The sequence below is a fragment of the Nonomuraea sp. NPDC050643 genome (genome assembly GCF_040654715.1).
Classification (GTDB): domain Bacteria; phylum Actinomycetota; class Actinomycetes; order Streptosporangiales; family Streptosporangiaceae; genus Nonomuraea.
In genome coordinates this window covers 1-57,671 of record NZ_JBFAIM010000071.1, presented here as the reverse complement: position 1 = coordinate 57,671, position 57,671 = coordinate 1, and the positions used below count along the sequence as shown (strand labels likewise).

Below are 57,671 nucleotides of genomic sequence, written 5' to 3'. Positions count from 1 at the left end.
ACTGGGCTTCGACCAGATCGAGTACGCGCATTTCGCACCCCTTCTGAAGCTGGACAAGGGCAACAAGCGGAAGCTGTCGAAGCGAAAGGATCCGGAGGCGTCTGTCTCCTACTACGACGAGGCCGGCTACCCATCGGAGGCGGTGCGCTACTATCTTCGAGGGTTGATCAACGGCCGCCTCGCCGAGATGCCCCTGATCGAGGCCCGGTCCGTCCCGATCAACCTGGCCGGGCTGACCCATTCGGGAGCACTCGTCGATGTCGTGAAATTGGACGACATCTGCGCCGACTACGTTGCCACCCTTGCTGGGCCGCAAATCCTCGAGGCCGTCACCGGCTGGGCCGAGCGTTACGATCCGGAGCTCGCGAATGCGCTCGCGGCGGAGCCTGACCGGGCACTCGGAGCACTGTCGATCGAGCGGGAAGGTGTGGAGAATCCGCGCAAGGACCTGCGCCGGTGGTCAGAGTTCCGGGCAGTTTACGGATACTTCTTCGATTCGCTGTTCACCGCTGTAACGGAACTCCCAGACAAGTTGGCAGGAATCAACCGGACCCTCGTTGCCACGTTCGCTCGCGAGTTCATCGACACCTATGCCGAGATCGACGATCCGGACCAATGGTTCGAGCAGATCCGCGGGCTTGCGGTGAAGAACGGCTTCGCCGCAAGCCCGCGCGAGTACCGTGCCGCGCCCGAACGCTACCAAGGGTCGATCCGTGAAGCCTCTCAGATCATTCGGGTCGCACTCACCGGATCCACACGTAGCCCGGACCTGCAAGCGGTGGCGAAGTGCCTGGGACGGGACACGGTGATTCGCCGGGTCGGCGCGCTCACCACCATCCACTGAGTGGGCGTCTTACGTGCGAGGTCTGTGATTGATCGCGGGTTGAGTGTATCGCCAGGGTGGAATCGATTCACCGTTATGTGTCGGGTGGGATTGCGGATGAAGGCCGGGCGGATCACGGCTTTGGCGTGATCCGCCCGTATCCGGAAGTCGCGGACCGGTGGAAGACCTGAAGAAGCTCAGATACGGCCACCGGACGCGGTGCTGCTCCCCGCACAGGAGAAGGGGGGGATGATCTGGAAGGATTTTGAAACCTGAATGCTTCCGTGGTAGATCGCCAAGAACATCGAATCGACCGGGGCGGTCGTAAACCGCGAAGGATCCCAGGATACCGCCACATTGTCGGCCCCGACGAGAACCGCGTCATCATTGGGTGGGTGCAGCTGGCCCACCTCGACGAGTAGATCATGCACGCCGACGCTCATGGACGCCGTGAGCGGCGATGCGTCCACGAGCCGCCGAACACTGCCTGCCACCGCAGCTACGTTCAGGACCTGGTGCTCGACAAGCTCCTCGTACTCATCTTCGTCGATTTCGCCGGAGTCAAGCCGCGCCAACAAGTACGCGGCCGCGGACCTGACGAACGAGGCGTACAAATCCGTCTCCAGTAGATGCCGCATGATCGCCTGGTAGTGCATGTGCTCAGGAATGCTGTCGGCGTCGACGAACTCCACCACCAGCTCGCCATCGAACGCAGACGGATCGGTCCAGATGGCCCGATGATTGGCGAGCAGTGCACCCAGAGTGGTCTTCGGATCGGCTTCACGCAGAAATTCGGTGAGCATCATGCATAGGTCGACCACCCGGCGCCCCGTGCGGTGACTCACCGCCTTCAATATGCCGCGGAGCAGACATCCGTAAAACAACGCCATCGTGAGTCGGAACTCCATGCCGTCGATCCAGTCACGCTCCGGCATGTGGCTGTGTTCCACAACGAACTCGGCCACCATCTCGGGATTCGTTATCTGATAGGGCAGCCGGCGAGTGCGCACAGAATGGTCGCCACGGAACCGCTCGGTGGTGTATTCGGTGTTATTCAGCAGCAGCAGCGGATAGACCACCGGGTGGCCGCCGCTGGAGATGACATACTCAATCCCGGAAAGAAAGGTCTGCAAGGTCTCACCGGGCATCCCCCAGATCAGTTCGGTGTAGGTCGGGATGCCCCGATCCTGGAACTCCCGTTGCAGGATGCGGTAATAGTCGGGCTTGATGTTGGAGCGCTTGGCGATCTGCAGCACTTCGGGTGCGAAGGACTGCGCAGACAAGGTTACCGCTGCGATCAGATTGCCGGAGTAGAGGATGTCCGCGATCGCCAACACACGTTTGCTGGTGTTCTTCGCCCAGTTGGTGAATAGGAACATCCGTTTGCCGAGCCGCTGAAGTTCGCTCACCAGCCACTGCGCGATCTCGACATCCTGCGGCAGGATTCCGAAGTTCGCGTCGGCAAGAAACAGGGTCGCATCCTGGCTAGCATGCGTCACAATATATGTGATTTCATCCTTGATGCGTTCCAGAGGAAACGCGCGTACCTTCGACTGAGTCGCCCCACCCCAGTAGCAGAACGCACATGAATACGGGCATCCACGGTTCGTCTCCAGAATGATGATCCGGGAGTCACGGATATCTGCTGAGCTGTAGACGCCGCTGAGCAGGGGTGACGGAATGGTCGACAGGTCGCTGATCCGCGCCCCGGTCGGGATGACGATCGTTTCGCCCCCTCGGCGGAAGCTGACGCCGGCTATCTCCTCCCGCCGATCGATATCGTCGTCCACAAAGGTGCGCAGCAGGTCACGGAATACGAACTCACCCTCGCCATGGACCAGAATATCGACCGCAGCGGATTCGGCGAACACGATGTCCGTCTGATTGGTGACCTCGTTGCCGCCCATGATGATCGTGCAGCCCGGCCAGCGTTTCTTGACCTCGTCCGCGATGTACATGGAGGGCCGCCGGTTCCAGAAGTAGACCGAGATAGCCAGCACATCAATGCGGTCGATGCTCTCGAGCCAGGCATGGAGGCTGTTCACAAGTCCTGGTGCCTGGAAAATCACGTGCTTGACGAACTCGTAGCCGTCGCGACAGATCTCATCCGCAGCCGCCGTCGCGTGCAGGTAGCCGAGATTGAGGCTGTAACGCACGTCAGGCATCGGCGTGATCTCGAGGAGATGGCACATCCTTCGCGAGGTTGTTCCGGTGCTCATTGGTCTCTCTTCCCTGTGGTGAGCAGGCCGGCCTCGGCGAGACGCATGCAGGCGTCGCTGATCAGTTCGGGCGAGCGGCCCAGGTACATCCGGATATGGCGACCACTGCGTGGTTCGAGCCGCCGCGTCGACGGCCAGGCGTCCGACATGAACACGCCCGTCTCCACCGCGCACCGCTCAAGGTAACGACCGCGGTCGGCGTAGTTGGCCGGCACCGGATAGAGGAGGTAGGGGCCGGCAGGACCGGCGACGATTTCGTGATCCGGTACGCCGCCGGCGACGAGCCCGTCGATCGCCTTCTGCCGACGCACCTGGTAGATGGAGCGTTCGTGAGCCAGAAACGCCTCCACAGCGGCCCGATCCGAAAGCCAGTGGGCCATCGCCGTCTGCAAGTGCCCGCCATGGTTGTAGGTGTGCGCCGCGCGCATCTCGTTGACGAGATCGTCAAGAAGAGAGGGCGGTGCGGTGATGGCGCCGAGTGCCCATCCATTGCAGTTGAACTGTTTGCCCAGCGACCGCACGGCACACCAGGCGAACTGTTCGTCTCCGGCCTCGCGCAAGAGCTCGAGGAGCGCAGACGTTGGCTGTTCGGCCGAATCGAGAAAGCCGTAATATGCATCGTCCAAGAGCACACCAGCCCGGTGTTCGACGGCGAGGCGCACCAGCGCCCGGACGGCCGACGGTTCCCAGCTCAATCCCGTCGGGTTGTGCTGGGCGTTGATGACCACAAGCGTAGGCGGAGCCTTGAGAGCCTGTGTGAACTCTTCGACCATCTCCGCGGTCGGTACCCAACTGCTCGATGCCGTGGGGTCCATGTAGCGAACGTCGAACCCCGACGGCTCGAGAACTCCGGCGTAGTCCCATGCCGGGCCGACCACCACCGCGGACAGGGCCCTACCGGTGTTACGAGCTCTGACGAGCTGACCGAAATCCCGCATGACGCTGCGCGTACCGGTCCAGCTGACCGCGACCTCGAAAGCGTCGTCGTAGTCGCTGAGACGATGAGTATCGCGGATATAGTCTCGCAGCACTGCGCGCAACCAGGGCAGGCCGTACGCGGACAGCTGGTATCCGTGAGCAAAGGCGGGCACGTCCCGCAGCCCCCACAGCAGGCCGGACGGAGTTCCTTCCCAACGTTCTCCCAGTCCCAGCAGGATCGCCTCCCTGCTTTCCCCCTTGGCCAGGAACTGCTCGAGCCAGACGGTGTCCGGCAGCCGATTCGGGACCACACCGCGTTCGAGCATGGGTGAGAACGTCTGCATCACTCGCCGATCACCTGCCGTGAGGTGTGCAACACTGACTCCGGATTAGGATGGTTGCGGCGGAAGATGAGGATGTCGTATCGGGTGTACGCGAGATTCTCATCGAACAGCTCGTAGAAGTACGTCAAACGCGCTTTCGCCGCTTCACGGAGCACGGGGTCGATATTTCCGAGGTGCGGCTGGCTGAAGACCGATTCAACGTATTCAGCGATACGCCGGGGCGACTGCCTGACGTATTCGTAGGTCTCGCGGTGCAGCAGAGCCGCCGACGGATCGGCGAACAGTTCCGTCCAGTACGCCTGGGTGGTGACAATGAGATCCACGCCAATCGCCTCTCCGACCGCCCGGCGCAAGCCGTCGGGAGGCACGGTGTGATAGTAGATCGGCACCGCGACAAGAACTCCGTTGGGTGCGAGGACGCGATAGTATTCGTCCCGGGCTCCCTGGTGGTCGACGATGAACGAGGTGACGTTGCTGCAGTAGACGAGGTCGAAACGGCCACGCTCATACGGCAGGGCGAGCCCATCGCCGACGTGGAACTCGACGTTGTCGATCCCGAACCGAGCCGCTTTCTCTTCGGCGAATGCCACGGAGACCGGATTGATGTCCAGGCCGATCACCCGGCCGTCAACCCAGCTCGCGAACTCTATGCTGGTGTAACCGGTATTGCTGCCGACCTCGAGAATCGTGCATCCACTGCGCAGGCGGCAAAGATCGATGATGCGCCGAATCGTGGCCCCGCCGCCCGACGGCATGTTGGGCTCGTTGACCAGACCCACGAGGCGGGAGAAGTCGAGCAGGGCGATGTCCTCGACGGTGAGGCCGTCGAAAATGCCGGCGGTGAGGGCATCAGTGGTCATGGCGAGACGTCTCCTTTGGCCGAGGAACTGGGCGGACATCGAGGCCGAGCTCCGCAGCCACCGACGTGACAGTGCCAGGTTGAATACCCGTACGGCTGATCTTGGCGAGGGCGTCCTCCCGGGACAGCGCGCCCAGGCGGACATGATGGGCCAGCTCATACGCGTAGGGATGGAACCCGTACCTCTGCACGTGATCGACGATGAGCAGGCCGTTGAGCCGGCAATTGGTCGAGCACGAGTCGGTGTCTTCGGGTGGTTTCCAGCCGAACTCTGCCAGTTTGTCGAGGGTGGCGTCCTCGCTGTAACTCATCGCGTAGAGCGGATTAAGCAGCCCGGCAGGACCCGGCTTGTGCCGCTCGACGCGCCAGCCAGCGAGTTGCTCACCCAGCGAAGTAGAGGCGAGGGAGAGCGGGGTGAAGTGCCGCGCGATCACGTCCTTGAGGAAAGGGACGCCGACCAGCGGACTTGTGGTGAACTGGCCCGGCGTCCACCCGCCGACCAGCAACGGGATGCTGTGGGCGACGGCGAACCGCAGGCCCGAGGCGAGGACCATGCTGATGCAGGAGCCGCAGCCTCCGGTGGAGTACTTCATGGTGTTCGCGTCGAAGTCCAGCTTCATACTGACGTTGTAGAGCGGCCGCATCAGCCGGCCAGGAGGTCGGAAGAGAACATGATCGACGTCGAGGCTGTCCAGAATCCGGCGCATATTGACGCTGGTTCCGGCGGACAGGAAGCCGTTGTCCAGCGTGAAGGCCAGCACCCGCAGCCCGAGCTCTCGTCGTGCGATGGTCAGCGCAAGCGAGCTGTCCTTGCCGCCGCTGAACAGAACGACGCAGTCGTAGTCGCGCTGTGACGCATCGGCCAGTGCATGTTCTATCGCGTCGTCGATGCACTGTCTGCTGACGACGATCCGCTCATCTCGGTCACGACAATGGGAGCAGACACCGGCGTCGTCGAACGAGATCCCGGGGAATGATTCCGGCAGCACACAGACCTTACATATGTGCTGGTCGTAGCGGATGAACAGCTCGTTCTGGACGACGGTGAAGGCAACGTTCATCTCGTTCCTGCCCTTCTTTCCACGACGGCCGTTGTCAGGAGGGTCAGCCGCCGCTCGTCTGCGTCGAGGCGGCACGTGACACCGAGCGGGAGGGTCAGCATGGGTTGTGTATGACCGAAATCGACGTCGGCGAGTACCGGGATACGCCGACTGCCGAGTGCAGCGAGAAAGACCCGGTCGAAGTCGCGCGCGCCATCACCGCGTGCCCGCGGCCGGCAATGACGGCCTATGACCAGCCCCGCGATGCGATTCAGAAGGCCGGACTCGCGCCATTGCACCAGCAGGCCGTAACAGCGTTCAGGGCTCATCTCGTTGGTCTCGAGGCAGAGGACGGCGCCGTCCAGGTCCGGCAGATACGGCGTGCCGATGAGCGCGCCGGCTGTGGGCAGACATCCGGCGAGCAGCGGTCCTTCGACCGTCCCGGGTATGACGCATCGCCATGTACCCGCCTGGGTCTCCCGCGGCCGAGTGTCGTCCCGGTCCCACCACAACAGCTCGTCCGTCCAGGCCGAGGGGGCCATGAGTTCGATCGGTCCCGACCATGGAGCCAGTACGCGAGTGAAATTGTCGGTGGTGAAGGACAAAGGACCGCCGGCTTCTCCCCATTCCGAAACAACCATCGGGCCGTGGAACGTCACCAAGGACGATCTGGCGAGCACGGCCCAGAGGATCGAGGTAAGGTCGCTGTACCCGATGATCGGCTTGGCATGGGCCGCGATGAAGTCGAAATCGAGATGAGGCGCCACGGCCAGACTCGTGTAACCACCGACCGCGGCTAGGACGATGTTCACCTCAGGCTCCGCGAGCAGGCTGTGCAGTTCGGCCGCAAGCTGCGAAGGTTCGGCAGCGAGCAGTCCATCGTCAGCGGTGGTCGAAGGGGCGAGACGCACCGCGAAGCCGTGATCAGCCAGGGCGCCCAAAGCGCGAGTGAACCGCCGGGGGAACCTCGCCGGCGCGGGGAAAGACGGCGTCCAGATTCCGACCGTTGCACGGTCAGGCAGCCCAGCGGGGCGGATAAGTACATCAGCGCGCATACGGCAGCCACCGTTCCCGAGACTCGCCCAAGCCGAGAACGCGGACCACATCGGCCAAGGCGAGCGGCGTCCCCTCAGCACCCAATAGCGTCAGCAGAGTCCGGACGATCCGCCCGTGGGTTTGCCGGTCGCCTCCCGCGAGTCGCTTCAAGGAATCGCCCAGATCGTCGCCGACCGCCAGAGCCGCACAGGCGGCTTGAGCCCAGCGGCCTACTTCGGGAGTGACGGACACTGACCCGGGTCTTTCGAGTGCGAAGCCAAGCAGCTCCGCGATCTCGATCGTGCCGCCCAGGCGCTGACAAAGCACCGGCACGGCACGAGCCGCCAGCGCACGGGCATGAGACTGATTTGCTCCGGCGGCGCGCAGCCGATCGCAAATGAACTCTTCGACGAAGACGGTCGAGGCCTCTGACCGCAGGTAGGTGCGGTTCATCCAGGCCAGCTTCTCCAAGGACTGCACCACGAACTCCTTGCGACTGATCCGGGTGAAGTCGTAGCTCTCGATGAGCTGGTCCAGTGTGCGGATCTCCTTGCCGTTGTGGCCGTAACCCAGCAGTGCGTAATAATTGACGACCGCCTCGGGTGGGAAGCCTGCATTCCGCAACTCCTCCAGATAGAGCAGGTGGCCATGAGGCAGAAATCGCTCGCCGATGCTGAAGCCGGCCGTGCGCACCAGCGGGTGATGAAGGTACAGCGGCGCTTCAAGGCCTAGAGCACGGTGGACGATCGCCTGCGGGGCCATGTTGGGCAGCCCTTCGATGCCACGGATCACATGACTGATCCGCATAAGACTGTCGTCGACGACGACGGTCAGGTGATAAGTCGGCCAGCCATCAGGGCGGCAGATCACAATGTCGCTGAGATCTCCTGCCGGCACCGAGATGGGCCCTCTAAGCAGGTCCGTCGAGGTGATCATGCCGTCATCCGGTACCCGTAGCCTGATGGCGGGAGCACGTCCCTTCCGTGCGGACTCCTCGATATCCGCGCGGATCGGCCGCCGGCAGCGTCCGTCATAAGCACGCGCAGGTGCACCTGGGCGTCGAGCGGCCGCAGCCAGCTCGGCCAGCCGTTCCGGCGAGCAGTAGCACCTATACGCGGCCCCCGACGCGAGCAGTTGGTCGAGGGCCTCCCGATAGAGATGCAACCGCTGCGACTGGCTGTACGGACCATAAGCGCCACCCGCCTCTGGACCTTCATCCCATTGCAGGCCCAGCCAGCGCATACCGTCGGGATACGATTGCAGCGCCCCTTGCACCTGCCGGTCGAGGTCGGTGTCATCAAACCGCAGAATGAAAGCGCCGTTGAACCGGCGTGCGAAGAGCCAAGAATAAAGCACGGTCCGAACGATGAATCCAGGGAACGGGATCTCACCGTTCGGGGCGAATCGCACGCGCACATTCCCATGCCCTTCGACCAGGCGTACCAGGGATTTAGCATCCATCACAGCTCCCACCAGTAAGTCCCATGATCGGCCATCACCAAAAGCGGGCACAGCTCTATCCCGCGTCTGATGGAGTTGACCACCGCTTGGCGGTCGCAACTTCGCCTCTGCCTCATTCAGGACACGCTGCGACCGCCCCGGCCACCGGTTACCGTGCAGATCCGTCCTAGACGTTCATGAAGCCGTACGTACTGGTGCAGTCAAAGATCTCGCTCAGACGCAGGTGGTCTGCTTCACCCCGGAGATAGCGCGCCGTTGCGGCAAGCTTCGCGCTCCACTCCTCGGGATCGAGTGCCGTGGCATCGTCGATGACCTCGGGGTGGCGACGATGGAAATCAGCCATATCTGACACCAGAAAGGCTTTCGGTATTTGCGTGGTTTCGGAGCAGAGAAAAAGCGTGATCGCTGGCGAGTGCGCGGCGATCTCGCGTTCCACCTCCACATCGTGGATCAGATGCGTCGGCATGTAATAGCTCTGGCCGGCCCGAAGGTGCAGGCGGTCCTCAACCGTTCGCAGCCTACTCGGCTGATATTCCTGATGCGGCGGCCATACACTGTCCACGCCCTGCAGATCCACATCGTGGTAGCGCTCCCCCACGGTGCTCTGTGAGTTCGCATGTGGGTCTTCCGCGTAAATCGATTGGCGCATCTCGCCGATCGACACGTACGAAACGAACGAGAACGGATGGGAGTGCGGCGGCTCCACGATGGCTCCCGGCTCAAGCCGCTTCGTCGACGCGAAGCCCTGAGCACCCGGGTTGGGCTGCCAGATGTGGATGCTGAGATGCCATTCCGCCACCGGATAGGCGAAGTACTCCCCCACCCCCGATCCCGGAGGTGTCGTGGCCGGCGTCGGATGTGCCAGCGACGTGAGAATGCCGGTCTGACCGCCCCAGCCGTAGATGCAGTGCATGCGCGCGCTCCGCGACCTCTCCGCGATCTCACTCTCGGTCGGGTCGGCGGCGGACAACGACCTCCGCAGAATATCCAAGTAGACCGCCAAGCGGTCCGCCCGACCGAGCGTACGGACGAAGGTGTTCATCAGTGTGATGCGCTCGGCGCCTTCAGGCTTCTTACGTATGGCTTCCAGCACGGCTTGGAGTTGGCCGAGGGCACCCGATGCGTCCGTGACCTTTTGCTCGGCTTCCGTCAGGACGCGAGTGATCGCATTCTCGGTCTCAGGATCTAGATACCCGGTCGACAATGCATCGACAGAGCTCCGCAGAGTAAGCTGCTCCGGATGCGCCAGGTCCAGCGGGTCGGCAGTCATTGAGTGCCTCACTTCCCTGATTGAGCTTGACGAAGATCGAGCGGAAGAGCATTGCGCTTGCCGACGGATCGGAAATTGTTCCGGCCCCGGCACGACTCAGGACATGCATTTGATCAGCCGGTCAAGTGGTTGCAAGGCCATGTACTTCCCGTCCCTCCCGCCACCGCATTTGAAGACGACACGTATGCGGCGGGGCAGGGCACCGAAAGCCGGGTGGAATCTAGCCGCAAGTATCAACCGCGGCGGGTGGGTGGGTGAACGGCGGACGGAAACGCGCGAGATCGGCATCGTTATCGCACGCCGGAACTTAGGGTCATCCGCTTTCGTACGAGCGAACCCTTCAGCTCGTTTCACTGGGTGATCCGAGCCCGGACTGCTTTCACGGCATCTTTACACACTTAAATTTTGCGACACAAGACCCTGGCGAACACTTCTCCACCTACGGCGTTGTCGAGTCGTGAAGAGCACCATGGCGGTCCGCCTTGCCAGCCATCCGCCTGCGCTCTGCGAACGGTATGACCAACAAGCCTTGAACCCGGCCTGGAGTCTATTTCGTCCCGACATCCTCCAAGCTGTCAAAGCTCATCACGTCCAATGGCAAGGTCACAGCAGCCCAGGAACGCAGGAGAATCTCATTTCAGGCCATTCCATCCACCTGACGCCTGCCTGTTCGCCGAGAAGGCGAATAGTGCCAGACAGCCCAGCCCACAGGCGCCGCAGACGAAGGCCGAGGTCGGCCCGTTCACCTCAATGAGTATGCCGAAGATGGCTAGCGACAACGGTGTCAGACCGGAGACACCAAGGGTGGCGACGCTCATCAGACGGCCGATGTAGGCGCGGTCACAACTTGTCTGCAACAGCGGCACAAGCAGACTGTTCACTACGCCCGACAGTATACCGATGAGCGCCATACTGGCGATTGCCATAGGTAGTGCAAAGGTCAGGCCCATTACGGCTAGGCAACTGCCGGCCGGCAGGAGGATGATCGAGACGGCGACGCCTACCTTGGTCAGGCGCTTACCAACACTCGCGATGGCGAACGATCCCATTATTGACCCCACGCTATAGCATGACAAGAGCGCGCCGATCGCCCTCGTGCCCCACCCCCGGTCCATGCAGAGGACAGGCATGCCGACCATAATGGGGCCTTGAAGCGAGAACTCCATGCCAAGAGCCAGCAGAGTCAATGATCGTAGGAGTCGATTGCTCCAAACGAGCTGCAGACCCGCCCGGGCCTCTTTCCACAGCCCGGCCCGGTCCGCCCCTTTTCCCTTCTTCGATGCGGCTACGTGGCGGAGGCCGAGCACGGCGCCCCCTGATACAGCAAAGGTGAGCGCGTCGACGAAGAACCCCACCGCCACCCCTCCTGCCGCGATTACTACGCCGCCTGCTGCGGCGCCCACGACGGTAGCGGACCTCTGAACCCCGAGTAAGAGTCCTTGATATCGCGGCAAATCCTCATTGGCCAGCACATAAGGCGCTATAGCCCCTTCCGCGGGATCGGCGACCGCGCGGATCACTCCGAAACAGCAGCTCGCCAACAGCAGCAGAGACAGTTTTGGCACTGTGATCAGTGACAGAAGGCCGAGCGACAGGCTTATGGCCGCGCTCAGGAATTCCGCAGCGGCAACAAGCCGGACCGGACCGAAGCGGTCCACGACCACTCCGCCGAATATCAGCAAGGCGATCCTGGGGATCGCTCGGGTGATGAGAATCAAGGAGAACCCGACGGGGCCGACGTTCTGCACGGCAATCACTGCAATGGCGATGACGAAGAACTGGGAGCCCAGGACCGAGATCCCGGAGGCGCAGATCCTGACTAATATCCGCTTGTCGTGGATTCGGATTTCTTCATGCATGGCCGATCCTGCGGGCCTCTCCGGACAGCGATTGAGCATATTTTCACAGAACCGTCATATCATGGCCGGCGCCGGTGCGGTGCTCACGGCGCACCGCAGGCGGCGGGTGTCATTTCCACTGTCCACTTGAGTGCCACCGCTCTCCGGCGCCTATTTATCTCCGCATTCACGTGATCAGGCCGCGCACCTCCTCGTCGACACTCTTCGCCACCCGCCTCCAAAGTTGGTCCTCATTCAGGAAGCGGTCTTCTTGTATCCGTAGGACGAATTCGGATCTCGTCAGGTCCGCCCAGCCCATGAAACCCTCTATGCCGCACGGACTGTGTCGATCGGCGATCACCGTCAGCGGCGCGGAAATCGTTTCGACCGACCGACCCCGAAGACTCTCGGTGAGCGCCAAGTCGCCCCGAAGCGGCTGGGTGATGACGTCGACCCAGTCGGGGTCATCGAGGAGTTTCGGGTCCGTTTTTCCGACATTTCGCAGATAGTCTGCCAACTCGTTCGCCGACGCCGCGGACTTCGGGAGGCCGGGTATGTTTGGCCCGGTCGGCGAGTACGGCAGCGATCGCATGATGACTTTCTCGATCGATCGGTTTCCACGACGTTCCAGCGTATTGGCCGTCATCCCAGCGATCAAAGCGCCCAGGCAGTCACCGAAGAAGACCATGGGCATGTCCAGAAGTGGTCCGATCGCTCTCTCCAGCGCGTCGAGCAGCGGGTCCACCTCGACGAAGGGAGGTGCATTGAATGCATGCTCCCGCCCTGGTAGGAGCGGAACACAGAGCTCGACCTCTGCGCTGAGTTGCCGCCGCCATGAGTTGAAGGAAGCGGGCCCTCCCGCTATATGGGGGAAGCACAACAGTCGTACTTTGGCGCCGGAGGCACTCAGGTGACGGACAATCGTGATCTTCGGAGGATGCATAAAGTGTCTCTTCGCTGCAGCCAGTACTTTCGGCGATGGCCTGGTGTTCAGCGCCTCAGCAGCCCAGCGACAAGGATCAGAGCCAGCCTGCCGTCTGTGAAATATTGGCGAGAATATGCCAGGTCGTACATCCGGGATCGCCTCAATGAGGGGGCTCGCGGCAGCACATATGTGCATGAGTTTCACCGTGGCGATGCCGACCAGGACAACGACCTCAATGCAATCATGTGACGGAAATCTCGTCAACGGCTGCCCGTCCCACCCGGCGATCGTTCTGGCCGGCTTTCTTGGATGTTCATGTCATTTTCCCCAACTCACGGAGGAAGCGACATCGGCCGGCGATGTGAAGAAAGGTGGCATTAGCGCGGCTCTAGTACGGATGGCGCTTGAGGCTGATCGGTTGCGGAGCGGGCTGAGCAGCCGATGCAGGTGCTGGCAAGAAGGACGTGACGCACTTGCCGTTATCGGCCAGGACGAAGAACTGAGTATGTCAAGTGGCCTTTTGATGCTCTACTGATCTCGTCACGTCCTGAGATGTCGGCCTCCATGCCTTGGCCGGCAGAATCGCCGGCATGCGGACCGGCGTCCGGCGGGACGCGAATTCCGCTCTGCTTGGGCCGGCGAAGATGGCTCTGCCACGCGGTTCCCGAGATTTCCTCACGCCTCGTCGATAAGTGGCCGAGGACACCTTTACGTCACGCGAATGTGATCAACCGCCTGATCCAGCGAGTACGCGATCCATTCCGGCAACGAGACGGACGAGGCCTGCGCTGCGGCCTTCCATCGCTGTTCCCGCTCAGATGAGACTTCGACGGTGATGGTCACCGTAACCCGCTCGTCCTGGGCATGCGAACTGCTGTGAATCTCCTTGCGCAGCCTTTTCTGTGACCAGCCTTCGACCTCCGCACGCGTGAGCCATCTCTCCTGCTCATCGACGGGAAGACCGGCCACCTCCGCATGGTGCTGCAGGCTCAAGGTGTCCCGTCGACGGGACATCGGGAACTTACGGGCTACCCAAGCGTAGTTGCGGAGTGTTTTGTACGACAGCGAGGTCTCGACGATGGCCGTCCGATACCGATTCGGGAAGGACTTCTCACCATAGACGAGCCAATCGCCCAGCCACCATGCCGAGGAGTTCGTGAGCACCCCCAACTGATCACCGATTCTTTGCCACAACTCGAATGACAAGTCCAGCGGGAGGAACAATCCGAGCCTTCTGGCGCGGACGGAGGCGTCAAGCCCCAACCTCTGGCGAGAGGATCTCGTATGGTTTTCTCGATCATCCGGAACAGAATCGAGGAGTGGTGCGGCCATTGAGTGTCATCCCCCGGGTCTGAAATCCAAGAAAGATAACCCATGTCTTTGACGAGCAACTGGGCTCCGGTCTATGCACCATGGGAACGGGTGTCAGGCTCGGCCGCCAGACCTCGCGATGCCAAAAGCGTCGCGTCCTCGGCACCTCAAGCGCCATCATGGAGCCGACCGGTACTGCCCTAGCAATGAATGCTCCTCGCAGACATGTGTGCGGCCGACTGTCTCCAGCGATCACCTACTGAGATCACCCGGCGTGGGGCGGGAAGCGGGAGTCGCACACACAGCAATCGATCAGGCCATCGCAGCCAAACATAAGTGACCCGCCTCCCCTTCGCGGCCGCCCTTGGGTCACGTCGATTCTGATAGGCCGCCTTTCCGCTGGCAATCCCAGATCCGCAATGTCGGTTTCGTTTGCTGGATATGTTCGGTCGGCGTGTGAAGTGACCGTGGCCGCCTTCGGCGCGTCGAGGTCGTCTCGCGAACCGGGTGGTGCGGAGGAGGCGCACCTCCGAACTCCCGCGGAGTGCACCTCGATTCGTCAGTGGGCCGTGCTCGACCGCTGCCCCACCAGTCGTCAGCCGGCCTCGATCGAGCTGCCGGACGTCTTCAACGCGATCCTGGACGTCAACAGCACTGGAGTCGCCTGAAGTGCACCTGCCGCACGACTTCCCGTCGCGCAGCACCGTCGATGCCTACTCAATGAGCCGAGCCCGGCGAACCCGCACCGGGCGAAGCCTTCGAAGACGATCTCGCGGTGCTCGGGGGCGATCCCCATGCCGTCGCCGACGACGGCCAGCACGGCGGTGCCGTCCTCGGGCCCGACGGCGACGGTGACGCGCGTGGCGGCGTGGCGCCGGGCGTTGCCAGGAGGTTCGGCAGCAGCCTGACCAGCAGGATCGGGTCGGCGGCGACATACACCTCCGGCTCCAGGCCCGCGATGGTCGGCAGATGGCCTGGCGCGACGAAGGAATCTTCGCGCAGCTCCACTACGAACTGACCGGCCTGGCTTGCGTCAAAGAAGCTCGTACGACCGAACCGACCGCGCGTGTGATTGACGCCGGTGAACGTCCGCCGCTTGGGGCGGGTCGGCTGCTCATCGGTCACCCGACCATCCTGCCCCGTCAAGGCGGCCTGGTCGGCGAGGGTCATCGTCACTGTCTCGATCGTCCTGTCTCGCCCTGCTTCGTATCAAAAGGACTCATACGTCCCATGTATCACAGCAGTCCGACAGAGAGGGATAAGATATGTGGCCAGGTTGGCGGACTCGCGGGAGGCGACCAGCCAGCCGACGGCGTACCGGCTGAACAGATCGATGATCGTGCAGAACCAGCACCAGACGCCCTTGTCCGGGCCGTGGAGTTTGGTGAAGTCCCACGCCCAGACGGGTTGGGGCGCCGGCGATCAACTCGGGCACGGTCCGTGGCGGATGCGTGGCCTGCCGGCGACGATCGGCACCGACCTCGCCGTGCTCGCGCAGGCTGCGATACATCGTTGAATCCGAGGCCAACTACACGCCGTCGTCGCGCAGGGTGAAGTAGGCCGTGGCCGGGGAGGCGTCGGCGAAGCGCTCGTGCAGCACCGCGCGGACACGCCTGCGTTCGGCTGGCAACAGTGCGGCCGGGTGCGGCTTGCGCGACCGGACCGGCCGGGCTCTGGCGGTGCTGCCGGTACCAAGTGGCCTGCGCCACTCCTGCCGCGGAGCAGGCACCGCGGCGGCCGAGCAGCGGGATTGGCGGGTCGGGCCGAGCCCGGCGCGCAGCCGCTCGACCTCCGCCCTGCAGAAGTTCGATCCGCTTGTCGCGCGGATCGGCGTCCGGCCGACCGGGCGGGCCGGCGCCTGCTCGAGGCCGTGTTCTCGTGCGGTGCGCGTCCTCCGCACCCGGTCCGCGAGACGACCTCGACGCGCCGAAGGCGGCCACGGTCACTTCACACGCCGACCGAACATGTCCAGCAAACGAAACCGACATTGCGGATCTGGGATTGCCAGCGGAAAGGCGGCCTATCAGAATCGACGTGACCCAAGGGCGGCCGCAAAGGGGAAGCGGGTCACTTGGGTTTGACTGCGATTACCTCGCTCATTGCTGCGTGGCGGTACAGGCGTCGCGTGATATCGACAGGGGTCAACTTCCATTCGATCCCCGGACGGGTGCGGACCAACTTTTGAGTTGACGCATGAGCAGGAGGCTCTGAATGGATCGAGACGATGCGGTTGCCCCTCAGGGGCAGACCTTGAACACAAGCCACGCCGTCGGGGCTCTCTTCGCCCGCATACTTGAGATCTCCGAGATAGGCGAGAAGGATAACTTCTTCGAAATGGGTGGAGACTCCCGCTCCGCAGCTCGCCTGATAAACGTGATCAAAACCGAGTTCGGCTCAGATATAACTGTGCGCGAATTCTACCGGGACCCCACAGTCGCAGGGCTGATGAAGATATTTGCCAAGTCCGACACGGAAGTCTAGCAGATCGCAGCATTGCGAAGGGTTGACTTTGACAACCTTTCGCATGGACGACCTGGCACCGAAGATCGCTGCCCTCGCACCCTTCACCACAAATGAACCGAGCCGCCAACCCGATCCGACAGAACGATCGGCGGACATGAACCCTCTACCGCGATCGCCCTGATGTCCACGTGAACACGAACTCGCAGTCACACATCATGATCCACATCATCTGAGTCAATCGAAAGCCGACTCGAACAAACGGAAAGAACGGATCCGGAAAAAGCGTGAAGAGATTGCAACTGATGTGCATCGGAGCGGCGGCCGTGTCCGCCATATGCTTCGGGTCCGCAGGCATCGTCGCGAAGGCACTAGGCGCAGCGGGATTCGCTCCCCTGCAACTCGTATGGATACGACTTGCGTGCGGGACTATTACGCTGACCCTGTGCGCGCTTGTGTTGCGGCCGCGCAACATCCGGATCCCCTTGACGAACTTGCCGCTGATAGTGCCGTACGGGATCATCGGGATAGCAGCCGCCCAGGGAATGTATTTTGCGGCGGTCACCAAGATACCTGTGCCAGTCGCCCTCCTGATCGTGTTCATGGCGCCGCTGTTCATTCTCCTATGGGCGCTGGTCATCCGCAGGGAACCTCCCGCAAGATCTGCGGTCGCAGGGTCGGTTGTCACGGTCTTCGGACTGGCGGTTGCGTTGCAGGTGTGGAACGGCATGGTGTTCGACCTCGTCGGCGTCCTCTTCGCCTGCGGGGCCTCTATTGGTATAGCCGTGTACTTTTTACTCGCTGAGCGTCTACGGGCCGAAGACGTCGATCCGCTCACTCTACTGATAGGTGGGCTCGCGTCGGGCACGCTCATACTTACACCTGTTGCGGCACCTTGGAATTTCCAGTGGGAGAAGTTGCTCGGGGCGAAGGTGACCATGGGAGAGTGGCAGATATATGCGCTGCCGACTCTCGGCTGGCTGACCTTGGTCTGCACTACTTGCGCGTATCTCCTTAGCCTTGCCGCGCTCAAGGGACTGTCCTCGACGCTGGCGAGCACCTTGGCGACCCTTGAGGTTCCGGCGGCACTGATACTTTCATGGCTCGCATTGGGAGAGGCGCTCTCGCCGCCGCAGTGGATTGGCACCGCCATCATGGTGGGCGGGTCCTATCTCGCACAACGCAGAGCGATCGCACGGCGAGGAACCATACAGGAGCAGGCGCCGCTCCGGGTCGCCGTTCAAATGAAGAGCTGAGCGGTGAACACCCGGGTAAGGCTGGCCAGGCCGTCGTTCTTGTGGAAGTTGGAAAACATCTCTGCGAACGCACATCCGTAAAGCAGTGCCGATGCCGCGAAATAGCAATGTCACCATTATCGGATATCAGGGAGGAAATCTATATGCTTACGATCGGTCTGATCGGCGGTCTGAGTTGGGAGTCGACGGCGATCTACTACCAGACGATCAACTCGCAGACCCGGAAGTTGCTGGGCAGGAGTCACTCTGCTCGTAGTTTGATCTGGTCCTTCGAGTTCCAGGAGTTCGAGGACATGATTTTCGCGGGCAAGTGGGAGGAAGTCAGTATCCGGTTGAGCGAGGCCGGCAGCGGTCTGGAGTCGTTGGGCGCGGACGTGGCCCTGATTTGCAGCAACACGTTTCACCGCATCGCAGACACGGTCGCCGATTCGCTGAACATCCCGCTGATCCACATCGCTGACGTGGTGGGGCGGGAAATCGTGTCCCACGGCATGCGGAAAGTCGGACTCCTCGGTACACGATTTACGATGGAGCAGGACTTCTATGTCGATCGCCTGGCCAGGCAGGGTGTCGAAGTGATAGTCCCGGATAAGAACGACCGGGAGCTGGTCGACAGAGTCATCTTCGATGAGCTGGTCAGGGGAGTCCTCAACGAGAGATCGCGGCAATCCTACCGTCGCATAATCGACGAACTTCGTCTGCGGGGAGCAGAGGGGGTCATCCTGGGGTGCACCGAGATCGAACTCCTGATTGGCGGCGGAGACGTCACACTCCCGGTTTTTCCAAGCGCGCGTATACACGCCGAAAGTGCGGTCAGCTTTGCCCTGGAGCGCAGGCTGGACGCACAACTTCTCGTTTGAGAGGGATCGGAACGACTGGGCGGCGGATGAGTAAGGCACCGGGTGGTTCCGAGCCCGGCCGTCATGCACCTCAGTGCTGGGCGCGGGACTGTGAGGAGATGATCGTGTACGAGGAAAGCGATAATGTACTCCTGGTTACCGGCGACAAGGAGCTGTCACGCAGCGCTTCCTCCTGGCGCCCTGGTGAGCCTTTTCCGCTCCCGGCGGGTCCCAGCGCCGATCGTTACCGCGCTCTGCTGGTGGCGCACCATCTGGACGGCTGGCCTCAGCCCGACACGACCGAGCGCCAGGGAACGGTAATCACAACGGGTGATAGGGGCGCGTATTGGCCTGGACTGCTGCTGGCGAAGGCCACGCACCGCACTCATAGGCACATCGAAAGTCCGCTGTTGGTGCCGGCGGTCATCAAGTCTCTCGGCGACGAGAGCGTGGCCGTGGTGGGACTGGCTGCCGAACTGTCGATAGTGGGCGACTGGGTTGGCGCGGCGGCACCCCGCGTGGGCATCGTCACCGCAAGAGATATCGCTTCACTGGCCTGTCTCGTGTACAGAACACTGACCGTCCGTGCCCTGGCGGACAGACAGGACTTCGTCGTCATGCACCCGACAGACGCCGAGGCGGAGCTAGCTGACGCAGTGGCATTCGATGAGTTTGGCCGGCTCAACAGTGAGGGCGCCCGAATTCTGGCGATACGCACACATGGGGTGGAGTGCAGTGTGAACCTCCCAGATGGTGTGCTCTGCGGTCGTTCGGACTATTTGGGCAGGCCATTGCCGCGGCCGACGGGCGAGGACCGGTTCGTCTCCTGCCTCCAGGGTGCTGGATGTTACCGACGAGACCTGCACGAGTCGCAACGCATCGCCGCCGCGGACGTGAACGCGAGCTTCGTGTTCCTCGAAAGTTGCGTCTCAATTGCGGTGGGCAGCAATGCCCTCCCCACAGATATCGGCCTGGGGCTTGGATTTCTGTCGGGGACCGCCGTGGCAGTTGTCGGCGCCCTCGGCCTGCATCTGCCTGACCCCACCTTCCTGCGCGTTTTCACGACCTCTGTGCGCCAGGGGCTGTCCCTCGGCGAAGCCGTCGAAACGCTTAATCAGCACGCTCAGGAAATAGGGGGCGAGATATCGAGGTTCGGCCTGCTCGGAGATCCCACGGTGGTCGTAGCACCACGGCCGAGAGCTCAGCAGGACCTCGCACCCTCCACTGGAGGATCCCGTGTCGATGCCGCCCTGGAATCCGATTCCCCACCTATCGAGGGCCTGTCCGAGGTCGTGCAACTGAACGAGGTCCTATCACGTCTGCAACAGCTCCAATGGCTCGACCTCGAGATACCCGAGGACGAACTGAGGGACCTGCGGCGCGAGATCCGCAGCGCGACCATGAGGACGGCCCCGCACGTCGACAAGAGGACGATCGCCGAGCTTCGGGAAAGAACGGTCGCCGTTCAGTCTCTCAGCATCGATCAGCAGATCGATCAGATGCATCGCACGTGGTGGCACTTCGCGGAAGGCTTTCTCCCTCGACTTCGGCAGGTAACAACCGTACCGGCCGAGTGCCCGTTGTGTGGTGGTGATGGAGCCTTCATCGGCACGTTCTCACATCGTGTGGAGACCGGCCTGACTGTAGAAACGCTTCACTGCAGACGCTGCGCGGACATCTGGTGGTCAGTCGGCGAGCCGACCCTTCGCTTGGTCAGCCCTCAGGCTCATTGGCTGGCGCGTGACCAAACAGGGAAACTCACGTCACAAATATCCAATCCCACCGGACAGCGTCTATCGGGCGCAATTGGATTCGGCGTCTCGGCCGGATGGCGTACCGGTATAGGAGTTGGATGGAGCAGAGAATTGTCCCTGGAGCCGGGGGCCACCAAGGAAATCGGCTGGACCATGGAGATCTCCTCGTCAGCTCAGCTGCACGAGCACAAGTCAGCATTCATTTCGCTGCTGGACGGATTCTACTCGGCCTGGATGTACCGGCTCTATGTGACCGGCCAGGAGCCACAGAAGCCGGGACCGCCTCCAGCCGAGGCGCGAGACACCGCCGATTTCAGTCGAGGGCTGCAGGGCGAGTGAGGATGATGACGATGGTGTTCCCCGCAATGTTCGAACGACAAGCGGAACAGAGCCCGGATGAGGTCGCCGTACGCCATGGAGATGAGGAGCTCTCCTACAGGGAGCTGAACACGCGAGCCGATCACCTGGCTCAGGCGCTCATCGAGAGAGGCATAGGGCCGCGAACTTTGGTCGCCCTGATGATGCCTCGCTCGATTGAGCTCTTCATAGCGATCGTCGCCACGATGAAGACCGGGGGCGCTTATTGTCCCATCGATCCGTCTTACCCCCGAGATCGAATCGACTACATACGGAAGGACGCGCAGCCGAGCCTGTTGGTGAGCGCACTCGGAGACCTCGAGCCTTGCACCCGTGAAACCCTCTCGCCCCGTTCCGCACGTCGTACTCCACCGGAACTGGGGGATGCCGCCTACGTCATCTACACATCGGGTTCGAGTGGTCATCCCAAAGGCGTGGTCGTGAGCCATGAGGGGCTGGCCAACCTGGTGGCCACGCAGAAGTCTCGGCTGCAGGTGAACGAGGGCGACAGAGTCGCCCAGTTGTCCTCGTCGAGCTTTGACGCGTCTGTATTCGAAATGGTTCTCGCGTTCGGCAGCGGCGCCACTTTGGTCATCCCGCCCGAGGGGGTCTACGCGGGGGATCCACTAGGGACGTTCCTGGAGCAGGAGCGGATCACACACGCCCTGATCCCTCCTTCGACACTCGCGACCGTCCCGCCCCGGGAGTTTGCGGACCTGAGGGTTTTGGTAGTCGGTGGCGAGGGCTGGGGCCAAGACGTCACAGCCCGCTGGGGTCCGGGGCGGACATTGATAAATGCTTATGGACCCACCGAGACCTCGGTGGTGGCCACCATGAGTGATGCGATACGCCACCTCGGCTCCCCCCCTCTTGGACACCCGGTGGCGAACAGCAGATGCTACGTTCTGGACGAATCGCTGCGACCCGTCCCGCACGACGAGGTGGGAGAGCTATATGTCGCCGGCCCATGCCTGGCCATGGGATACCTGAATCGCCCAGCACTGACGGCGGAACGATTCGTCGCCTGCCCGTTCGGCGGGCCGGGGGAACGGATGTACCGGACCGGGGATCTGGTGCGGGTCAATAGTGCAGGATCCCTGGAGTTCGCCGGACGCGCGGACGATCAGGTCAAGGTCCGCGGCTTTCGAATCGAGTTGGGCGAAATTGACGCCGTATTGCGAACGCACGCCGCGGTCGCACAAGCCATGACCCTGGTCAGAGAGGATCGACCAGGGGACAGACGACTCGTCGCCTACGTCACTCCGAGGGCAGACGCCGACGACGACGGTAACCGACTACGGGCATATCTTGCATCCCGCTTGCCGCAGTACATGCTTCCCACAGCCATCGTGATGATGAACGAGATGCCGTTGACCGCCAGTGGCAAGGTGGATCGCCTGGCGCTTCCCGCCCCGGTCGGGGCGCCCCGGGCAGACACCTCGACCGATGCTGGGAATGAGACCGAAACGCTGGTCTGTGAGCTCTTCGCACGAGTTCTTGGCGTGGACGTCGTCGGACGTATGGACAACTTCTTCGAGCTGGGGGGAGATTCCATCATGGCCATCGAGCTGGTGGCGCGCCTGCGAGAGCATGGCTTCGAACTGTCGCCGCGTCAGCTCTTGGAGACACAGACTCCACAGGCTCTGATACACGCACTAAAGTGGAAAGACGCCTCCTCCAAGGCTGAGAGCTCGCCTCAGGGGTCGTCGGTGCCGCCCACCCCCATCATGCACTGGCTGAGGGCGCTGGGCGGACCGATGCACGACTTCGCGCAGAGCATGGTCTTGGCGGTTCCCCCAGGTCTCACTCTCGCCGAGCTGCGCGCAATGTTAGGGGACCTCATAGCGAGGTATGACGCGTTCCGTCTTAGGCTTGATGCCCGTGCCTGGCGACTGAGGACGATGGAGGGACCGGTTGCACCGGCACCGCCGAAGGTTTCACAGGTGAACGTCACGGGCCTGGCGGAGAATGACGTACTCCAACTTGTCCGCGACGAGCGTCAGGCGGCGCCCAGTCGTCTGAGAATCGAAGCCGGGGAGGGTTGCGCATTTACGTGGTTCGACGCCGGACGGAAGAGACCAGGATGGCTGGTCATGGTCTTTCACCACCTCATCATTGACGGCGTCTCCTGGCGGTTCGTACAACGAGACCTCGCACGGAGCTGGGAGATAAGACATGCAGAGGCGAAGCCTGAAACACAGGTGCGCCCGTTGGCGTTCGCGGACTGGGGGCGGCATCTGGAAACCGCCGCCGAGGCATCCGAGCTGCTGAATGAGCTCGGGTTCTGGACGGATGTGTTACGGGGCAAGGACCCTCTGCTCAGCGATCGTGAAGCCGAGCCGTCAATTGACCGAATGTCGACCGCGCGGTATCTGACACGGTCACTCACACCGGCGGCGACGCAAGAGCTCCTCGATCACCTGGGCGGCAGGAGCGGGTGGGGAATGAACGTGGGTCTGATCACTGCATTGGCCCTGGCGGTCAGGAGATGGCGACATGACATGGGCAAGGGAAGTGACACGGACGTTTTCGTCAACCTCGAAGGACACGGTCGCGAAGAAATCGTGCCCGGTGTGGATCCCTCACACACCGTGGGCTGGCTTACTAGCATGTTCCCTGCCCGCATCGACCTGGCTCACTTGGACAAGAGGGCGGCGTACACAGGTGACGGCGATTGGGAAGCAGCGCTGGAGGGCATCAAGAGCCAGTTGCTCGCCATCCCCAACAAAGGCATGGGGTTCGGCATGCTGCGATACCTGACGGGTCAGGGAAAGGCTCGGCTAGAACATTTTGTACCTCCGCAGATCTCGTTCAACTATATGGGCAGGTTCTGCACGGCGCGCCTCGACGAGCTGTGGGCGCCGGCGCCCGGCTTTCAGGTGGTGAAAACGACGTGGAACGATGAAACCCCCATAGCGCACACCATTGAGGTGAACACCGTCATAACCGAATCGGCGGATGGTCCGGAGTTGTCCACAACCCTGCAGTGGGCAGGGAATCTCATTGCAGAAGAGAACGCCATCCGTCTGGCAGATCATTGGACAGGGGCGTTGGACAGCATGCGGCGCCAACTGGGAGGAGTGGGCGGGAAGGGAGTCGAAGAAGGATGAGCAGCCCCTTCGATAGGCCCACGGCAGAGTATCTTGTGCTGTGCAACGGCAGAGATCAGTACTCGCTGTGGCCTGCCTGGATCCCGATGCCAAATGGATGGTCGGTCGTCAAGGAAAGCGCATCCAGGGAGTCGTGTCTCCAATTCGTGGAACAACGCGGCACGCCTACGCTGACCGGTGGCAGGACTGTGATTGGGCAGCCACAAGCGTCCCCGCGGAGAGGTGGCGACACGCCACAGGTGAGAAGGGCTGGAGAGTCGAAGGCTCCGTGCGTCGATGGAACTGCTGGACACGACGCCCACCCAAACGGGGCTGCGGGCGAAGAGAGCGGGTTGAGTGATATGACGAAGGCCAGTACGAGTGACCGGCTGTTTCCTTCCCAGCTCTGGAAAGAGCGCCGAGGACACCACATGAAATTACTGCAGAACCCGTGGTACTCCGGCATCGCAGTGTTGCAGAACGCCATCTCCGAGCTGACGATGGAATTCTGGCGCGACCGGCACGCTCAAACGCTGCATCTTCCGGTGACCACCGGTTCCATCTCGAGTCCGATGGGTCTCGGAAGTGACTCGTACCCCGTCGAGGTCGAACTCGGCGGCACGAAGACCTACCTTGCGGATTCCATGCAGTTCATGCTCGAACTGGGCTGTAGGATCACGAATCGAGACTGTTACTACATCATGCCGTCCTTCCGTGGCGAAGCCTGCGACGAGACTCATCTCAGTCAGTTTTTTCACAGTGAGGCGGAGATCCAGGGCGGCCTGCCCGAAGTGATGTCGACCGTCGAAGAATATGTGGTGGCGTTGAGCGCGGGCCTGCTCGAACGCAACGCCGATCTCATCGTCTCGCTCGGTGGCCGACTGGATCACGTGGAAAAGCTCATAACGGAGCCGTCGTTCGTCACGTTGACATTCGACGAAGTAGCGCAGGCCGTCGATCCCGACGGGATAGTGGACCATGGCGGATGGCGTTCGCTCACCCGGAAAGGCGAGAGACAGCTGCTGCGATCCATGGGGGAATTCGTCTGGGTAACGCACTGGGATCACCTGTCCGTACCGTTCTACCAGGCGTTCGCGCACGGCGATGCCACCATCGCCTTGAACGGCGACCTTCTCTTCGGGCCGGGGGAGATCGTAGGCGCGGGGGAGCGACATTCGAGCGCCGACCAGGTTCGGAGGGCACTCGCACTTCACCATGTCGATGTGGAATCGTATCAATGGTATGTGGAGATGCGTGATGCGAAGGAGATACGCACAGCCGGTTTCGGAATGGGAATCGAGCGGTATCTCATGTGGCTCCTCTCGCACAACGAGATCCGCGATATGCAGCTCCTTCCACGCGTTCACGGCGAGGACATCTTCCCATGAGCCGGCAGACGGTACTGATGTGCAAGTGGCAACGGGACGTCGTCGACACGCTGCTGCAACTCGGTTACACCATCCATCTCGTTCTCGACGACTTCGACGTGCAGGTCGAGCGTCCAGACGAGCGACTGCTCGAGATGTGCGCCAAAGTGTACCGAGTCGACAGTTTCGACTCCCATGAGCAGTTGACCGGTATCGCCGCGGACCTCATCGTCAATGGGGTACGGCCAGATTTGATCTTCGCGCACACAGAGTTCAGCCAACTGGCCGCAGGCTACCTGGAGACCTTGTTGGGTCGGCCCAGAGACCGGCTGAGACATGCGGCGCTGAGAGACAAGCGGCTGATGAAAACGGTCGTGGCCCGCGAGGGTGTGCCTGTGGCCAGTTGGCGTTCGGTCGTCGATCCGACGGACACAGCACTGATAGCCGACGTGCGAGCGCGCCTGCGTTTTCCTGTCGTCGTGAAGCCGGCCTTCGGAGTGGGCACGACGAGCACCAGGCGTGTGGCATCACCCGAAGAGTTCGGCCGGGTGATGGAGCACTATACGTTCGACCCGGTGCTTCGCTCCCGCCAACTCATAGTCGAAGAATTCATCACAGGCCGTGAGCTCCACGTCGACGCCCTATGGCTGGGCGGACAGGCACAATTCTTTCTGATCAGCGCGTATCACCAGACTCGGCTGTCCTTACTGGACAGTGACGAGGCCGCGAACGATCGAGTGGCGCTCGACGGCAGCTACGTGATCTTGCCGGGAAAGGCCCGCGAACTTTACCGAAGAGTCGCGGATCTGCATGCGCGGGTCAATGGATCGCTGGATATCTCCAACGCGGTCACCCATCTGGAGGCGTTTGAGACTACGGACGGGGAGCTGATCTTTTCTGAGGTCGCGGCACGGATGGGAGGCGGCTGGATTCCTCATGTGCTGAGCGAATATCTGGGGGGGAATGCCTGGGCGGTCGTGGCGAGCGCCCTGGCGACGGGGCAGGCGCCTCGGTGGCCAGAGCCCACCGTACATCTCGGCGGTCTCAACCTGCGACCCGCGGTTTCAGGTCACATCACAGAACTGCCCGACAACGAGAGCGTCATGGCGACTCCTGGCTTGCGCGCCTATGTCCCGGTGCGGAGTGTGGGAGACCTGGTCACCTTGCGGCAAGGAGCCGATTGGTGTGCGCATGTCGTCCTCACCGCCGAGAGCGAACCCGAGTATCTGGCCCTCGCGAACGCCTTCGCGAGGAGGCATAGAGTGCTCACTGCCTGAATCTCAGCGGCCGGGCGGAGCCGCAGCGCCGAAAGAATCCATCGTCAGTCGGCTGTTTTCGCTGTGAGACGCAATCCCGCCACGTGCAGCGGCAATGTGATCATCCAGGTGGAAGTCATCGGTGCCCAGATGCCGGGAACCATTGCCGACTCCTTCCATTCCCTCGTGAGAACTGCAGAATAACGGCCACGCGAGCGGGCCGCAGGAAATCCCCGTTGACGGCGGCGGGCCCGCCACGGGGACACGTGTGAGAGTTCGGCCTTTCTCCACATGACTTCTACACGACTTCTACACGACGCGAGGGAGAGCATACGTATCGTGGACGAGCCTGGGAGTGCACCTCTTGAATCGGATCACGTCGAGAGACTGGACGGGATTCCGCTCCCTACGAACGCCGAGACCGATCGGTCGCTACTCGGTGCCGGGACGGGCGGCCCCGCACCGGAAACAAGTGGAGCGGGTTCCGCGACGCAGGACTTGTATGCCGACATCGTGGCCACGATCTTCGCGAGTGTCATGCACCTGGCCGACGTGCCGCGCGATGTTTCGCTCTTCGAGCTGGGCGGGAGTTCTCTCGACGCCGCGCGGGTGTGCACTCGGCTCAACGGCCGCTTCGGCGTGCCGGTTCCGATGTCTCAGATCATTGAGAACCCCACAGTAGCTGGTGTGACGCTGCATATTCGCAGAATCCTAAGCGAGACTCAGAGCGGCAGCGCGGAACACCTCCCGGGCCCCGCATATCCACGCGATCCGATCTCCGAAGGGGGTGACACGGTGGCACTCGACGGTACGCAGGCCTCCTTCTGCGTGGCTCACGCCTTCGACCCCAGCGATACGGCACCGGTCTGCGTCTCCCTCTGGGAACTTGATGGGCCTGTTGACTTCGATGCGCTGAAAGAGGCTCTGCATGATGTGGCTGAGCGGCATGAAGCCCTCCGGGCATCGTATGTGATGCAGAGAATGCCTGCTCGCCCGGTCGCCTTGGTAACACGAGGCTCCAGGCGTCCGGCATTGCCGATCACCGAGGTCGACGACGTCCATGAGCGTCTTGAGGAATGGGTCGGCAGACGGCTGGACCGGCCGCTCGACATCACTCAGGGAGAGGTCTGGCGATATGCTGTTCTAAGGTCCTCTCAAATCAGCATACTGGGCATCGCTATTCACCATGTGGCGTTCGATGGTTGGTCACAAGGCATGCTGGCGCACGACCTGTCCGAGGCGTATGCCGCGCGGAGCACTGGCCGGCCTGCCTGTTTCCCAACAGCGGCACCGTCTCTTCTGGCCGTCGCCCAGGAGAAGCAGCGTTATCAGGCTCACGTCTCCCTCGGGCGGCAGAAAGAGTACTGGATGGGCGCTCTCGCTGGAATCGTCGATCTTGAGTTGCCTGCGCCAAATAATCCTGGAGACGATGCCACCGCTGTTCATACGATCGGTTTTCATATCTCGGCCGACGATATGGTTGCGTTTGACAGAGTGGCGCGGGTCGAAGGTGCGACGCGTTTCATCGCCTTGCTCGCCGTTTACGGTAAGGCTCTGCGCGAGCTTACCGGGCAGAGCGATATCGCGGTCGGTGTCCCGGTGGCCCGGCGTGGCGGCACCGCTGTCGACGCCTCGCTGACGTGTCTGATCAACACGGTCTGCATACCTCTTCGTCAGCCAGAATCCCTCGATTGGAATCATGTCCTGAATGCCACGCGAAGAGCCACTACAGAGGCGATGGCGGCTCAGGACATCAACTTCCTCGATGTCGTGCGCCTTGTGAATCCAACACGCAACGGCAGGAACCCCATTTTTCAGACGATGTTCGCCTTTCACGACAACCCTCCCCCTCGATTGAGCTTCACTGGATGCACCAGCAGGTATCTTCGGATCCCGCCACGGCGGGCGATGTTCGAGCTGGTTCTGGAAATGTTTCCGCTGCATGACGGCTCCATTCAGGCAGAGTTCGGCTACCAGCCTGAAAAAGTCTCCGCCGCCTTCGTAGGGCAGCTCGCCGCTGCCTATTGCCGGATCTTTCACAATGTTCTGTCTGATCACTGATCTTGAAGGCGTGATGTCGCAACGCTGACGGATGTCGCCGTCATGAGGTATCCGCAGGGTGGTGGGTCGACCGTGGAGCGGCGGTTCTTCCGTGCACGATTACGCAAACAGGCGGCCGAGCGTTTCGCGTTCGGGGGACGAAACCGTGATCGTCGCGCACGAGGTACGACCGGTGCAGCGGTGGCGTGGAACATGGTCCCAGCCCGGTGGCGCCTGGCCGGCCTGATCAGACCTCGACGCCGACGCGGATCAAGACGGTGATCGGCTGCCGGTTCCACAAGAATGGGCAGGGGGGCCAGGCACTCGATCCGGTCGGAGTCGGTTCCGTGCTGGTGCCGCCTCACCCTTCTGCGGCTTGTGCCGACCGATCTCGGGGTTGGTGATGATTGCGCACCGCGATCCGTCGTTCAGGTCCCGCAGCCAGTGCGGTCGGTCTGGCCTGCACCCGCCACGGTGCAGTTGGTCCCGGGCATAGAAGACGTGGAAGCCTTGGTCGGCGCGCGGATACATGTTTCCTCCAGCCACTCATGCAGCCGATGGGCCAGGGTCCGTCGCTGGACCAGGTGTTCGGTGTCGTATGCCGGTGTCCAGGCGATGGCGGGCAGGTTGCGGCCGTCGTCGGTGATGGCGAAGCCGATGGAGTACGTCAGCCTACGGCTCGGGCGCGTCGGCCAGGCGAACAGGTCCAGGGCACCGGAGCCGGTACGGATGAGCGCGTACTCGCCGCGGTGAACCGGTCGATCAGGCGCGAGACGGTAGGGGCGGGAACGACGGGACCGAGCAACTCCGGCCGGGCCTCTCCCACCTATGCCCGGCCCCTGGGACAACCTCGATACACCGAAGGGGCCACGATCACTTCATCAACCGACAAATCATATCCAGCAAACGAAACACGCGTTACGGATACGGGATTGCCAGCGGAGGGCCAGCACATCAGGATCGACCTGAACCGAAGGATTGCCGCAAAGGGAGCCGTTCGTCCGAGCTTGGCGGCGATGGCATTGCTGATTGCCGCGTGCGCGACTCCCGCTCCCCCACCTCACGTCGGCGATGTCAACGAGCCATCGCTGGAGACCATCGGACGCGCACATGTCTGCCAGGACGGTGGAGGTCACCTATTGGTCAGCGGTAGGGAACGGAGGCTCTGTTATGCAGCAAGTCTTGCTGGACGACCATGGTCAGTCGGCGATCAAGTATACCGAGGGGACCATGTGGGGAGAGCGATGGGCTTACCGGACCCAAGCCGTGGGTCCCCGAGCCGTGGAAGCGGTAATGCAGCGCATGCATGGATGGTACCTATCGGGGCCTGAGGCCTTCTGTGATGAGCTGATCACGAGGGGTGCGAAACTAGTCAGACGCGCTCATATCCTGACCCACTTTTTGGATGGACTCGAGCACTCCGCCGCGGATCTTCCCGCGCATTTTCGCTACGTGCCATGCGACCGAGCACCGGAAGATTTGCTGTCCGCGTGGCTTGCCGCATTTGGGCCCGGGCACCCTGATCACGTACCGCAGAACGCGGACACCATTCTCCGCCATGAGATAGCACCGTTATTGAACGGTACGCTCATGGGGCCGGTACTACCCTGTTCCGTGCTTGCGGTGAATGAGCGTGACGAGGTCGTGGCAGGAGTCGTGGTGAACGACTGGGACGGTACGCCATGGATCTCCAACGGGTTTCGGGATCCTGCCCGGTCGCCGCGAGGGCTGGGAACCAAGCTACTTCTGCATACTCTGCACCTGGCAGCCTCAGATGGATTCTCTGCGCTTACCGGATCGGTCAGTGACGACAACCACGCCTCGCGCCACATGTGCGCAAGACTGGGCTTCCATACGGTTTCGACTTATATGACGGTGAGCCTTGGCTGTGACGACTCGGCCGTCGGCCGTATCGGCTGACCTGTGGGGGTGTGAGACGGTCTTAGGGCTCCGCATCGGTGAACCAAGGATCAGCAGCGGATCCGGCGTGGGTGGAAGTGGTCTCAGGTATGCCGGGCAATGAGCGCCCGGCGTCAAATGTCGTCCTAGGCGTGTTTGACATCAAGGATGATGGTTCAGATTCCAGTGAGGCTGGCAGGAGAGATTTTCTTTGAGCACCGAATCACCCATCCTGGTCATCGCGATGGAGCGAGCGACTGGGTCCCGGACGGCGAACGGGATCGAGGCCACTGCTCACGCGATAGAGCGCCACTTGTCGGGATATACCGAAAGGGTGGTCACTGTTTGTGGCGAGGTGGTCTACTCCGATTTACGGCTCGCAGACTCCTCCGACACGGAGGTTGCTGCGGCCGTCTTGCGTGTTTCGGAGTTCGTGCGCTCATGGCGTGAGCATGGCGTCTGGTGCGCTGGCATCGGCGGCCCCGTGGCCGGAGACCATTCCGTTCCGACCGCGCGAGTCGCGGCAGACCGCACGCTCCGCCTGCTGAAGACGGATCCTTCGGCGCCTCGCGCCGCACTTTTCTCCGACGTTTCCTTCCAGGTCGCCCTTTCTGAGCTGAAAGACCTGGTGACCGCGGAAGGGCAGGAGTCTACAGGCTCTGTCGCGCAATTGGCGGCTCACGACCGTGAGCACGGGACAAGACTCCTGGAAACGCTCCGGCAATGGCTGGCGGCGTTCGGGAACTCAGCCGCCGCTGCCCGCAAGATGAGCGTTCCGGTGAGTACCTTCCGGAGCCGGCTACGCCGCGTGGTCGCCATTTCGCATATCAATCTCGACGACACGTCAGCTCGTCTTGATGCGGAGCTTCAAATGCGCCTCTTCCATCCGCCACGGGCGGACGGAAGTTGAGTGAACGGGCCCGTGAGCTGATCCATTGATGCGCAACCGTGGCTCATCATCACCCTAGAGACCGTCATGCCGGAGGAAAAGTGCCGATATACAGTTCTGCGAGCGATGTTGTCCTTGACGATATTTTCCTGCAACTGCCTGACTTCATCACCGGCGTAGAGACCTTCCTCAAGCTCGAGGCGTTCAACCCGGCCGGCTCCCTGAAACTCAAGACCGCTGTCGGGCTCGTCGACAATGTGCTGTCCGCAGGTGTCTTGACCCGGCCGCACGGTCGATTGATCGAATCAAGCTCGGGAAATCTGGGCATCGCCTTGAGTGTGGTCGCGGCAGAACGTTGCTTCCCACTCACCATCGTCACGGACCTGAAGGCGAATCGTCAGGCGATTCAGGCGATGGAGGCTCTGGGCACCGAGGTTGTGGTGATCGACCAGTGTGACCAGAACGGTGGTCATCTGCAGTGCCGCATCAACTACATCCAGCAGGCGCTCGAACGGGATCCACAACTGATCTGGCTGAACCAGTACGCCAATCTGGCCAACCCGCACGCCCACCGGGACCGAACCGCCCGGAACATCCACGCGGAACTGGGCGACATCGATGTGCTCGTGGTGGGGATCGGTTCGACCGGCACCCTGATGGGCTGTTCGGAGTACTTCGCCCGGCATAGCAGACGCACCCGCATCATAGCCGTGGACGTCGAAGGATCGGTGATTTTCGGAGGCCCTCCGGCCTCTCGCCATATTCCCGGAATCGGCAGTAGCCGTAGTCCAGAAATCTTCACCGATTCGGACGCCTTCGACAAGGTGCTGGTCACCGAGTCGGACACCATCGCCATGTGCCGCCATATGGCCCGTAAGCATGGCCTGCTGATCGGCGGCTCGACCGGTTCCGCGCTCACTGCCTTGCAGCAGCTCGCTGACTCCATTGCGCCCGGAAGCCGAGTGGCGGTCATCTCCCCCGACCTCGGTGATCGGTACTTGGACTCGATCTATTCCGACAACTGGATCGAGTCACGTTACGGTGACATGTTCGCGGAAACGAGCGGGAGCAGCCTTGTTTGAGTTCGAAGTGGTTCCCGGGACGGTTGTCGCCGCGATTCTGAAGACGAACCGGGGCCAGGTCCTCGACCTCGTGCGGAACGCTTATCTATGGCACGAGCGAAAGCAGACCATCAATCCGGACAGCTATTTCTTGCGTTTCCCGGACAAGCCCGAGGCGCGCATCATTGCGCTCCCCGCGTACGTCGGCGGCACGGTTGACAAGGCCGGGATCAAGTGGATCAGCAGCTTCCCGAGGAACATCAACCAGGGTGTGCCGCGGGCTTCGGCCGTGCTGCTGCTGAACGACTATGCGACCGGGCATCCGGTCGCATGCTTGGAAGCGGCCGGTATCAGCGCCGCTCGGACAGCGGCCTCGGCGGTCGTTGCCACCGCTGCGTTGACAAACCATGTGTCGCGGATCTCATTGGTGGGAGCCGGCGTCATCGCCCGCACTGTCCTCGACTACCTGCTGGAGACGGGCTTCAGGCCGACCCATTTGGACGTGTACGACCTGGAGAGCAGGAGTGCCGAACACCTCGCCCGCCATGCCAGGATTCACGTCGACCACGTGTCAGTGGTGCCGACCATCGATGATGCGCTTCGCGGGGACGTGGTTGTCTTCGCCACCACGGCGGCGTCGCCGTACGTCGGCGCCGCCACCCCACTGCGCGCCGGCCAGATTCTCCTGAACATCTCGCTCCGCGATCTGGCACCCGAACTGTTGCTCGACGCCAACAACATCGTCGACGACGTCGAACACTGCTTGAAGGCACAGACCTCTCCGCACCTGGCTGAGCAGCTATCGGGAGGGCGGGACTTCATCACCGGCACCATCGGCGGCCTGTTGCTCGGACAGGTCACTCTCGACCAGGATCGGCCGCTGATCATCTCGCCGTTCGGGCTGGGCGTGCTCGACATCGCAGTTGGACATTACGTGCTGGAGCAGGCGCGCGGACAGGGCCAAGCGATCGTGATTCCCGACTTCTTCGGCGAAACGACGCGCTGGTAGCGGTGCGATGACGTGGCATAAGCACATTTCACCCTCGGCGGCGAGAATCTCGACGCAGCGCCCTGAGGGGGCCTGCTTGGCCCGTGCCGACTTTCCTGGGCTTCTCGGGGAGGTCGCGCAGCTGGGCGGCAGAACCCGAGCCCTCGTCCGAGCTTCGCAGTCCGATTGACCGGCTGAGCCGGCAATCGCCCAAGCCGCCGAAGCGTCTGCTCAACGTCACGTGAGCGTCTGAAGAACCGATGAACATGCCTGGTCACAGCGAAGGCGCGATTCTTGGCACGCACGGAGTCCTGAGATGACGACGGAGACGAGAGCGGGCCGGACATCCTCAGATGGCCCCCTCCGCAGGTGGCTTTCAAGTATTTTGAACTTTGTGTCCCTGCTGGAGAACGGTGAAACCGTATTGGCATGGGGACGCGGTTCGGTGTTCTGGGCGCCCTTGAGGTGGTGCGCGACGGGGTGCCGATAGCTGTGTCGGCGCGCAAGCAACGGATTGCGCTGGCCACGTTGCTCCTGCAGGCGAATCAGCATGTATCGCTCGATCAACTCGCTGAACGGATGTGGGATGGTCGCGAGGCTCCGGAGGATGCACGCGGGGCCGTTCAGACGCATATCGGCAGATTGCGGCGTACCTTGCTTGAGCACGGTGATGAGCGGCAGCTGATCCGCACTCGGGGGGAGGGGTATGTACTCGAGCTCGCGGCGGAGGAGCTTGACGTCGCTGTCTTCCTTGATCTCGTCGCCCGCGCCAAGAAGGCCGGCCAGGCCGATGACGAGGAGGGCGAGGCCGACCTTCTTCGGCGGGCACTGGCGTTGTGGCGAGGTCCTGCCCTGGTCGACGTGCCGTCGGAGTCGTTGTATCGCGATCACGTGCTCGTGCTGACCGAGCAGCGGGTGCAGGTGCTGGAGCGCTGGTTCGGCCTGGGGCTGCGGTCAGGCCGCCATGACGAGTTGGTCGTGGAGCTCAAGGCGGCCACCATGGCGCACCCGCTGCGTGAGCGGTTACAGGCTCAGCTCATGCTCGCGCTGTATCGATCCGGCCATCAGGCCGAAGCGCTCCAGGTTTACCACACCGTCGGCAACATGCTCCGTCAGGAGTTGGGCGTCGGTCCTGGCGATGAGTTGCGGAAGCTGCATCACGACATCCTCACCGGCGATCCCGCCCTGCTGATTCCTTCTGTCCCGGACAGCGTGGCCGGTGCTCAGGGGCGGCTGGATGTCGTGACCGCTCAATCATCACAAGCAGCTGCGTCTGTCTCCGCTCCTTCGGCCGCCCCTCCTCGGCAGCTACCCGCTGACATCGCTCACTTCACCGGCCGCCTCGCCGAACTGGCGGCCCTGGAACAAGTGCTGCCCGGGTCCGAGGGTCAGGCCCAGCGGCCGATCATCATCAGCGGCAGCGGCGGGGTGGGAAAGACTGCGCTGGCCGTCCATTGGGCACACATGGTCCAGGACCGCTTCCCTGACGGCCAGCTCTACCTCGATCTACGTGGTTTCGGGCCCGGCGCGCCGGTCGAGCCCGCGGCCGCTCTGGAGATGCTGCTGCGGGCGCTGGATGTCGCGCCCGAGCGGGTCTCGGTCGAGCTGGACGCGCGCTCGGCGCTGCTGCGCACCATGCTGGCCGCGCGCCGCATGCTGGTGCTCCTCGACAACGCCCGCGATGAGGCACAGGTACGCCCCCTTCTCCCCGGCGGGCCGTCGCCGGTGCTGATCACCAGTCGCAACCAGCTACGCGGACTGGCCGCCCGAGAAGGCGCGTTCCGCGTCACCCTCGACGTCTTCTCGCCGCATGAAAGTCATTCGCTCCTGCTCTCACTCGTGGACGAGGACCGCCTTCTTGCCGCTCCGCAGGCGGAGGCGGAACTCGGCGAACTGTGCGCTCGGCTCCCCTTGGCGCTGAGCATCGCGGCGGCCAACCTTGACGCCAACCCCCACCTGAGCCTGACCGACTACGTGAGCGAGCTACGCGAAGGCAACCGGCTGGCCGCCCTGGAAACCGGCAACGATCAAGCAGCCGCGGTGCATGCCACCTTCGACCTGTCCTACACCGCCCTGCCCGAGCCGCAGCGCAGGTTGTTTCGTCTGCTCGGATTGCTGCCTGGTGCGGACTTCACCGCAGCCGCCACGGCCGCGCTGGCCGGCTGCTCGACAGCCGAGGCGAAACAAGGACTTGACCGGCTCGCCGCCTACCATCTGATCCGCGCGCACGGCCCCGGCCGCTACACCTTCCATGACCTGCTACGCCTCTACGCGGCCGGGCATGCCCACTCCGAGGAGACCCCCGGTGAGTTGCTGGAGGTCAGTGGGCGCTTGCACGACTGGTACCTGCACAGCGTCCTTGCTGCCGCCCAACTGCTTCATCCCCATTGGGTACGGCTGCCGCAGCCACCGTTCACCAGCACCGTGTCGCCGGTGGCCTTCGACAGCCAAGAAGCGGCCGCCGCCTGGCTGGAGGCCGAACACACCAACCTCATCACAATGATCCACCACGCGCATCAGCACGGTCCCGGCGAACTGGTATGGCGGCTGACGGACGCGTTACGTGGCCATTTCTGGGTGAGCAGGCATCTGGACGACTGGTTCACCTGCGCCCAAGCCGCCCTCTCCGTCGCCGAGGCCGAAGGCAGCCGTGAGGCCCAGGCCGTGATCCAGCTGAGCCTGGCCGACGCCCACACGCATCAGGACCGGCCCGAGGAGGCGATGGCGTTGTACGCCCGCGCCTTGTCACTAACCGAGGAAGTCGGATGGCTGGACTGCCAGGCCTCCGCTCTTGGCGGGTTGTCCAATGCCTACCTGCGTCTGGGACATCTGCTGGAAGCCGTCGAACATCTCGACAAGGCACTGGAGCTGTCCCGGCAGACAGACCGCAAGCGCGGGCAAGAGGCCTACCTCAATAACCTGGCGAACGCCCACCACCAGCTCGGACGACTGGAGCTGGCCCTCGATCAGCTCGGTCAGGCCCTGGAACTTGCCACAGACCGTTCCGCCGCCTTGATCTGCACGATGGGAGCGGTCCGCCACAGCCTGGGGCGGCTCGACGAGGCGAGCCAGTATCTCAACGACGGCCTCTGCCTCAGCCGACAGCGCGGCGACCACGGCGTCGAGCTGGAGTGCCTGACCGCGCTGGCGGCGTTGTACCGCGACCTCGGACACCACTTGGAAGCACTCGAACTCAGCGGCATGGCCCTGGCGATGAGCCGGGATCTGGACGATCATTTTCTCCAGGCGGGCATCCTGAATGTCGTCGCCACGCTTCATCGCGATCTCGGCCAATACGGCGAGGCGCTGCGACTCCACCAGCAGGCGCTCGATGCGAGCGAACTGGGCAGAAACCGCCATCCCGAAGTCGTCAGCTTGATCGGCCTGGCCGACACCGCCAGAAGCCTTGGCCGTCTTTCCGAGGCCACCACACACGCCGAACGGGCACGCGCGATCGCCCGCGACCGTTCCTTCCGCGTCCTCGAAGGCCTCGCGCTGACCGCGCTCGCAGAGATCAGCATCGCCATGGACGCGCCGTCAGACGCCGTCGTTCAGGCCCGTCAAGCTCTCGAACTGCATCGCGAGACCGGTCACCGCCTCGGCGAAGCAAGAGCTCTGCGCGTGATCGGCGAGGCGTTGTACGAAGTGGAGGGAGCCGACACCGCTGTGGCGCACTGGCGGGAAGCGCTCTCACTGTTCTCCGCGATCGGCAGCCCGGAAGTCGCCGAGGTCAGCGCCCTCATCAGCGAGTGACTTCGATACCCGGCACATTGCGCGGAAAGGTCCCACCCATGCCCAGGCCGCCCGCGCCCCGAACGACGATGCGAGGCGACAGCGAAACGACGCCAGGATGACGACGGGGGGCGGAAATCTGAGTCCCGGAGACTTGTAGCGATTCTTGATCGAGGTATTCGTAGTGGAACTGCGTCGGCCACGCGCTCCCCGGTGTACCGGGCGCATCCCCGCACCAAGTACGTCGAAAACCGGCAAAACACCTCGCCACATTACGGGAAACGCTTGACAACACCGTCGAGGCGACGGTGTACGTAACCCCGACACGGCGGGACGACCCACGCCGGCGCATCGACCAAGTCGGCAACGCAACCCGACATCGACGCGCGGTGAGCGCGTATGGGGATTCAGCATGCATACGCCAGGAGCCGGCCTTGTCACTCGTGAACGCTGGAGCCGCGTCAGGAGAATTGATGTCATTGACGTCCGAAGGAAATTTCGCAGGGGATTTCCACAAGGTACGAGACTTCGTATCACGCATCTCATGGCTGCAGACCGTCGAGGTCATAAAGGAGCATCCGACAGGCGGCCGCTACAAGGAGCTCTATAAGGGCAACATCTGCATGCGTATCCTGTCGTACGGCGCCGAGGTCCGTGTCACCGTCCCGCAGTCCCCGGACTCCTACAAGATCTTCCTTCTGCGAAGAGGCACCGGGATGGCGAAGGTCGATGGCGAGTGTATCGACGCGCCTTCGATCATCGTCGGCCCTCAAGAGAGGTCCGACATGTGGTGGAGCGTGGACCACGAGGTGCTGGTCATCCATATTCCCTCGGCACTGGTCGAGCAGAAACTCGCCGACTATCTGGGCGACGCTCCAAAGCAGCCCCCGCGTTTCCGGCCGGACATCACCTGTGACAGCCCTATCAACGGGGTGCTCACCATGGTGTCGCTGGCGGGTGCCGACGGCAGGCCACCGTTCATGGCCTCACCCTTGGCCGGACATCATTTCGAGCAATTCCTGCTGCACACCCTGCTGGACTCGCAGCCGCACGATTACTCCACCACCCGCAGCGGGTCTGATGCCGGGTCCGGTCCGGCGGCATTGCGCCGAGCGCAGCGCTACTGCGAGGAGCATGCGGGTGAATATGTCACCCTGCAGGACATCGCCGCCGCGGCCAGAGTCAGCGTCCGCACCCTGCAATACGACTTTCGCCGCCACCTGCACACCACACCGCTCGCATACCTGCGCAAAGTACGGCTGGCACTCGCCCATGCCGACCTGGTGCGCATGGCCCGGACGGGCGCTCAGGCCACTGTCGCGGAAGTGGCCACGCGTTGGGGTTTCAAGCATCTGGGCCGCTTCTCCTGCCTCTACAGGGAGACTTACGGCCGACCGCCCTCCAGCACCCTGTCCGGGTCACGGTGAGCGCCGCGGGCTGAAGGGCCACGGAGATTCCGGACAGCCGCCTTATGGGCGTAGCCTATGCGGCTGTCTGGGTTGAAAGGGACTCGTTGAGTACTTCCAGGGGTGGCCGGTAACCAAGCGCCGAGTGCAGGCGCCGGTGGTTGTAGAACCCTTCGATGTAGCGGATGACCTGCCGTTTCGCCTTGGCTCGGGTGGTGAAGACGAAGCGGTGCAGCCACTCGTTCTTGATCGCGGAGAAGAACGACTCGGCCATTCTCACAGTCGTAGCAGACTCCGGTGCGTCCGACCGAGCGGCGGATGTCCAGGCGGGTCAGGAAGCGGCCGAACTCATCACCGGTGTAGTTCGAGCCGCGGTCGGTGTGGAACACGGCGCCGGGCTGGAGCAGACCGGTACCGGCCGCCATCCGGATCGCGTCCTTGACCAATTCGGTGCGGTAATGGTCGGCCATCGCCCAGCCCAGCACGCCTTGCTGTGACAGTCGATCACCGTGGCCAGGTAGAGGAAGCCCTCCCAGGTGCGGACATAGGTGATGTCACCGACCAGCTTGATGCCCGGCCGCTCGGCGGTGAAGTCACGGCCGACCAGGTCGGGGATGCCACGGTAGTCGCCCTGGACGGTGGTAGCCGGCCGGAACGCCCTCACCTGGGCCGGGATGAGGCCCTGCTCGCGCATCAGGGCTCGCACCAGTTCGGGTGAGCAGTGCTCGCCGCGACGGGCCAGGGCGGCGTGGACGCGCCGGTAACCGTAGGTCTCGTGCGAGCCGGCGAAGACCTCGACGACCAGAGCGGCCGGCAGCGCCCGGCGTTGCGCGGTGGCCGAGGCCGGCCGCTCGCGCCACTCGTAGTAGCCCGAGCGGGACACGCCCAGCCAGGCGCACATTTTCACGATGGAGTGGCAAGCCTTCTCCGCGTCGATGAGCTCGTACTTGGCGAGCGTCATCGAGTCTCGGACGCGAAGAAGACGGCTGCTTTTTCAAGAAGATCAACTTCTCGCGCAGCTCGGCGTTCTCCCGCTCCAGCTCCCGGATCCGCGCCCGCTCCGCCCCGGAGACCGGCTGCCGCCCCTCCTGCGCGCTCACGACCCGATGCCGGTTCACCCAACTGCCCAGAGTGCCGGCGTTGATGTCGAACTCCCGTGCACCGACGCGACCGTCCGCTCGCCCTCCAGCGCCATACGGACGGCTTCTTCCTTGAACTCCGGCGAGAACTGCCTGCGACGCCTCGTCACGTACCTACCTCTTCCAGACTTCTGTCAGCTTATGTAGCCGAGTGTCCGGAATTTGCTGGGCACCTCACAGTGCTCGGCACGTGCTCCAACCTGTGCGCTGTCGCCGGCGCGGCACCCGGCAAAGGACTGTACAAGCTGTTCTCACGAGATCAAGTGACCTCGATCGCCGGCTTCCCGTAGGACCCACACGGGCTGAGCAGTCTTGTCGAGATCCCCTCTTTCGACCGTGATTGCCGTGTGGGCGATGATCGGCAGACGTTACGATGCGCCCACGGAGCCACCACAGGCGAGGAGCAGGCTTTGGTCGCGGCGGCTTTCAACGTCCTGGGCCCGGTGCAGGTGTGCCTGCCCGATGGCCGACAGGTCCATCTGACCGGTAAACAGCGCGCCGTGCTCGCCACCCTGCTTCTCAACGTCAACTCACAGATTTCCAAGGAGCGATTGATAGCCGCGCTGTGGGAGGACCCTCCCACCTCGGCCATCCCGAATCTCGTGACGTACGTCGCTCAATTGCGCAGGGCGCTGCCCCTCGGCACGCGGCTGCTCACCAAGGAAACGGGATACCTCCTCGAGGCAGGCGTCGAGGAGGTGGATCTCCTGCAGTTCGAGCAGGCGATCCGGCTGGCACGAGGCGCGACCGAGGAAGGCGACCTCCGCGCCGCCGTCCACCAGTACGAAAGAGCGTTGTCCATGTGGCGGGGAAAACCCGCCGAAGGCACCCGGCTCGCCGGCCCCATGCTCGCCCGTCTGACCGAACTGGAAGAACAGCAGACCACAGCGCGACTGGACTGGGCCGAAGCGAAACTCACCCTCGGCCAACCCGCGGAAGTCATCGACGAGCTCCGCCTTCTCGTCGCCGAACAGCCGCTGCACGAACGGGTCTGGCACTCGCTCATGCTTGCGCACGCACAGGCGGGGCAGCGCGACAAAGCCCTCGAAACCTTCCAGCACGCCCGAGCGGCGCTCATCGACAAGCTGGGCATCGAACCTGGCGAGGAACTCCAGCAGCTCCAAGCCGCCATCCTGGCCGGCACCATACCAGTGAACGAGCCGGCACCGTGGACACCGACCTGCCAGCTCCCAGTAGACATCAAATACTTCACCGGCAGAGACGACGAGTTGACGGCGCTGGAAAGGTGTCTTTCCAGCGCGGACAAGGAGCCGCCGCGCCCTGCCACGACATGCGTGATCAGCGGCACAGGTGGAGTCGGAAAGACCGCACTCGCCGTGCACTGGGCCCACCGGGTGCGCGACCGCTTTCCCGACGGCCGGGTTTACGTGGACCTCCGGGGGTTCAGCCCCGCCGCGACGCCCATGCCCGCGACGGAAGCGGTGCGGATCCTGCTGGGGCTCCTCCAGCCATCCCACCACCCGATACCCTCCAGCTTCGATGAGCAGATCGGGCTCTATCGGACTTTGCTCACCGGCCGGCGAGTACTCGTCCTCCTGGACAACGCGCGAGAGCCGGATCAGGTGCTCCCGCTGCTGTCCCCGTCACCGGAGAGCCTGACCCTGGTGACCAGCAGAACCGCGCTGACTGGTCTGATCGCAGCTGGCGGTGCCCAGCTCGTGCGGCTGGCACCGCTGTCGGACGCTCAGGCCGGCGAGTTGCTGAACCGCCGCCTGGGTGAAGGCTGGCTGGCCGGTGAGCGTAAGGCGGTGGACGTCATCATCAGGACGTGCGCCGGGCTGCCGCTGGCCCTGGGCATCGTCGCCGCACGAGCCATCTTCAACGCCGACCTCCCCCTCGCCGCGCTGGCCGACGAACTCCAGGCGGACACCACCCGGTTGGACGCCCTGCAGACCGAAGAGCTCAGCACCGACCTACGCGAGGTCATCGGCTCCTCCTATCACGTGCTGGCCCCTCAGGCAGCCGAGACCTTCGCCTGCCTGGGCCTGGCGCCGGGCCCGGACATCAGCCTGCCCGCCGCCGCCAACCTCATCGGCCACCCGGTCGCCCACACCCGCACGCTGCTGCGCACCCTGGAAACCGCCCACCTGCTGCACCAGCACCTCCCCGGCCGCTACCGGATGCACGACCTCGTCCGCCTCTACGCCATCGAACGCGCAGGCATCGACCTGAGCATGGAAGGCCGTATCGCCGCCGTCCACCGTCTGGTGGACTTCTACCTGCACACGTCGTACGCCGCCGACCGCCTGCTCTCCCCCCAGCGCCGAGGCGCCATCGAACTGGACGCCCCGACTCCCGGCTGCCTTCCACACCCCTTGGCGGACGCGGCAGCCGCACAGGACTGGTTCGGCGCCGAGCACCCCTGCCTCCTCCCCGCCCAACGGCTGGCCGCCGAACACGGGTTGCACATCGCCGCCTGGCAACTGGCCTGGACACTCGACACCTTCCACATGAGTCACAACCTGCTTGAGAATTGCGTTTCGGTATGGCGCGTGGCGTCCAGCGCCGTTGAACACCTGAACGATTCAGCCGTTCGTGCTCTGGTCCACCGGTTACTCGGCCGCGCGTGCGCCCGGGCAGGGCACCATGCAGAATCCCTGCCTCATTTCACCGAGGCATTGGCTCTGTATGAAAAATCCGGAGACATCGCCGGTCAGGCTCATGTTCACCAACCGCTCGCTCTGGCCTGGGGAGAGCAGGGTGATTATGAGCAGGCGCTGGTCCATGCGGAACACGCGCTGCGACTGTACAAGGCCGTCGGCGACACCGTGGCGGAAGCCAACGCGCTCAATATTCTGGGCTGGGGCCACGCATTGCTCACCGACTTTACCAACGCCCAGCGGCATTGCGAGCAGGCGCTGGACCTGAACCGCCGTCACGGCGATCACCTCGCCGAGGCGGCGACGCTCGACAGCCTGGGCTACATCGCCCACCACACCGGCCATTACGCCCGAGCCCTCGACCATTACCACCACGCCCTGACGCTGTGGCGCGAATCCGGCATTGCCAGCCAGGAGGTCGAAACTCTTTCCCACCTCGGCGACACCTACCATGCCCTCAGCCGGCACGCCGAAGCAGGACGAGTCTGGAGGCAGGCACTCGCCATCTGCCAGGACCAGCGCCGCACCGCGAAAATCAAGCACATACAGGCCAGACTCGACGCCTTGAGAGAAGAGGCTGCTACTCCTCAAACCGAGGACTCGTCGCACTGGTGAACGGCGTCTCCGAGCCTTCAGGGCAGTTCGTCTCTTCCGGCGAGCCGGCAATACAGTGGCGAGGTCGTGACGAGGTCGCCGTGTCGTCCTCGGGCGAGGATCTTGCCATCGTCCAGGACGATGATCTGGTCTGCTCCCGCCACGGAGGTCAGCCGGTGCGTGATGACGACGAGGGTGCAGTGCGTCGCCAGGACGCCGGTGAACACCTGCTCTTCCGTGATGCGGTCGAGTGCGCTGGTCGCCTCGTCCAGGATCATGATGCGGGGACGGCGGATCAGTGCCCGTGCCAGGACGAGCCGCTGTTGCTGCCCACCCGACAATCCCGCGCCCGCGGGGCCGAGGAGCGTCTCGTAGCCCATGGGCATCATCGCTATGTCGTCGTGGATCTGGGCCGCGCGAGCGGCGGCCGTCACGGATTCGTCGGTGGCGTCGGAGACGCCCATCGCGATGTTGTCACGGATGGAGCCCGCGAAAACCTTGGCGTCCTGATTGATGAACGCGATCGTGCGCCGGAGGGAGGACCTGTCGACGTCGGCCAAGGGAGTGTCGTTGACGAGGATGTCGCCTCGCGTCGGGAGACGCAGCCCGGCGAGCACCGTCGCCAGCGTGGACTTGCCGCTGCCCGAACGCCCCAGGACGGCCAGGAAGCCGCCGCCGGGCACGTGCAGATCGATCGCCTGCAGGGTTTTCCCGGCGCCGGCGTGGTGGCGAAAGTCGACGCCGCGCAACTCGATGCTTCCGGCCGCCTCCGCGAAGTCGAGGTGCACGCTGCCCTGGGGCTCGGCTTCGGCGTCCAGGATGTCGTCCAGCCGGACCAGGACCGGCTTCAGCGTGGCCGCCTGCAGGGCCGATTGGACCAGGCCGGCCAGCGGGACGAAGACGCCGATCGACAGCGTGCCGAAGGCCACCGCCGCGCCGATCGACAGGTCGCCGTGTGCCACGCGTCCCGCCGCCAGGGCCAGCACCAGCAGCGGCGCGCAGAACTGCAGGGTGGCGCTGGTGACCGACCACAGGGAAAGATGCGTCCGGGCCCGTATGCGCGTGTTGACCTCGTCGGCGAACGTGCGGGACCACTTGCGGCCGAGCACCTCCTCCAATCCGGCCGCCTGAATGGTGGCGATACCGTCGAGCAGTTCGTGAAGCTGCGTGTCGGCGCGTGCCTTGCTCTCCAGCGCGTCCGCGTCCAGGTAGGTCTGTCCGCGCCAGGATCCGAGCAGCAGACCGATCTGCAGCACGGCCAGGGCCAGGACCAGGCAGGCCAGGACACCGTCGGCGATCAACAGCAACGCCAGATAGATGAAGACGAGAATGCCGTCGAAGACGGTGGACAGCATGGAGTTGGTCAGCACCTGCTGAACGAACGTGCTGGTCCTGACGCGCAATGCCAGATCTCCGGAGCTGCGTTTGGTGAAGAAGTCGTGCGGCAGCGTGAGCAGGTGCCGGAACACCATCATCGTCACGTGTCTGTCGGCGATGGATTGCAGGTCCAGCAGAGACAACCGGCGGATCCCCTGCAAGATGAAATAGCAGAGCGCCGGCACCAGGACCGACACGGCGCCCTGCCCGGCGCTCGGGGCGGCGTTCCCCTGAGCCAGGTGATCCACCAGATAGGCCGAGGCCAGCGGGGTGAGGAAGCCGAAGAGCAGGATCAGCAGGGAGGTGGCGACCACCGGCGCCCACAGGCGGCTACGGGGAAGGAAGTGGGCCAGGTGCCGCCACGCACTTCGTGGCCGTGCCACGCGCGACGCAGCCCGGCGGGCACGCCGGGCGCCGGCCGGCGCCTCGAATTCCAGCGCGACCCCGGTGAAGAGCCTGCCCGCCTCCTCGAGGGCGAGCCGGCGCCGGCCGTGCGCGGGATCCACCAGATACACGTGGCCCCCTGACACTCCTTCCAAAACGACGAAATGCTGAAAACCCCAGAAGAGGATGCTGCCCGGAGCCAGATGGCGAAGACCGGCCAAAGAGACACGGACACCCCTGCCACCAAGCCCGTGCTGCCGCGCCACCTCCAGGAGAACACGAGCCGCCACCCCGTCCCTGCCGCTGTTCGTCTCCTTCCGCAACTCCTCAACGCTCACGTCCCGCCCGTGCAAGGCCAAGACCATCGACAGGCACGCCGGACCGCAGTCACTGATCTCCGCCTGACCGCGCACGGGCACGGATCGCCGCCGATACACCCGCACCCGCGACAACCCGCGCGGTCTCCACGAACGAAGCCACGCAAAGCTCGACACATCGGCCACCGGTCCCGGCTCAGACGCCAAGGATCGCTCACTCAACGCCTGCCGGCGGAATCTATCCCCCGACGTGGCGAACTCCGCATACGGCCGATCGCCCGTGCGAACGGGGCGGCCCCCCGACCCGCTAGATGTCATCACCCTCGTCCATCCGTCTCAGCCCGCCTGCGAGGCCAGGCACCGTTGCGTCCCGTGTTCTGAGAAACGGAGATCCGGTGTGGTGCGAGTACGAACTGATGAGCCGTCGCGGCATCGAGCAGGTATTCGCGGCCCAACGGACAATTACCCTTGGCAATCATGAGCGCCTCGAACATTTACCCAAGAGCTCCAGACAAATGTTCAGAACTTAGTGTATCTATAGCCGCCTTTCCCAACACATCAAGCGAGATCAGCGTCCCGAGACAGCAATATCCTATGAGGGGCAAGCAGGAGTCGCTGTGGCTCTGCAGTTTTCAGAAGTTGTTCTTTGAATGTCGTCTCGGTGAATTGGAACTCTTCCGATACGGCAACGACCGCCTCGAGCAGCGTCTCTCCGGCGGATCCGGCGACTCTGCGGACGGTGCTCGATATGACTCCAGGATATTCCCCGATATGCTTTGCGAGGCACGTCATGTCAGCCCAAGCGACGGTATTACCTTGGCCATCGGCAAGAGTAGCGATGTGATCCGGAGCCGACCTCGCCGGAGCCGCCAACTCTCTGTTGTCGGCTGCCCCATATTCCGCCATGATCGCAAGTGTTTTCTGGAGATTTGCGACGAACTCCTCGGCCGCCTCCATCGAGAATATGGCCTCATTGAAGGCTATCCGAAGTCGCAGGTGCTCAGGGGTACTGATCACGTCACTACTGATGCCACGCACCGTATATCGAACGCTGGGAGAATACGCATCGCGCTCGACATTGGCAGGTTCGGAGGTTCGGCCGGATTGATCCGAAGCAATATTGCGGTAGTTGAACCACAAGCACTTTTCCTGCCGCGATCCCCATTTCGATGTTTCATCTCTGTCGCGGAGGTCCGGGCCGCGCACCTCGGTGCGTTGGCAATCCACCATGGCGCGGATCGTCCTTTGCTTGACATGAGACAAGAAATCTTTCACCGTGGTCGATGCCCTAGGCCGGTCCACGATCACCGTGGCCGACGTTGCGAACATGCCGACGAGATCACGCTCAGCCGCATTCCTGAGATCGACTGTGATCGGGAACTGAATCCGATCCTGCGGGCAGATTCCGAATACAGAATGTGCCAGAGCAGCGAATATACATTGGGCTTCGGAGAACTCTGATTCATGGATCATCGACCGGAGGTCAGCCAGAAGAATGGCATTCAGACCGAATTCCAGGATAAATCCGTATTGACTTGTTGGAGCGGACCGAATCGTTAGGAACTGTGTCACGGAAAAGACCTGTGACACATCAAGCTGGATAAATCGTCGCCCTCTTTTCCCCTCATCTTCTTCACCCTGGACCTTGTGACAGCGAATGGCATCAGAGTAGCTCTTCATCCTTTGCCCGCCGTCTTTGAAGATGCAACCTCCCGTTGCACTGTAGGCGCGCCAGAGATCACGCAAAACCAGTTCCTTGGCCCTGGCGTCCATGGCTAAATGAGAAAGGCCGACGATAAGTGCATGGAGCTCGCTGGAGTACTTTAGCAGCAAAAACTTGAACGGATAGCCGTCGGAGAGGCTCCAGTTCTCCTCCTGATTGCGGGCCATAACGTGGCGGACATATTTCTCGAATTGCTGCCTGGAGACAGCTCGCACTTCTTGCCGACTGATCAGCAGGCGATCTGGCGGTGGAGCGCGAATCCACTGAACCGGTGGGCAGCCGGGCAGTTCGCGTATTCCTATCCGCATACCTTCATGGTGTCCAACCACCGACTTTATGGCATCTGCAAGTGCCGCGACATTCAATTCCCGGGAGATGCGATAGGAGGTCCAGAACGGTGTACGGAATTCCGGAAAACGAGCCAACATTTCATAGTGCTCGAGCTGCCCCTTGGTCAGCGGGAGATACTCCAGAGAAGTATGGTGTGACGCCGTCACTGCGAAGCCTCCTGCCGATTCAGGTGATCAGCCGATTGTTGATCGATTCCAGGTCTGACGCGTGGAGGCCCGTTGGGTGCGACGATTCGCCTTCGCACCCAACGGACAAGGGACCCAGATCACTACGCGCGGACGTTAATGGCCCTCGGTGGCGATCGTGACCACAATAGAACCGGAGCCGCCGACGACGTCGTTCAACTCCTCGTCGGGGAGGTCGCGAACATCGATCGCCTCGAATTCTTCCTTCTTCACAAGAACACCTCCCTTCTAAATATTTCCGCTTTGTGGCAGTTGACAAAGCCGGCGCCTGAGAATATTTCGCTTGAATGGAGGGGCACGGGATGGCGTTCAGTCGACCTGACCCAGATCATATTTTCCTGCCGGGCCGGTTCGAGCAGCGGCGAGATCGGCGAATTCAGGCGCCCCCTGCGCTTATAGGAGCCGAGACGGTTGCCATGAGAGCGCGTCTATCCGTCTTGCCTCGTTCGTTGATGGGGAATTGTTCCACCAATCGATACTCATGTGGGACCATGTATGCTGGAAGGTGCTCATGGAGCTTGGCCTTCATCCGGCCGGAGTCCATCCCGACGCCCGTGTAGAAGGCCATCAAACGCTGCTCGGTTCCTTCTCCGACCAGCAGGACGGCTGCGGCGTCGACGCCTGGAATCATGCGAAGCCAGTACTCGATCTCTGGCAACTCGACTCGGTATCCACGTATCTTGATCTGTTGGTCCATCCGACCGATAAAGAGCAGGCGGTCATCGCCGGCGCTGCGTACGAGGTCGCCCGTACGGTACCAACGTCGGCCATCCAATCGGACGAATCTTCCCTCATCGTCGGCACTGTTGACGTACCCCGAGAACATCTGTGGGCCGGTGACACAGAGTTCGCCCTCCTGCGGGTGGGGGCGTCCTTCCTCGTCCAGAAGCATGCCTTCCAGACCTGGGAAGAGCGTGCCGATGGGAACGATTCCGTTCGCGGCGATGGCCTCGTCTTCGGGGGACAAGCGATGTGTTGCGCACACGATGGTCAGCTCTGTCGGACCGTAGATATTCTCTACCGAAGAATTAGCCGCCGCCTGCTGCCAAGCGACGGCGTCGTTCAGGGTGAGGGCTTCTCCCCCGAAAAGGCTCAATCGGAGTGAGGGGAAGGACCCTGGCCTGAGACCGCCCATTCTATGAATAGCGGAGATAGCGCTCGGTACGGAGAACCAAACAGTCAGTCCTTCTTTGGCGACGAACTCCGGCATGTGAGCGAAGACTGCCGGAGGAGTGCAGACCACCGTCCCGCCGCAGGACCAGGGGATGAATAGATCGAAGAAGGAAAGATCGAAGGTGAGGTCATACAATTGGGAGAAGACATCCTTCTCGGTGAAATCATACCGAGCGTGAACCGCTGTCAGGAACGCGTGCATGTTCGCGTGTGTGATCGGCACTCCTTTGGGACGCCCGGTGGATCCCGAAGTGTGCAACACGTAGGCGATGTCAGCGGTCGACGACGGTCGTCCCCGGCGATCATCTTCGACGGACAGCAGTGAAATACCTGTTCCATTCAACGCTTCTGGCGCAACCATGGGCGCGAAGACGGGCGGAAGCGCGCAATGCTCGGCAAGTGCAGCCAGTGCTGCGGCCCCAGCCTGGTCGACGATGAGGACGTCCGGTTTGGTGTCCTGCAGCATCGCCGAGAGGCGGTTGGGGGGCGCCTCGGGGGCCATGGGAGTCACTGTCGCTCCGGCGCAGAGCGTGGCAAGGATTCCGACATAGCCAGTAAACGTGCGGCCGGCAAGGAGGCAGACGGTCGCCGGACCGTCCTGGTTGCGCGCCGAACCCAGCACTGCTGCCCAGGCTTCCGCCACTTCGAGCAATTCGGCATAGGTGACCCGGCGAGGGCCGACCCGGAGGGCCTCACGAGTGGGGAAGCGTGCCGCAGTCTGGCGGACGCGGTCTTCCAGACGCGGGACCCCCTTGTGCGGAGCCGGGGGCACATTGACGCCGGCGGTCATGTGGCTGTCCCCTGGCCTCCGATGAGTCCGATGGACGCGAAGAACTTGCGGGTGCGCGTGGTCAACTGCTGGTCGATCTGGATACGGGTAGAGGAGTTCTTCACACTTTGGCGTACCTTGGCCGGATGGGCGATACCCGCGTCGCGATAGACCAACGGGTTGTAGAGAGTGCCGATGCAGAAGTCCATGTAGCGGAGGAGGTGACGGCCCGCCTGTTGCCGCTCCTCCTCACCCGCCTCCTCGGCCAGCGCGGCGAACAGGTTTCGGCTGAAGGCGATGTGCCGCGACTCGTCCTTGTGATGCACCCGATTGATCGCCCGAACGATCTCTGGCAACCGGTCGTCGGCGGCCAGCCGACGGTTATACCACTCGAAGACTTCCTCGACGACGAGAACACGACCGAAGAGCAGCAGGTCGACTACGTTGGGTGGTGTCCTGTCTGGCGGCACCGCAGTATGCAGTGCCGTTTCCAATAGACCACCGTTATAGCGCATGCAGAATTCAGCGAACATCCACATGTGATCATTTTCTTCGGCGATAAAATCGCGGAGGAAGTCGGACACGTTCGCGAACCTGGCTTTGTAGATGCGGGCGGCTACTTCCGCAACCAGCTCGCGTTCCAGGTCGACGCTCTCACTGAAGAAATTGATAAGCTCAAGTCTGGTGAGCTTCCGCTGGATGGCTGAATCCAGGGTTTCCCAGATCTCGCTGCCATAGCATGTTGAGAGTTCAGGACTGAACCAATGCCTGTCCTCAGGAAGTGCTCCAGGCCAATCGAAGATTTCGTGAACGTCGTACCGGTCTTCGCGGGACGTCTTGCTCAGCCGTGCGGCCAACGGACCCAAGCGACTCAGCGGATCTGATTCAGCGCGTGTCGTTGTATTCGTCATCCGATGCTCCTTCCATGACGAGTGGACGAGGGCAAGCCTCCGCACCGGGGAAACCCGCACTTCCGGCGGAAACCTAGGTCATACGCTCGCATAAATGTCGCGCTGGTGCGATGCGAGAAGCCTGCTCAGAGATTTCTTGGTAGGAACTCCTGCAGTCCTTCCCACAGAGACCTAGGCGTGACGAACACTTCGGGAAGAAGCGCCTCGTAAGGAAGGAGAATATCGTACTCATCTTCAATCAGGACTACCATCTTGGCCATTCCAAGCGAGTCCATCCCCAGTTCCCTGAGCGGCTTCTCGAAAGGTATTTCGCCGATTGAAGCAGGTTGCTCGATGCACTGTTTGAGCAGCTCACCGAACCTACGCTGCTGTGTGTCCGCCAGCGTCAGGCTCGCATCCTCGTACGAGGTCATTTGCTGAGCTCTCCTTTCACCTCCGCACCTGGTAGGCCGTGGATGTCGACAGCCTCGAACTTCGTCGATCCCATCAGATGCACCTCGTCACCTGTTGATTCTGTGACAGTGAAATAGTTACTCAGATAGCCTGCCTCCCAAAAGGCTTCCTGAGCACCTGGCTCAAATGCGCCATCATTGCGCTTAGTCATTGACAGGAACCTGATCTGGTACCAAGCCCTGCCCGAGCGTGCCAGACGCGACATCTCGCTGCCCGGTACCAGCTCCGGCATGGTCATGCCGATCTCGGCGACCAGCCGCTGAAAACCCGTCCGGTCCGCCGCCCAGCCCAGCGCGATGGCCCGGTCCACAACAGCACTCCGGGACCGGACTCCGGGACGGCCCGCGAAACCGGCGCGGACCCCCTCACGGACCGAGGCGGCAATGGCGTGGATACCCAGAGAATTGGCCGCATCGCCCATTCCCAGCGTCCGTTCCGCAGGAATGACCGGCAGTGTGAGCGCCAGCTGCGCCCCCATCCGCCGGGCCCCCACTTCTACGAGAGAGGCAATGTCCCACAACGGGCTCAGGTAGACGTCCTGGGGATCGGCGAGCGGGGCCGCGAGGTTCCCCCACAGATCCTCCAGCCTCGGCCAGACCACCAGGACATCAGGCTTGAAAGCGGCGGTGCTACTCCCGGGGTCACCGCATTCCTGTGCTATCCGATTGAACTACTCTTTGTGAGACTGGGTGCGGCTCATCAGGTCACTCGCACAACTCTTCTCTCAGGGCGTCGAGTCTGGCTTGCACGCGTCTCCTGCTCACGGAGCTGTGCTGGTCCTGATAGATGGCCAGCGCCTGACTCCACGCTCGGGCGGCTTCGGCGTACCGGCCGAGCGCATGGTAGGAGTCGCCGAGATGGGTGAGCGTTTCGGCTTCCAGGCTGGCATGGCCGGCTTCGCGCCGCAGCGTCAGCGCGTGGTGGTAGTGCTCGAGGGCTTGGGCGTGATGGCCGGTGTGGTGGGCGATGTAGCCGAGGCTGTCGAGCGTCGCCGCCTCGCCGAGGCGATCGCCATGACGGCGGAGCAGGGTCAGCGCCTGCTCGCAATGCTTCCGGGCCCTTGTCGAGGTCTGCCGTCAGCGCGTGGCTCCAGCCCAGGGAATTGAGGACGCTGGCCTCTCCCAAGGTGTCGTTGGCGTCTTCGTACTGTCGGCGATCACGTTATTGAGCCAGGAGAGCATGATCGACTTCACTGATCTGAGTCGGGCAGGGGAGCCTCAATCGCGTAATTGAGCCAGGTCAGGACGTGTGCGTGTCGTCTGGACTTGGTCAGTCCTGTCCATGATCCTTTTGGTAGTCCATCAAGGGCTCGCCGAAGGGGGGCGATCATGGCGCGGAAGGCGTTCCACGTGGTCGACATCGCAGAGATCCTGATGCACTGGCATGCCGGCCGTTCCGTCAGAGAGATCGCCAACAGCCTGGGCGTGGCACGTAACACCGTGGCCAGGTACCTGGCTCCGGCGATCGCCGAGGGCATCACGCCAAGCGACGAACCCCTAACCGCAGCGGAATGGGCCGAGTGGATCCACCTGTGGTTTCCCGCCCTGCGTGACACCAAGCTGCGTCGAACGACGTGGCCGCTGATCGAACAACACCGCGACTACATCACCGAGCAGATCGAACGCGGCGTCACGGTCACCACCATCCACCAGCGGCTGCGCGACGAACGCGGCCTGACCTGCTCGATCTCCGCGATGAGACGGTGGGTTCACGCCAATGTGCCAGAAGAGGTCTCCCGCTCGCGGGTGGTGGTGCTGCGGCTGGAACCGGCCCAGCCCGGCCAGGAAGCCCAGGTGGATTACGGGCGGTTGGGGGCGTGGGTCGATCCGGCCACCGGCCGCAAACACCAGGTGTGGGCGTTCGCCCTGGTGCTGTGTGCCAGCCGTCACCTGTTCGTCAAGCCGGTCATCACGATGGACCAGCACGCATGGTGCCAAGCTCACGTGGAAGCGTTCGAGTTCTTCAAGGGTGTGCCCGCGCGGATCGTTCCGGACAACTTGAAGACCGGGGTCGATCGCCCCGATCTCTACGACCCGAAGATCAACAAGTCGTATGGTGAGCTCGGCGCGCACTACCAGCTCCTCATCGACCCGGCCCGCAGCGGCAAACCCCGCGACAAGGCGCGGATCGAACGGCCCATGCCCTACATCCGGGACAGCTTCTGGCGCGGACGAGAAGACAGCTTCGCCTCCGTGGCGGACATGGAGGCCGCGGCGCTGCGCTGGTGCGAACAGGTCGCCGGGCAGCGCCAGTGCCGGCCGCTGGAGGGCGCCGCCCCGTTGACCGTCTTTCACGCGGTCGAACAGCCCGCCCTGCGGCCCCTGCCCCGTCATCCCTTCGAGCTGTGTCGATGGTTTCGGGCGAAAGTCGGTCCCGACATCCACTGCAGTGTGGACAAGGTGCTGTATTCGGTGCCGTGGAAGTACGTCGGCAAGCACCTGTCGGTGCGGATGACGGTGAACCTGGTGCAGTTCTTCTACGACGGCGACCTGGTCAAAACCCACGTGCGCAAGCCCCGCGGCAAGCAGACCGATCTGGCCGACTATCCGCCGGAGAAGATCGCCTTCCACATGCGCACCCCCGCTTGGTGCCGCCAACAGGCCGAGCAGATCGGCCCGGCCTGCCTAGCGGTGATCGACGAACTCCTGGCCGACAACGCGCTCTACCACCTGCGCTCAGCCCAAGGGGTGCTGGCGATGGCCGACAGACATAACCCCGAACGGCTGGAAGCCGCCTGCGCCAAGGCGCTGGCCGTGGGCGACCCCTCCCACCGCACTATCAAGGGAATCTTGGCCGCCGAGACCGATCAGGGCAACCAGGCCGCCCGCCACGCCGGTGACGGCGGCGCGGGCGCGTTCCTGCGCGGCCCGCAAGAGCTGTTCAACCACGACGCGGTCACCCTGGACGCCTTCGACATCCCGGTCTCCTGACCCGCCGCGAGCGGACACGGCGCCCTCAAATCCAGCCTGACCTTCATCGTGGCGGACCCAAGGGCGCCGAAATTCACCATCGAAAGGATACGGATCATGGCCACTCACATCGAGCTTGGCGCGCTGGACAAGGCTCTTCGCACGCTGCGTCTGGGCGGGATGCTCGATACCCTCGATACCCGGCTCAGCCAGGCCCGCGCCGGCGACCTGGGACATATCGAGTTCCTGCAGGTGTTGTGTGAAGACGAGATCTCCCGCCGGGAATCGGCCGCGATGGAGCGCCGCGAGCGTCGCGCCCGCTTTGACGAGCCGGTCACCTTGGAAGGCTTCGACTTCGCCGCCTCACCCAAGCTGCCCGCCGCTCAGCTACGCGACCTGGGGGCGCTGCGCTGGTTGCACGCCGGAGAGTCCGTGATCTTGTATGGCCCGGTCGGGGTCGGAAAGTCGCACATCGCCCAGTCTCTGGGCCAGCTCGTCATCCGCCAGGGCATGGACGTTCGCTTCATCAAAACCTCCCGCGCGCTGGCTCACCTGGCAGGCGGGCACGCCGACCAGACCTGGCGCAAACGCCTGGCCGAACTGACCAAACCCGCCCTGCTCATCCTGGACGACTGGGGCATGCGCGAACTCACCGCCGCCCAAGCCGACGACCTTTATGAACTGGTCTCCGAACGCTCCGGCAAGTCGATGATCCTCACCTCCAACCGGGCCCCGGAGGAGTGGTGCAAGCTTTTTCCCAACCCGGTGGTCGGCGAGTCCCTCTTGGACCGGCTGATCAACACCAGCTACCGCATCTTCATGGATGGCCCGAGCTATCGCCCCAACAAACGCCCTGGCCAGACGCCTACGGCAAACCGGGCTAAGACGGGGTCCCGGTAGTAATCGCACCCCGACCGGGCTTCCTACGGCTCCTACGCCACCTTCCGTGACTTGGACGGCAACGGCTGGGGACTCCAAGAGGTCAAGCAGCGGCCCCCGGCCGCTGACAGCACGTTGATCACACCTCCACTCAGATACAGAGCTACTCAGAAGGAGAGCGACCGATGGTTGCCAATAATCTTGTCCTCATCGCCGGCGCCGGTGGCACGGGCCGCACGGTCCTCGACCAACTGCGCGCGCAGGACGTGCCGGTACGCGCGATGGTCCGCCGCGACGACGAGCGCGCGGCCCAGTTGCGTGCGCGCGGCGCGGAAGTGGTCATCGGCGATCTGACCCGACCCGAGAGCGTCGCGGCCGCGCTGGAGGGGGTCGGGCGGATGTACTTCGCGATGCCCGTGTCGCCGGAGCATCTGCTGGCGGCGACCGTGGTGGCCACCGTGGCGCGGGAACGCGGAGAGCTGGACGCCCTGGTGGGCATGTCACAGATGACGGTGGCGGAGATGACCGCCACCAGCACTGGCAAGGCGGCGGAGTCGCACCAGCACCGGCTGCACTGGCTGGCGGAGCAGGTACTGAACTGGTCGGGCCTGCCGGTGGTACACATCCGACCGACGGTCTTCCTCGAAAATCCGCTGTTCACCACGCTGGCAGCCCGATCGATCCGGGAGAACGGCACCATCGCGCTGCCGTTCGGTACCGGGCGCACGGCGCCGGTCGCCGTGGACGACGTCGCCCGGGTGGTGGCCACCGTGCTTCGCGACCCGGCTCCGCACATCGGGCACGCCTACGAGCTGACCGGGCCCCGCATGGCCGACATGACCGAGATGGCCGAGGAGTTCTCGCGGGCGCTGGGGCGTCCGGTGGCCTATGTGGACGTGCCGCTGGAGCGGTGGCGGGCCGAGGTGCTCGCCAAGGCGGACCTGCCGCCGCACATCGAACAGCATCTCGCCACCATCTTGATCCGACTGCGCCAGGAGAACCGCTACGACGGCGCGTCCGACGACGTCGAACGCGTGACGGGCGTGCCCGCCCAGACGGTCGAGGCGTTCGTGGCCGCTCGCAGGGACTTCTACCTGGGCTGAGCCGCGGGTGTAAGGAATAACCCCGGAGTTCGCGCGGGCCTCCGTAGTCCGTCCGACCCCTGGACCAGGGCGCTTTCCACGTAGAGCGTGATGGTCTGGCAGCTGGGGGCGATCGAGGCCACACGACAACGATTTACCTCTCATCTCTCCTGGTCAAGTCGAGGCAACCGAAGCCCCAAGCGTAGTGCCGAACCAAAGGAATACCGTCACAACGGTAGATACTGGGCATTCGCTACTAGCGGGTCAGCATCTTCAGGTGGCTCAATTCCGTGATCGTTGCCCGGCCCAATTAGACGATCGCTGACATTCGTACAGGCGCAGCGCGTGTTCGAGGTGGAACCGCTCCTGCTCGTACTCACCCCGGTTTTCCCAGGTTACCGCGAGCGTATGGTGCACCAGTGCCTGTCCGGCGATGTCTCCTGAGCGCTCGTACAGAGCCAAGGCCTCGGCGAAATGGCACAGGGACTCCTCGTGGTTGCCCGCCAGGGCGCAGGTGCGACCGAGCATTCGGCGGACCCGGGCATGAACCGCTTGATCCTTCACGTGTTCGAGGGCACTGGAGGCCAGGCGCCAGGCCGTGACGCAGTTTTGGAGCAGGTTGTGGGCTGAGTGCAAGGTGTTGAGGGTCCAGGCCAGTTGCCAGACAGCAGCGTGCAGATCATGCTGGGCAGCCAGCCGCTGGGCGGCGAGCAGACAGGCGTGCTCGGCTCTGAACCAGTCTTGGGCTGCCGCCACGTCCGCCAGGCTCCGCGGAAGGCAACCGGCGGCCGGCGCGTCCAGTTCGATGGCGTCTCTACGCTGAGGGGAGAGCCGGCGGTCGGCGGTGTGCGCGGTGTGCAGGTAGAAGTCCACCAGGCGGCGCACGGCGGCGATGCGATCATCCGTACTCAGGTCGAGGCCGGCGCGTTCGATGGCGTACAGGCGGACGAGGTCGTGCATCCGGTAGCGGCCGGGGAGGTGTTGCTGCAGCAGATGGGCGGTTTCCAGGGTGCGCAGCAACGTGCGGGTGTGCGGCACTGTTTGGCCGATGAGGCTGGCGACGGCCGGCAGGCTGATGTCCTGGCCTGGTGCCAGGCCGAGATGGGCGAAGGTGCCGGCGGCCTGCGGGGTCAGCACGCGATGGGAGGAGCCGAAGACCTCGCGCAGATCGGTGCTGAGTTCTCCGGTCTGCAGGGCGTCCAGTCGGGTGGTCTCCGTCTGGAGTTCTTCGGCCAGCGACGCGAGGGAAAGGCTGTCGTTGACGATGGCTCGAGCGGCGACGATACCCAGGGCGAGCGGTAGTCCGGCGCAGGTCTTGATGATGGCGTCGACCATGTCACGTTCGGCTGCTATCCGGTCTTCGCCAAGGCGGCGTGTCAGTAGGTCGTCGGCTTGGGAGTCGGACAGCGGCGACAGCCGCACCAAACGGGCACCGTTGGCGGCGATCAGTCCGGTGAGTACGTTGCGGCTGGTCACCAGGGTCAGGCTTTCTGCTGATGGGGGTAGCAGCGGACGCACTTGATCCGGTTCACGGGCGTTGTCCAGCAGGATGAGCACCCGCCGACCGGTCAGCAGGGTCCGGTAGAGCCTCATCTGCTCGTTGAAGGTAGCGGGAATCCGGTGATGGGGCGGCTGCAGGAACCCCAGCAATACGCGCAACGCCTCCGTCGCCGGCATAGGTGTGGAAGCTGGGCTGAAGCCCCGCAGGTCGACGTACAGTTGACCATCGGGAAAGAGATCACGAACCCGGAGGGCCCAGTGTACGGCGAGTGAGGTTTTTCCGATCCCGCCAGTGCCGCTGATCACGCAGGTAGTGACGGTGTTAGGCGGCTCCTCATCCGCGGAGGGAAGAAGCCGGTCCAACGTGGCCAGCTCGGCGTCCCGGCCACTGAAGTACTTGACGTCTGACGGTAGCTGCCAGATCGGCGTTTCGGCTGTGGGCCCGCTCGATCGGGTGGGGCCGCCCAGGATGACTGCCTGGAGTTGCTGGAGTTCCTCGCCAGGTTCGATGCCCAGCTCGTCGACGAGTACGGCACGGGCGTGTTGGAAGACTTCGAGTGCTCTGTACCGCTTGAGTTCAAGGGGTCGTCGCAACACTGCTGCTCAGCAGCGAGTTTAGATGATCGCTGAAGGCTTCTGCCGGCGTCTTCCACCCGAGGGTCTTTCGGGGCCTGGTGTTGAGCGCGAGCGCGACGGCCGCCAACTCCTCGGCACCCCATCGTGACAGGTCAGTGCCCTTGGGAAAGTACTGGCGCAGCAGGCCGTTGGTGTTTTCGTTGGTGCCACGCTGCCAAGGGCTATGAGGATCGGCGAAATAGACCCGCAAGCCGGTGTCGATGCGCAGTTGCGCATGCTGGGCCAGCTCCGT

Annotated in this window: 43 protein-coding genes and 6 pseudogenes (1 of these 49 running past the window's edge); 23 read left to right on the top strand and 26 right to left on the bottom strand. The window is 63.1% G+C overall.

Going from position 1 to position 57,671, the window contains the following annotated elements:
• On the top strand, positions 1 to 844 hold the 3' portion of the coding sequence (locus AB0I15_RS54095) for a glutamate--tRNA ligase family protein (RefSeq protein WP_358115330.1). The gene continues 806 nt to the left of window position 1, outside the view; the window shows 844 of its 1,650 coding nt (coding positions 807-1,650); its start codon lies off the left edge, out of view; it ends in the stop codon at positions 842 to 844.
• Between the two features lie 176 nt (positions 845 to 1,020).
• On the opposite strand, the gene AB0I15_RS54090 is transcribed toward AB0I15_RS54095, so the two are convergent.
• The 10 genes from AB0I15_RS54090 to AB0I15_RS54045 form a co-directional block, all read right to left on the bottom strand.
• Entirely contained in the window at positions 1,021 to 3,042 is a 2,022-nt protein-coding gene (locus tag AB0I15_RS54090) for a radical SAM protein (RefSeq protein ID WP_358115327.1), read from the bottom strand.
• Entirely contained in the window at positions 3,039 to 4,304 is a 1,266-nt protein-coding gene (locus AB0I15_RS54085; protein ID WP_358115381.1) for an aminotransferase class I/II-fold pyridoxal phosphate-dependent enzyme, read from the bottom strand. Before AB0I15_RS54085 ends, AB0I15_RS54090 begins: the two co-directional genes overlap by 4 nt.
• A complete protein-coding gene (locus AB0I15_RS54080) occupies positions 4,304 to 5,164 on the bottom strand; it encodes a class I SAM-dependent methyltransferase (protein ID WP_358115324.1) in 861 nt (286 codons plus the stop codon). The genes AB0I15_RS54085 and AB0I15_RS54080 overlap by 1 nt, the downstream gene beginning before the upstream one ends.
• The gene (locus tag AB0I15_RS54075; RefSeq protein ID WP_358115321.1) at positions 5,154 to 6,224 is read right to left on the bottom strand and encodes a hypothetical protein; all 1,071 of its coding nucleotides are present in this window, start codon (positions 6,222 to 6,224) and stop codon (positions 5,154 to 5,156) included. The genes AB0I15_RS54080 and AB0I15_RS54075 overlap by 11 nt, the downstream gene beginning before the upstream one ends.
• A complete protein-coding gene (locus AB0I15_RS54070; protein ID WP_358115318.1) occupies positions 6,221 to 7,258 on the bottom strand; it encodes a S66 peptidase family protein in 1,038 nt (345 codons plus the stop codon). The genes AB0I15_RS54075 and AB0I15_RS54070 overlap by 4 nt, the downstream gene beginning before the upstream one ends.
• Positions 7,248 to 8,699, bottom strand: a complete 1,452-nt coding sequence (gltX, locus tag AB0I15_RS54065) for a glutamate--tRNA ligase (protein WP_358115316.1) — start codon at positions 8,697 to 8,699, stop codon at positions 7,248 to 7,250. Before gltX ends, AB0I15_RS54070 begins: the two co-directional genes overlap by 11 nt.
• 166 nt (positions 8,700 to 8,865) lie before the next feature.
• Positions 8,866 to 9,969: a hypothetical protein gene (locus AB0I15_RS54060; RefSeq protein WP_358115313.1), complete on the bottom strand. Its 1,104-nt coding sequence runs from the start codon at positions 9,967 to 9,969 to the stop codon at positions 8,866 to 8,868.
• A gap of 632 nt (positions 9,970 to 10,601) precedes the next feature.
• Complete coding sequence (locus tag AB0I15_RS54055; RefSeq protein ID WP_358115310.1) at positions 10,602 to 11,828, bottom strand: MFS transporter; 1,227 nt, start codon at positions 11,826 to 11,828, stop codon at positions 10,602 to 10,604.
• 166 nt (positions 11,829 to 11,994) lie between these two features.
• The gene (locus AB0I15_RS54050; protein ID WP_358115307.1) at positions 11,995 to 12,750 is read right to left on the bottom strand and encodes a thioesterase domain-containing protein; all 756 of its coding nucleotides are present in this window, start codon (positions 12,748 to 12,750) and stop codon (positions 11,995 to 11,997) included.
• Positions 12,751 to 13,440: 690 nt separating this feature from the next.
• Positions 13,441 to 13,956 carry an LmbU family transcriptional regulator gene (locus tag AB0I15_RS54045; RefSeq protein ID WP_358115304.1) on the bottom strand — a complete coding sequence of 172 codons (516 nt, stop codon included), beginning with the start codon at positions 13,954 to 13,956 and terminating at the stop codon, positions 13,441 to 13,443.
• 554 nt (positions 13,957 to 14,510) lie between these two features.
• On the opposite strand from AB0I15_RS54045, the gene AB0I15_RS54040 reads away from it, so the two are divergent.
• Entirely contained in the window at positions 14,511 to 14,711 is a 201-nt protein-coding gene (locus AB0I15_RS54040) for a hypothetical protein (RefSeq protein ID WP_358115387.1), read from the top strand.
• Here the strand turns inward: AB0I15_RS54040 and AB0I15_RS54035 are convergent.
• A complete protein-coding gene (locus AB0I15_RS54035; RefSeq protein WP_358115301.1) occupies positions 14,639 to 14,863 on the bottom strand; it encodes a hypothetical protein in 225 nt (74 codons plus the stop codon). The genes AB0I15_RS54040 and AB0I15_RS54035 overlap by 73 nt on opposite strands.
• Positions 14,864 to 15,015: 152 nt before the next feature.
• Between AB0I15_RS54035 and AB0I15_RS54030 the strand changes: the two are divergent.
• Positions 15,016 to 15,120, top strand: a pseudogene (locus tag AB0I15_RS54030) (IS5/IS1182 family transposase); the annotation flags it as partial.
• A 132-nt stretch (positions 15,121 to 15,252) separates the two neighbouring features.
• On the opposite strand, the pseudogene AB0I15_RS54025 reads toward AB0I15_RS54030, so the two are convergent.
• Together AB0I15_RS54025 and AB0I15_RS54020 are read right to left on the bottom strand one after the other, a co-directional pair.
• Positions 15,253 to 15,399: pseudogene (locus tag AB0I15_RS54025) on the bottom strand (hypothetical protein); the annotation flags it as partial.
• A gap of 172 nt (positions 15,400 to 15,571) precedes the next feature.
• Positions 15,572 to 15,943: a hypothetical protein gene (locus AB0I15_RS54020; protein ID WP_358115298.1), complete on the bottom strand. Its 372-nt coding sequence runs from the start codon at positions 15,941 to 15,943 to the stop codon at positions 15,572 to 15,574.
• Positions 15,944 to 16,254: 311 nt separating this feature from the next.
• Here AB0I15_RS54020 and AB0I15_RS54015 point away from each other — a divergent pair, with 311 nt between their 5' ends.
• From AB0I15_RS54015 to AB0I15_RS53940, 16 genes and pseudogenes are all read left to right on the top strand, one after another.
• Positions 16,255 to 16,524: a phosphopantetheine-binding protein gene (locus AB0I15_RS54015; protein ID WP_358115295.1), complete on the top strand. Its 270-nt coding sequence runs from the start codon at positions 16,255 to 16,257 to the stop codon at positions 16,522 to 16,524.
• A gap of 284 nt (positions 16,525 to 16,808) precedes the next feature.
• Entirely contained in the window at positions 16,809 to 17,759 is a 951-nt protein-coding gene (locus AB0I15_RS54010) for an EamA family transporter (protein WP_358115379.1), read from the top strand.
• A gap of 143 nt (positions 17,760 to 17,902) precedes the next feature.
• The gene (locus tag AB0I15_RS54005; RefSeq protein WP_358115292.1) at positions 17,903 to 18,619 is read left to right on the top strand and encodes an aspartate/glutamate racemase family protein; all 717 of its coding nucleotides are present in this window, start codon (positions 17,903 to 17,905) and stop codon (positions 18,617 to 18,619) included.
• Positions 18,620 to 18,717: 98 nt separating this feature from the next.
• Complete coding sequence (locus tag AB0I15_RS54000; RefSeq protein WP_358115289.1) at positions 18,718 to 20,691, top strand: hypothetical protein; 1,974 nt, start codon at positions 18,718 to 18,720, stop codon at positions 20,689 to 20,691.
• 11 nt (positions 20,692 to 20,702) lie between these two features.
• Positions 20,703 to 23,819 carry an amino acid adenylation domain-containing protein gene (locus tag AB0I15_RS53995; RefSeq protein WP_358115287.1) on the top strand — a complete coding sequence of 1,039 codons (3,117 nt, stop codon included), beginning with the start codon at positions 20,703 to 20,705 and terminating at the stop codon, positions 23,817 to 23,819.
• A pseudogene (locus AB0I15_RS53990) lies at positions 23,816 to 23,914 on the top strand (MbtH family NRPS accessory protein); the annotation flags it as partial. The gene AB0I15_RS53995 and the pseudogene AB0I15_RS53990, both read left to right, overlap by 4 nt.
• Positions 23,915 to 24,229: 315 nt before the next feature.
• Positions 24,230 to 25,186 (top strand): amino acid--tRNA ligase-related protein, encoded by a 957-nt coding sequence (locus AB0I15_RS53985; protein WP_358115376.1) that lies wholly within the window; start codon positions 24,230 to 24,232, stop codon positions 25,184 to 25,186.
• The gene (locus AB0I15_RS53980; protein ID WP_358115284.1) at positions 25,183 to 26,442 is read left to right on the top strand and encodes an ATP-grasp domain-containing protein; all 1,260 of its coding nucleotides are present in this window, start codon (positions 25,183 to 25,185) and stop codon (positions 26,440 to 26,442) included. The genes AB0I15_RS53985 and AB0I15_RS53980 overlap by 4 nt, the downstream gene beginning before the upstream one ends.
• A 492-nt stretch (positions 26,443 to 26,934) precedes the next feature.
• Positions 26,935 to 28,482: a condensation domain-containing protein gene (locus AB0I15_RS53975; protein WP_358115281.1), complete on the top strand. Its 1,548-nt coding sequence runs from the start codon at positions 26,935 to 26,937 to the stop codon at positions 28,480 to 28,482.
• A 570-nt stretch (positions 28,483 to 29,052) separates the two neighbouring features.
• Positions 29,053 to 29,214, top strand: a complete 162-nt coding sequence (locus AB0I15_RS53970) for a hypothetical protein (RefSeq protein ID WP_358115279.1) — start codon at positions 29,053 to 29,055, stop codon at positions 29,212 to 29,214.
• Positions 29,215 to 29,532: 318 nt separating this feature from the next.
• A complete protein-coding gene (locus AB0I15_RS53965) occupies positions 29,533 to 30,381 on the top strand; it encodes a GNAT family N-acetyltransferase (RefSeq protein ID WP_358115277.1) in 849 nt (282 codons plus the stop codon).
• A 190-nt stretch (positions 30,382 to 30,571) separates the two neighbouring features.
• Positions 30,572 to 31,270, top strand: coding sequence for a helix-turn-helix domain-containing protein (locus AB0I15_RS53960; protein ID WP_358115275.1), 699 nt, complete (start codon positions 30,572 to 30,574; stop codon positions 31,268 to 31,270).
• Between the two features lie 80 nt (positions 31,271 to 31,350).
• Positions 31,351 to 32,331, top strand: a complete 981-nt coding sequence (sbnA, locus tag AB0I15_RS53955) for a 2,3-diaminopropionate biosynthesis protein SbnA (RefSeq protein WP_358115273.1) — start codon at positions 31,351 to 31,353, stop codon at positions 32,329 to 32,331.
• Complete coding sequence (gene sbnB / locus AB0I15_RS53950; protein ID WP_358115271.1) at positions 32,324 to 33,319, top strand: 2,3-diaminopropionate biosynthesis protein SbnB; 996 nt, start codon at positions 32,324 to 32,326, stop codon at positions 33,317 to 33,319. The genes sbnA and sbnB overlap by 8 nt, the downstream gene beginning before the upstream one ends.
• 408 nt (positions 33,320 to 33,727) lie before the next feature.
• Positions 33,728 to 37,051: a BTAD domain-containing putative transcriptional regulator gene (locus tag AB0I15_RS53945; RefSeq protein WP_358115268.1), complete on the top strand. Its 3,324-nt coding sequence runs from the start codon at positions 33,728 to 33,730 to the stop codon at positions 37,049 to 37,051.
• Positions 37,052 to 37,503: 452 nt separating this feature from the next.
• The gene (locus tag AB0I15_RS53940; RefSeq protein WP_358115265.1) at positions 37,504 to 38,457 is read left to right on the top strand and encodes an AraC family transcriptional regulator; all 954 of its coding nucleotides are present in this window, start codon (positions 37,504 to 37,506) and stop codon (positions 38,455 to 38,457) included.
• Positions 38,458 to 38,512: 55 nt separating this feature from the next.
• On the opposite strand, the pseudogene AB0I15_RS53935 reads toward AB0I15_RS53940, so the two are convergent.
• From AB0I15_RS53935 to AB0I15_RS53920, 4 genes and pseudogenes are all read right to left on the bottom strand, one after another.
• A pseudogene (locus AB0I15_RS53935) lies at positions 38,513 to 38,725 on the bottom strand (integrase core domain-containing protein); the annotation flags it as partial.
• A 61-nt stretch (positions 38,726 to 38,786) separates the two neighbouring features.
• A pseudogene (locus AB0I15_RS53930) lies at positions 38,787 to 38,861 on the bottom strand (hypothetical protein); the annotation flags it as partial.
• Positions 38,862 to 39,106: 245 nt separating this feature from the next.
• Positions 39,107 to 39,337: pseudogene (locus tag AB0I15_RS53925) on the bottom strand (IS3 family transposase); the annotation flags it as partial.
• A gap of 213 nt (positions 39,338 to 39,550) precedes the next feature.
• On the bottom strand, positions 39,551 to 39,685 hold the full coding sequence (locus AB0I15_RS53920; protein ID WP_358115263.1) for a transposase: 135 nt from the start codon (positions 39,683 to 39,685) through the stop codon (positions 39,551 to 39,553).
• 300 nt (positions 39,686 to 39,985) lie between these two features.
• Here AB0I15_RS53920 and AB0I15_RS53915 point away from each other — a divergent pair, with 300 nt between their 5' ends.
• Complete coding sequence (locus AB0I15_RS53915) at positions 39,986 to 42,811, top strand: BTAD domain-containing putative transcriptional regulator (RefSeq protein WP_358115261.1); 2,826 nt, start codon at positions 39,986 to 39,988, stop codon at positions 42,809 to 42,811.
• A 17-nt stretch (positions 42,812 to 42,828) separates the two neighbouring features.
• Here the strand turns inward: AB0I15_RS53915 and AB0I15_RS53910 are convergent, their stop codons facing one another.
• The 7 genes from AB0I15_RS53910 to AB0I15_RS53880 all read right to left on the bottom strand — a co-directional run bounded on the left by AB0I15_RS53910 (position 42,829) and on the right by AB0I15_RS53880 (position 51,461).
• Entirely contained in the window at positions 42,829 to 45,186 is a 2,358-nt protein-coding gene (locus tag AB0I15_RS53910) for a peptidase domain-containing ABC transporter (protein ID WP_358115259.1), read from the bottom strand.
• Positions 45,187 to 45,426: 240 nt separating this feature from the next.
• Positions 45,427 to 47,088: a condensation domain-containing protein gene (locus AB0I15_RS53905; protein ID WP_358115256.1), complete on the bottom strand. Its 1,662-nt coding sequence runs from the start codon at positions 47,086 to 47,088 to the stop codon at positions 45,427 to 45,429.
• Between the two features lie 415 nt (positions 47,089 to 47,503).
• Positions 47,504 to 49,090: an AMP-binding protein gene (locus AB0I15_RS53900; RefSeq protein WP_358115253.1), complete on the bottom strand. Its 1,587-nt coding sequence runs from the start codon at positions 49,088 to 49,090 to the stop codon at positions 47,504 to 47,506.
• Positions 49,087 to 49,980, bottom strand: coding sequence for a diiron oxygenase (locus AB0I15_RS53895; RefSeq protein ID WP_358115250.1), 894 nt, complete (start codon positions 49,978 to 49,980; stop codon positions 49,087 to 49,089). The genes AB0I15_RS53900 and AB0I15_RS53895 overlap by 4 nt, the downstream gene beginning before the upstream one ends.
• Before the next feature lie 125 nt (positions 49,981 to 50,105).
• On the bottom strand, positions 50,106 to 50,393 hold the full coding sequence (locus tag AB0I15_RS53890) for an acyl carrier protein (RefSeq protein WP_358115247.1): 288 nt from the start codon (positions 50,391 to 50,393) through the stop codon (positions 50,106 to 50,108).
• Positions 50,390 to 51,034: a hypothetical protein gene (locus AB0I15_RS53885; protein ID WP_358115245.1), complete on the bottom strand. Its 645-nt coding sequence runs from the start codon at positions 51,032 to 51,034 to the stop codon at positions 50,390 to 50,392. The genes AB0I15_RS53890 and AB0I15_RS53885 overlap by 4 nt, the downstream gene beginning before the upstream one ends.
• A gap of 103 nt (positions 51,035 to 51,137) precedes the next feature.
• The gene (locus AB0I15_RS53880; protein ID WP_358115373.1) at positions 51,138 to 51,461 is read right to left on the bottom strand and encodes a tetratricopeptide repeat protein; all 324 of its coding nucleotides are present in this window, start codon (positions 51,459 to 51,461) and stop codon (positions 51,138 to 51,140) included.
• Between the two features lie 321 nt (positions 51,462 to 51,782).
• Between AB0I15_RS53880 and istA the strand changes: the two genes are divergently transcribed.
• From istA to AB0I15_RS53865, 3 genes are all read left to right on the top strand, one after another.
• Positions 51,783 to 53,363, top strand: coding sequence for an IS21 family transposase (gene istA / locus AB0I15_RS53875; protein WP_358115371.1), 1,581 nt, complete (start codon positions 51,783 to 51,785; stop codon positions 53,361 to 53,363).
• A 96-nt stretch (positions 53,364 to 53,459) separates the two neighbouring features.
• Complete coding sequence (istB, locus tag AB0I15_RS53870) at positions 53,460 to 54,242, top strand: IS21-like element helper ATPase IstB (RefSeq protein ID WP_358115242.1); 783 nt, start codon at positions 53,460 to 53,462, stop codon at positions 54,240 to 54,242.
• Between the two features lie 164 nt (positions 54,243 to 54,406).
• Positions 54,407 to 55,324, top strand: a complete 918-nt coding sequence (locus tag AB0I15_RS53865; RefSeq protein ID WP_358115239.1) for an NAD(P)H-binding protein — start codon at positions 54,407 to 54,409, stop codon at positions 55,322 to 55,324.
• A gap of 261 nt (positions 55,325 to 55,585) precedes the next feature.
• Here AB0I15_RS53865 and AB0I15_RS53860 read toward each other — a convergent pair whose 3' ends face one another.
• The gene (locus tag AB0I15_RS53860) at positions 55,586 to 57,397 is read right to left on the bottom strand and encodes an NB-ARC domain-containing protein (protein ID WP_358115236.1); all 1,812 of its coding nucleotides are present in this window, start codon (positions 57,395 to 57,397) and stop codon (positions 55,586 to 55,588) included.
• On the bottom strand, positions 57,381 to 57,671 hold a 291-nt coding region (locus tag AB0I15_RS53855; RefSeq protein WP_358115233.1), incomplete at its 5' end, for an IS30 family transposase. The genes AB0I15_RS53855 and AB0I15_RS53860, both read right to left, overlap by 17 nt.

Excerpts from the sequence above, each read along its gene's own strand:
- AB0I15_RS54055 (WP_358115310.1), bottom strand. The coding sequence starts at position 11,828 with ATGCATGAAGAAATCCGAATCCACGACAAGCGGATATTAGTCAGGATC.
- AB0I15_RS54075 (WP_358115321.1), bottom strand. The coding sequence starts at position 6,224 with ATGAACGTTGCCTTCACCGTCGTCCAGAACGAGCTGTTCATCCGCTAC.
- gltX (WP_358115316.1), bottom strand. The coding sequence starts at position 8,699 with ATGGATGCTAAATCCCTGGTACGCCTGGTCGAAGGGCATGGGAATGTG.
- AB0I15_RS54085 (WP_358115381.1), bottom strand. The coding sequence starts at position 4,304 with ATGCAGACGTTCTCACCCATGCTCGAACGCGGTGTGGTCCCGAATCGG.
- AB0I15_RS53945 (WP_358115268.1), top strand. The coding sequence starts at position 33,728 with ATGGGGACGCGGTTCGGTGTTCTGGGCGCCCTTGAGGTGGTGCGCGAC.
- AB0I15_RS54005 (WP_358115292.1), top strand. The coding sequence starts at position 17,903 with ATGCTTACGATCGGTCTGATCGGCGGTCTGAGTTGGGAGTCGACGGCG.
- AB0I15_RS54090 (WP_358115327.1), bottom strand. The coding sequence starts at position 3,042 with ATGAGCACCGGAACAACCTCGCGAAGGATGTGCCATCTCCTCGAGATC.
- AB0I15_RS54015 (WP_358115295.1), top strand. The coding sequence starts at position 16,255 with ATGGATCGAGACGATGCGGTTGCCCCTCAGGGGCAGACCTTGAACACA.
- AB0I15_RS54080 (WP_358115324.1), bottom strand. The coding sequence starts at position 5,164 with ATGACCACTGATGCCCTCACCGCCGGCATTTTCGACGGCCTCACCGTC.
- AB0I15_RS54050 (WP_358115307.1), bottom strand. The coding sequence starts at position 12,750 with ATGCATCCTCCGAAGATCACGATTGTCCGTCACCTGAGTGCCTCCGGC.
- AB0I15_RS53985 (WP_358115376.1), top strand. The coding sequence starts at position 24,230 with ATGAAATTACTGCAGAACCCGTGGTACTCCGGCATCGCAGTGTTGCAG.
- AB0I15_RS53910 (WP_358115259.1), bottom strand. The coding sequence starts at position 45,186 with ATGACATCTAGCGGGTCGGGGGGCCGCCCCGTTCGCACGGGCGATCGG.
- AB0I15_RS53940 (WP_358115265.1), top strand. The coding sequence starts at position 37,504 with ATGTCATTGACGTCCGAAGGAAATTTCGCAGGGGATTTCCACAAGGTA.
- AB0I15_RS53995 (WP_358115287.1), top strand. The coding sequence starts at position 20,703 with ATGGTGTTCCCCGCAATGTTCGAACGACAAGCGGAACAGAGCCCGGAT.
- istB (WP_358115242.1), top strand. The coding sequence starts at position 53,460 with ATGGCCACTCACATCGAGCTTGGCGCGCTGGACAAGGCTCTTCGCACG.
- AB0I15_RS53895 (WP_358115250.1), bottom strand. The coding sequence starts at position 49,980 with ATGACGAATACAACGACACGCGCTGAATCAGATCCGCTGAGTCGCTTG.
- AB0I15_RS54010 (WP_358115379.1), top strand. The coding sequence starts at position 16,809 with ATGTGCATCGGAGCGGCGGCCGTGTCCGCCATATGCTTCGGGTCCGCA.
- AB0I15_RS53980 (WP_358115284.1), top strand. The coding sequence starts at position 25,183 with ATGAGCCGGCAGACGGTACTGATGTGCAAGTGGCAACGGGACGTCGTC.
- AB0I15_RS54060 (WP_358115313.1), bottom strand. The coding sequence starts at position 9,969 with ATGACTGCCGACCCGCTGGACCTGGCGCATCCGGAGCAGCTTACTCTG.
- AB0I15_RS54070 (WP_358115318.1), bottom strand. The coding sequence starts at position 7,258 with ATGCGCGCTGATGTACTTATCCGCCCCGCTGGGCTGCCTGACCGTGCA.
- AB0I15_RS53890 (WP_358115247.1), bottom strand. The coding sequence starts at position 50,393 with ATGACCTCGTACGAGGATGCGAGCCTGACGCTGGCGGACACACAGCAG.
- AB0I15_RS54000 (WP_358115289.1), top strand. The coding sequence starts at position 18,718 with ATGATCGTGTACGAGGAAAGCGATAATGTACTCCTGGTTACCGGCGAC.
- AB0I15_RS53965 (WP_358115277.1), top strand. The coding sequence starts at position 29,533 with ATGTCAACGAGCCATCGCTGGAGACCATCGGACGCGCACATGTCTGCC.
- AB0I15_RS53900 (WP_358115253.1), bottom strand. The coding sequence starts at position 49,090 with ATGACCGCCGGCGTCAATGTGCCCCCGGCTCCGCACAAGGGGGTCCCG.
- AB0I15_RS53865 (WP_358115239.1), top strand. The coding sequence starts at position 54,407 with ATGGTTGCCAATAATCTTGTCCTCATCGCCGGCGCCGGTGGCACGGGC.